The sequence below is a fragment of the Pinirhizobacter sp. genome (genome assembly GCF_036499745.1).
Lineage (GTDB): Bacteria > Pseudomonadota > Gammaproteobacteria > Xanthomonadales > Rhodanobacteraceae > Pinirhizobacter.
The window spans coordinates 1-55172 of record NZ_DASYDG010000027.1 but is presented as its reverse complement, the minus strand read 5'-3'; the positions used below and the strand labels follow the sequence as shown (position 1 = coordinate 55172).

Below are 55172 nucleotides of genomic sequence, written 5' to 3'. Positions count from 1 at the left end.
TGTCGTCCACCGTGGGCTTGGAGAGCTTCTTCAGCTCGCCCACGGCGGCGATGACGGCCTTGTCGATGCCGCGCTTGAGATCCATCGGGTTGATGCCGGCGGCAACAGCCTTCAGGCCTTCCTGGATGAACGCCTGGGCCAGCACCGTAGCGGTGGTGGTGCCGTCACCGGCGACGTCGGAGGTCTTGGAGGCGGCTTCCTTGACGATCTGCGCGCCGAGGTTCTCGTACTTGTCGGAAAGTTCGATCTCCTTGGCCACGGACACGCCGTCCTTGGTGATCGTGGGGGCGCCGAAGCTCTTCTCGAGCACGACATTACGGCCCTTGGGACCCAGGGTGACCTTGACCGCGTTGGCCAGGGTGTTCACGCCTTTCAGGATGCGCGAGCGGGCGTCTTCGCCGAAGCGGACTTCTTTAGCTGCCATGGTATTTAAATCCTTGAATTAGAAATGATTTCGCGAGAATGCGGGAGAGGCGGGGAATCAGCCTTCGATCACCGCGACGATGTCGTCTTCCTTCAGGAAGACCAGCTCTTCGCCGTCGATCTTGATTTCCTGGCCGGCGTACTTGCCGAACAGAACGGTTTCGCCTTCCTTGACCGACATCGGGCGGACGTTGCCGTCTTCCAGGATGCGACCGGTGCCGGCGGCAATGACCTTGCCGCGGGTGGGCTTCTCGGTGGCGCTGTCAGGAATGACGATGCCGCCAGCGGACATGCGCTCTTCTTCGAGGCGCTTGACGATGACGCGGTCGTGCAACGGACGCAGCTTGCTCATGATTCACTCCACTAAGTGGTTGATGGTGAAAGAAATTGGTGTCGCCTGTTAGCACTTGCCATGGGCGAGTGCCAGAAGTTTAGCCGCAGTTCGTCCATCACGGAAGAACCTGGCCGCGGGTAGCTAATGGCGGCGGGTGGGCGTGGTTCAAGGGCCCTGACGCGATTTGGGCCGAATCTGACAGCTACCGTCAGACCCATTTGATCCGGCAAGCATAGATTGACGCGGTGACGGTACGGATCATTGCAACACCGGCCATTGGCCGACCCATGGTTGAATCCACCGTGCTCACGTCGCCTCCTAGCCACGCTGTTAACGGCTTCCCGCGCCGCCCTCACCTATCCGTGGCCAGTATCGGCGTGGCTTGCCTGATGGCCCTTGCCGCCGGTCCGGTTCATGCTGGCGCGGAAATCTTTGTGGGGGCGATGCACCACTACATCACACCCAAGCGAGCCACCGCCGCCAAGCAGATCTACAATAGTGGCAGCGCCACCGCTTTCGTGCGCGTCGACGTCATGGAAATGGATGTTCAGGGCAAACCGCTGGCCAGCGGGCCCACCGAGGGCATCCTGCGTGATGGCCTGCTCGCCAGCCCCTCACGGCTGATCATTCCCGCCGGCGGCTCACAATCGGTGCGCATGATCGCCATGGGCGACCGCTCCCGCGAACGGTACTTCCGCGTGCGCTTCGTCCCCGTGCCGCCGGTCCGAGAACACGGGTTCGCGGTGACGGCCGCTGAAGAGGAGGCCTTCAAGGCGGAAGCCACCACGTCGATCAACGTGCTCGTGGGCTATGGGGTGCGCGTGGTCGCCGCGCCTGCGCAGGCGCGCTTTGACACTCGTATTGACGAGGCCGCCCATACCGTCACCAACGCTGGCGACAGCACGATCTTCCTGCGTGATCACTATGCATGCAGGGGTCCGAAGCAATGCGAATCCCCCGTCATCGATCGGATTGCCCCGGGCGCAAGCCTGCATCTGGCCGGCGAGGATCTGACTCATCGCTTCGTGTTGCAAGAAGGCGATGGCGAGCGTCCTGTCGCGATCCCCGTCAATCAATTCCCCCACCGCTGAAGGAACCAGCAATGAAGAACCATCTCGTGGCCGCGTGCATCGTGGCCATCCTGTCCACGACCGGCGCAAATGCCGCGCCTGTCCGGCAAACCATCGACGTGTCCGTCACCGTCCCTGCCGAGACGTTTTACGTCAAGCCGCAATTGGGCTGGCCGCAATCGCCGATCCAGATCGCATACGACCCGGTCGCCAAATCGTTCGATACCTACAAACTGGCCCTGCAGGTGAAGAACACCGTCAAGAACGTCACCGCTGAACTGGCCTTCGACCCAGTACTGACCGAGGACAACTCGGCTCAGACGCTTGCCCTGGCTGTATCGATCGGCGGCAAGAAACTCGACCAGACGCCCGTTCCCATCCACACGAAGGACCCGAACGAAAAGGTATACCAACTGGAGATCACCTCCGACGTCAAGGCGCCGAAGGTGGGCAACTACCTGGGTAGCGTGTCACTGGTTTTTGACGAAGTGGATCCCCCCGTACCTGAAAAGCCGTAATTCGGCTGGGCATCGCTTAATGGCACTTTTTTTTGCCGCCCACCCGCCGCAGTGGACCATGCGGCGGCCTTCCCCGTCAGGACGACAAAGCCATGCGTTACTTGCGTTATCTGCCAGCGATGATCGGCGCGGCGCTGGCGCCCGTGCACGCAGCAGCGCCTTCTTCCCTGGCGGAGTTCAGCCTGATGGAACAAAGCCAGGCCATCCCCCCAGACTTCCGGGACCATTTTTTCAACGTGCCGCTGGCGACACGGGTGGTGGCGGACGGCACGTACCTGGGTGAGGCCATGGTGGTCATGACATCCGACGAAAAAGTTCAACTCCTGCATTTCAGCGACACAAACGACAGCACGGCAGGAAGCGAGCAGCGTGAACTCATCCGCCGGGCGCTCGATGCGCCCGTTGCCGTAGCGCGCTGCGGTACCTCACGCTGTAATGGCGACTTTCGCATCGTCGCCTTCGATGCATCCAGTTCCACCTTGAACCTCGCCACCTTCGACGATGCACGTAGCAGCACGGGCCGTGCCACGCTTGCCCCCAGCCGTGCCAGGGGCGCCATCGTCAATCAGCGCGCCAATATCGTCACCGGTGGCCACGGCGGTGGCGCATCCCGCTATTGGGTGGATGTCCTGGGCAGCATGAGCGGCTGGACCACCACGCTCACCGGACAGTACGGGCGCAGCAGCCAATTGAGCAAGATGGGCAATGCCCAGCTTCATAATCTTCACGCCCAGCGCGAACTGAAGGGTCATTTCGTACGCCTGGGCCACTTCCAGCCCGAGGCGCAAGGCCTGTATCGACAGCCGCGCACCATCGGTGCCCGTGCCTATCCTGTGGTCGGTGTAATGCTGGGAACCTCCGACAGCCTGCTCGCTGACACCGATGCCAGCAGTACCCAGCCGATCTACGTCAACGCCAGGCGTGCGGCGGTGGTGGAGATCTATCGCGACAGCGCGCTGATCAACGCCCAGCCCGTCGTGGCAGGCTTGCAACCTATCGACACACGCTCACTGCCCGCGGGTATTTACCCAGTGGAACTTCGGGTGATAGAGGACGGAGTGTTGCGTTCGAGCGAAATGCAGCTGATCTACAAGCCGGTAAACTGGAGCGATCCGAGCCGGCGCTGGCGCTACAACCTGTTCGCCGGACAACGCACCGGACTTGGCGATTACATCGACGATCGGCGCGATCGTCGTGGACTTGTCGCTGGCGCAGCCATCAATGCACTGGTTCACCCGCGGGCCGTCCTCGGGCTTTCTACCACCACGGAAAGCGGAGGCACCACATCCACCGCGTCGCTGGACATCAATGCCAGCAACTGGGCCACCCTGTACGCCAACGTCTACCATGCCAGCCAGCGGGGCAAGGGTAGCGACCTGCAATGGATCGCGCGGTTTCCACGCGGCAGTATGTCGATCGGCCGCGGCGACACGTGGATCCCAGCGAGGCGGCCCGTTGACAGATTCGTGCGCCAACGCAGCTGGCATGCCTCCGGCAACCTCCGCCTGAAGCAGCGTTCGCAGCTGGTGGGCCGGGTGTCACTACCTTCGGCCACCACCGCTGCAGCGTTCGACCTTTCCTACGATCGGAATTTCCGCGTCATGGGGTCGGATGTCTATCTTCGCACCTCGGCCTTCGATCGGCCCAGACCGCGCCATCATCTTGATCGCAGCGATGGCCGTGATCGCGGCGTCGAGGTCTCGGCGACGCTCGCCCTGTCGTCTCCTCGTGATGCCTGGTCGGCCAGCCTCGGACAGCGAGCGGGGGCGCACAGCGGCCGCGAAGCACACGGAACAATCAGTTACCTGCGCCAGCGCGAGGGTATTGTCCCCCAAGTCGCCGCGTCACTCACCGGCGAGCGCAGCGGCATCGGTATGACGGCAGCGGCGAACATCACTTTGCCAGAAGGTCGCATCGACGTTTTCGCTAACCGGTCTGGCACCCCAGGCAGCACCGTTGGCGGCCTCAACCTCGAGAACACCACGGCGTTTGGTGGTGGTCACGCGGCGCGTATAGGCATGACCGACCTCCGATTCTCAGAGGCCGTGATGATGATCGACGTCGCTTCCGATGCGCCAGACGTCAAACTGCATGCCGCCGACAGCCAGGGAGGCAGCACGCGACTCAAACCCGGGCGCAATGTCGTGCCGCTGCCGGCCTATCGGCCGGGACGTATCAACATCGACGTCAGCAGTACTGGCGATGCCACGGCTTCGGTCGATCGAAGGACCATCGAATACCACGTCAACCGGGGAAGCGTGCTCTATAGCCAGGTGCAGGTAACGCGTACCCGGACCATTCTTGGGCGACTGGTCGATGCTCGGCTAGCACCCCTGGCTGGCGCAACGGTGACACAGGGCTCAACGCGAACCATAAGTGACGGCAATGGAATTTTTATCATCGAGGTCGCCGCCAGCTCGGCCAACCTCGACGTTTTTTCACGCGAAACACCACTATGCAAAGCAAGTATTCCCCGCGTCGGCGACACCATGCATGAAGATGTGGAATCGCTCGGAGACGTCCTCTGCCTGTTCGACGGTAAGAGCCTCGACACAGTTTCAGATTCGCGGTTGCTTGCCACGCCCCCAAAGGAGAACTCAGGATGACGCAAACGACTCGTCATGTTGCCCGTGTGGCCGCCACATGTATCGCGCTTTGCGGTCATAGTGCATGGGCAGTCGACGTACCCATTACGGCAAGTTTCCGTATCGATCCCACGGGCGGAGCTAACCAGTCCTTCAAAAACACCACGCCGACCTCAGGCTTCTGCACTCATTGGCCGAGTGCGTGTAACGGAGAACTTTTTTCGGTGGCAACCGGGCTGACCATCATCAAGACATGGCGTGCGACCAATGATCCCGGCGACGCTGTGAAAATCTCTATCCCAGGAGAGTTTCGTGACATGGAAATCAGCAATGGTACCGAGAGGCACCGACTTCGCTTCCGCATCAACGCGCACTCGCTCCGGTCCGAACGTTTACCGGGGGGACCAAATATGGATTTTACTCATTTTAAGAAAGGTAATTACAGCTGGCCGGATGGACCGTGTTCAACCGGGGGAGTAAGCCGTAACGGGAACAGTTTTCTGCACAATCTATGGTGGGTCCCGGCCCGACCGTCCGTTTGCTCCGCAACCTTCACGCACCCGAATGCCTACGATGTCCGCTACATACCGTCTGTTGGATACGAATTGGTCGCGCCCGACCCGCTCCGCATGCATTCGGGCATATATCGCGGTGAAATTCGCTACACGGTAGGTCCTGGGCAGGATTTCGACTATCACAACACAGCCAAGTCGTCATCTAACGAGATCGTCTTCAAGTTCGAACTCGACGTGCAACACAATTTAAAGGTGGATTTTCCCGGGGGTACGGCCGGTCGGCCCGTGGTTGCAACTCTCGAGCCCGATGGAGGCTGGCAGGCATGGCAAGGGGGAAGCATGCCGCCGCGTGTGCGACAGGATGTACCGTTTCGGTTATCGATGAGTGGACCGATGTCGGTGTATATGCTCTGCGGTCAGCAGCTTGGGCCAAGATGCGCGATTGCCGGTGGGAAGGACGCCATCCCGCTAGAGGTCGCCATCAGTGTCCCGGGCGCCATGAGCGTTCGCACCCAGGCCGCGTTATCGCGCTCCCCATTGCCGATCGGCGCGGAGGCGGCCGAGCCCATTGTCGCCACCAACGGGAACATCCAGTTTGCTTATTCCACCATCCACATTGAAAGCCCCGGCCCATTCAAGCCGGCCACCACCTATGAAGGACAGATCACCGTGGTGTTCGATGCCGGAACATGACGCACCGCGAAGTGCTAAGGCAGTATGGATACTCCGGAGCGAGGAACAACTTCATGGCCGTCGTCATTGCACTTTGCAACTGTCCCACGACAGAAGCCGCCAACGTTCTCGCCAATGGAGCCGTTGGGCGCCGCCTGGCCGCTTGCGTGAACATCATTCCCGCCGTGGCATCGGTGTATCGATGGGAAGGCCGTATCGTCAGCGAGACGGAATCCACACTACTCATCAAGACGACGGGCGAATGTATCCCCGCGCTCAAAGCCTTCATTGAAGAAACCCATCCCTACGACACGCCAGAACTCATCGTTCTGGACGTAACCGACGGTTTGCCAGCCTACCTGGCCTGGGTTGCCGCCGAATCTGCGCCATCGCACGGCCCGCTGTAAGCTTCCATCCCGTGACCGGGTCTCATTGGGCACGATGCGGGCGTGGACCCGCGATGTATCGGCTTTCCGGAGTTGCCATGAAGTTCCCATCCCTGCGTGCCTGGCTGTTTTCCCTGGCCGCCCTGATCAGCTTGCCGGCTTTCGCCCAGGACGACGGCTTGCTGCCTGTCACGCAAGCCTTCCATCTGACAGCCGACGCCTCCAAGGCCGGCGTGGTGAAGCTTCACTGGACGATTGCTCCGAACTATTACCTTTACCGCGGTCAGCTGAAGATCAAAGCCACCGACGAAGCTGCCCTTAAGCTTGGCGAGCCACAGCTGCCTGATGGCGTGAAGCACCACGATGAGTTTCTCGGTGATGTCGAGACCTACCACGGCGCGATGGATGCCACCGTGCCGTATACGCTCACCGATCCTTCCGCCAAGACCATCGCGCTGACGGTTCGCTACCAGGGCTGCCACGAGGTGGAGCCGAAGATCTGCTATCCGCCCAACACCGAAAAGCTCAACCTCACCATCGGTGCGCCGCCGGTGGAGACCAGCCCTGCGGCCAATGCCGCTTCGTCCACCGGGTCGACGCTGCCTGCCGCGTCCGGCGCTGCCGCCGCCAGCCCACCGGCTTCAGGCCTGGCGCTACTGGGTGGCAAGACCGCGACGTCCAGCGACGGGTCCCCGCTCCCCGCCGAAAAGGCCTTCCGCTTCGAGGCCATCGCCACCGCGCCGGACAAACTCCTGCTGCGCTGGACCATGCCCAAGGATTACTACCTCTACCGCGACAAGACCGCGCTGGAAGTGATCTCGCCCAAGGGTGCAAGCCTTGGCGAACCGGAATGGCCCAGCGGCATTGCGCACAACGACAAGTACAACGGCGATGCCATCGTCTACTACGACCAGGTGGAGCTTCCTGTTTCACTTAAGGACGGTCCGGCCAAGGGAACTGTGGTGGTGCAGGCCACTTTCCAGGGCTGCCTTGAAAACGGCATCTGCTATCCGGTGATGACCCGCCAGGTGAAACTGGATCTGGCCGGTGGCACGGGCACCGATGTCACGCCAGCGGGCGCCTCTGACAGCGCCGCGTCCGCCGGCACGCCACCGGAGGTCGCACCGCAGATGCCACCGCCTGGTGTCGGCGAATCGCCCGGCCTGCTCGCCGTATTGGGCCTGGCGCTCCTGGGCGGCCTGATCCTGAACCTGATGCCCTGCGTGCTGCCGGTGCTGTCGCTGAAAGTGGTGTCGGTGGTCGAGGGCTCCAGCCACGGCGGCGGCGCACGAAAGCATGCGCTGTACTACACCGCGGGTGTGCTGGTGTCGTTCGCTGCCATCGGCCTGGCCGTGATCGGCCTGCGTGCCGCCGGACATGCCCTGGGCTGGGGCTTTCAGCTGCAGCAGCCGATAGCGATCAGCGTGCTGATCTACATCATGCTGGCCGTGGGCCTGTCGATGTCGGGTGTGGTGCAGTTCGGAACCTCGTTGGGCAACACAGGCAATAGCCTGGCCTCGCGCAGCGGTCCGACCGGCGATTTCTTTACCGGCGTGCTGGCTGTCGTGGTGGCAAGCCCCTGCACCGCGCCGTTCATGGGGCCGGCACTCGCCTTCGCCTTTGCCGCCTCGCCGCTCGTGGCCCTGCTGGTGTTCCTGCTCCTGGGCCTGGGCCTGGCCCTGCCGTTCCTCGCCATCGGCTACATCCCGGCCCTGGCGCGCCTGCTGCCGCGTCCGGGCCGCTGGATGGAAACCTTCAAACAGGTGCTGGCCTTCCCCATGTACCTCACCGCAGTGTGGCTGGTGTGGGTGCTGGCCAACCAGCGCGGCGCCAATGCTGTGGGTGCCGTACTGGCCGGTGCCGTTCTGCTGGCCGCGGCGCTGTGGTGGTTCGAGCGCAGCCGCGGCGGCAAGCCGCTGTCGAAGGCGTTCGTGGCGATCCTCGCCCTTGGCGCCCTGTATCCACTTCTGGTGATCAATGGGCTGGAGAAACCGCAGGCGGCCGCCGCTTCAAGCGACAGGGTGGATTTCTCACCCGAAAAACTGGCGGAGCTGCGCAAGAGCGGCAAGCCGGTGTTCGTGGATATGGGCGCCGACTGGTGCGTCACCTGTAAGGCCAATGAACACGCGGTGCTGGACACTGATGCCTTCCGCGCGGTGCTGAAGGAAACCGGCGCCACCTACATGTACGGCGACTGGACCGACGTCAATCCCACCATCGCCGCGTTCCTGGAACAACACCATTCGCCTGGTGTGCCGCTGTATGTGGTTTACCCGGGTAACGGCAAGGAGGGCAAGAAACTCTCCACCGTGCTGACGCAGGATTCAGTGGCCACGGCGCTGCGTGAAGCCGCAGCGCCGTGAACTTCCTGCGGGGCCCCACGGCGGCGATCCTGTTACTGGCGCTGATCGCTGCCAGCGTGGGCCTGTACGTCGACCATCGTGTGGCACGTGCCGACTTCAGCGGCGATCTTGCCGTAGGAACGCCCCTTCCGGCTCTGAAGCTCACCGACCTGGACGGCAAACCGGCATCGCTGGACCGCTGGCACGGCAAGAAACTGCTGGTGAACTTCTGGGCCACCTGGTGCGGCCCCTGCCGCGCGGAAATGCCGGCCCTGGCCGCAGCCCAAGCAAAATACGCAGCCCATCGCGTGCAAGTGGTCGGCGTGGCCCAGGACGATCCCGACGCGGTAAGAAAACAGGCCCGTGAGGCCACCCCGGCCTATCCCTGGCTGTTGGCACCCACCGACCAGGCCACTTCTGCCCAGGCCGGTAATACACGCAACCTGCTTCCTTATAGCGTGCTACTGGATGAACAGGGCCGAGTGCTGGCTAGCCATCTGGGAAAGCTGGACGCTGCCCAACTCAAGCAATGGCTGGAGCCTTAGACGTCGGAAGCTGTCAGTCGACACGTACATCTGCCGGTAAAACCATACGCAAGCGTGCGGTATTGCAACAAACAGCGGCGATCTTCCGTTAACTGCGCCGAACTGGACAATTGATCCAAGGACGCGCACACTCCGCGCCTTCGGCTTGCCCGTGAGAGGCGCATGGCAAAGATCCTGGTCCTGCACGGTCCCAATCTCAATCTCCTGGGTGTCCGCGAGCCTGAGATTTACGGCCGCGACACGCTGGCGGACATCAATACAGCGCTGACCCTCCGCGCCAGCGAAGCCGGCCATAGCGTGGCCTACTTCCAGTCCAATGCCGAGCACGAGCTGGTGGGGCGCATTCACCAGGCCCGCGATGAGGGCGTGGCCTTCATCGTGATCAACCCGGGCGCCTTCACCCATACCAGCATCTCGCTGCGCGACGCCCTGGCCGGCGTGGCCATTCCATTCATCGAGGTGCACCTGTCCAATCCCCATGCCCGCGAACCCTTCCGCCACAAGTCCTACCTATCTGACGTGGCTGTCGGCGTGATCTGCGGCCTGGGCGCCCATGGCTATCAACTGGCCCTCGACGCTGCCCTGCGCCGCGTCGGCGACGCCTGAACGTTTTTCACCCCCTTTCTTAGAAGAAGGTTTGTCCCATGGACCTGCGCAAGATCAAGAAACTGATCGACCTGCTCGAAGAGTCGAACCTGGCGGAACTTGAAATCAAGGAAGGCGAGGAAGTAGTGCGCCTGTCCCGCGTGCCCAAGGGCAGCGTACAGATGCAGCCGATGTACGCCCAGGCCGCACCCGCGCCGGCACCCGTCGCCGCTGCCGCGCCGGCGGCCGTCGCTGCCCCAACCACCGACAGCACACCGGCAGCGCCCGACCTCCCGGCCGGCCACACCGTCAAGGCGCCCATGGTCGGCACCTTCTATGCGGCATCCACTCCGGGCGCCCCGGCATTCGCCAAGGTCGGCCAGCAGGTCAAGGCTGGTGAAACCATTGGCATCATCGAGGCGATGAAGATGTTCAACCAGATCGAGGCCGACGTCGCCGGCACGATCGTGGCGATCCTGGTCGAGAACGGCCAGCCGGTGGAATTCGACGAACCCATGTTCGTGATCGGCTAAGGAACAGCCATGCTGAACAAGGTCGTCATCGCCAATCGCGGCGAAATCGCGCTTCGCATCCTGCGCGCCTGCCACAGCCTGGGGATCAAGACGGTTGCCGTGCACTCCACCGTCGACCGTAACCTCAAGCACGTGGGCATGGCCGACGAGACGGTGTGCATCGGTCCGCCGCCGTCGGTGGATAGTTATTTGAACATCCCACGCATCATCGCCGCCGCGGAGATCACCGACGCCGATGCGATCCATCCCGGCTATGGTTTCCTGTCCGAGCGAGCAGACTTCGCCGAGCAGGTGGAACAGTCCGGCTTCGTTTTCATCGGCCCCACCGCCAACGTCATCCGCATGATGGGCGACAAGGTGGAGGCCATCCGTGCCATGAAGGACGCAGGTGTCCCATGCGTACCCGGTTCCGGTGGCCCGCTGGGTGATGATCCGGCCGCCAACGTCAAGATCGCCCGCGAGATCGGTTACCCCGTGATCATCAAGGCTTCCGGCGGCGGCGGCGGACGCGGCATGCGGGTGGTGCGCACCGAAGCCCACCTGGCCAATGCCGTTACCTTGACCAAGGCCGAGGCCAAGGCCGCGTTCGGCAACGAACAGGTATACATGGAAAAATTCCTGGAGAACCCGCGCCACGTGGAAATCCAGGTGATGGCCGATGGCCAGGGCAATGCCATCCACCTGGGTGAGCGCGACTGCTCCATGCAGCGCCGCCATCAGAAAGTGGTGGAAGAAGCCCCCGCGCCGGGCATCACGCCGGAGGAGCGCGCACGCATCGGTAAGGTTTGCACCGACGCCTGCATCCGCATCGGCTATCGCGGCGCCGGTACCTTCGAGTTCCTTTATGAAGGCGGCAAGTTCTACTTCATCGAAATGAACACCCGCATCCAGGTGGAACATCCGGTCACCGAAATGATCACCGGCATCGACCTGGTACGCGAGCAGCTGTTGATCGCCGGTGGCGAGAAGCTCTCGATCCGCCAGGAAGACGTGGTGATCAAGGGCCATGCCATCGAGTGCCGTATCAATGCCGAAGATCCCGACACCTTCATGCCCTCACCCGGCACGGTGAAACGCTTCGAGGCGCCGGGCGGCCCTGGTGTGCGCGTGGATACGCACCTGTATGACGGCTACCGCATTCCGCCCAACTACGACTCGATGATCGGCAAGCTCATCGTGCACGGCCCGGACCGTGACACCGCCATCGCCCGCATGCGCATTGCGCTGCTGGAAACGGTGATCGAAGGCGTCAAGTGCAACGTGCCGCTGCAGCAGCGCATCATGGCCGACAAGGGATTCCAGGCAGGTGGACAGAATATTCATTACCTGGAAAAACGGATGGCGGAGCAGAAAGAGGCGGCGGCGGGAACGCAGTAATGCCGTGGCTTGAGCTTTCCCTCACCATCACTTCGGCCCGGCAGCCGGCCACCGAGGAAGCGCTCGACGATGTCGGGGCGCTTTCGGTGACCTTGCAGGATGCCGATGCTGAAACACCCGACGAGCAGGCCATTTTCGAGCCTGGCGTTGGCGAGTTGCCGCTGTGGCCGACGATCACCCTGCTGGCGCTATTCGACGCCGATGTCGATCGCCGCGGCCTTGTCGCCACTTTGGCCGATCGCCTTCCCTGGCTGGACACCGACGCACTCGATTTCCGCGTGGTCGAGGACCAGGACTGGGAACGGGCCTGGATGGACCAGTTCAAGCCCATGCAATTCGGCCGCCGACTGTGGATCTACCCCTGGAACATCGAACCACCTGCAGGTGGTGATGAAGTGGTGGTTCGACTTGATCCGGGTCTCGCTTTCGGCACCGGCACCCATCCAACCACGGCGCTGTGCCTTGAGTGGCTCGACGGCCTGGACCTGCGCGGACTGACTGTATTGGACTACGGCTGCGGTTCCGGCGTGCTGGCACTTGCGGCGCTGAAGCTGGGTGCAACACATGCGGTGGGCATCGACAACGATCCCCAGGCGCTGACCGCCTCGCTCGACAACGCCGAGCGCAACGCCGTGGCCGAGCGACTGGAAGTGCACCTGCCCGGCGCAGGTAATGTGCCGCCCGCCGACGTGCTGGTGGCCAATATCCTGGCGGGCCCCCTTGATGAGTTGGCTCCAGCCTTTGCCGCCAGCATCAAACCCGGGGCGCCGTTTGCCATGTCGGGCATCCTGGCCGGCCAGCACGAGGAACTGCTCGACCGTTACGGCGAATGGTTCGACGATCTTGCCGTGGCCTTCCGCGAGGACTGGGTCCGCATCAGCGGCACGCGTCGCGGCTAGACTTACCCCATGTACACCCAGTGCCCCAACTGCCTCACCGTCTATGCGCTGCAGGCAGCGGCCCTGGTCCCGGCCTGTGGCTGCGTGCGCTGCGCCCATTGCAGCAATGTCTTCCAGGCATTGGGAACGCTGTCGGAAGTGCTGCCGCCCGAGCCCTTCCGCACCCTCGACGAGCACGCCCTGGACCGGGAACCTCCCCTGCTCGAGCAGGCGGTATTCCGGCCTCCCGCCGAGCCGACGGCCGAGGCTGCGCCGGACCAGGAAGATTTCTCCCAGCTGACGTTCGCACCGCGCTTCGTACGTGACAAACGCAAGCAGCGAGCGCCGCGCCATTGGTGGGGCTGGACGGCGATCTGCGCGGTATTGCTGTTGGGATTGGCGGCCCAGCTAGGCTGGGCCAAGCGTGAAGACATGGTTGCCGACCCCACCATCGGCCCGATGCTCGCGTCGGCCTGCCATACCCTGGGCTGCCAGTTGCCACTGGTGCGCGATACGACCCAACTGAAACTGCTGGCCCGCGAAGTAAGCGCGCATCCGAAAATTCCCGGCGCCTTGCTGATCACCGCGCACGTGCGCAACGACGCCTCATTCGCACAGCCGTATCCGGTGGTAAACATCACCTTGAGCGATGCCGATGGCAAGCGCCTGGCCATGCGACGCTTCCGTCCTGAAGAATATGTCGGTGATGCCGCCATGGTGGCGCACGGGCTCAAAGCCGCGTCGGACTCCGTCATGGTGTTCGAAGTGCAAGACCCGGGCCAGAACGCGGTGAACTTCGAGTTCGCCTTCGAGTGAACGCCGGCTGGCCGGTCTAGGAACTTTTCTTTTTCGCAAGCCTTAAATTCGTCCGCCGACACGGGTATAGTCGATCCCTTCGCGATCGATCGACCGGCCATTCGAGCCAGGCACCGCGGTCGTAACATTCCATGCAAATCCTGCAGGGCCAAGGCTGTCCCTGCGCTGTTCCGTGAGGGGATCGACGTGCACGCTGTCCGACTGACCGACGTTGAAGTGGCGAATGAACCGTCCATGCAGAGCGCCCTCAGCGAATGTGTCAGCCGCACCGTGCGTCGTTACCTGAAGGACATCGGCGATACGCATTGCGACGAAGGCCTGCATGCGTTGGTGATCCGTGAGGTCGAAGGCCCGTTGCTGCGTGAAGTACTTGCCTTCCACGAGGGCAACCAGAGTCGCGCGGCCGCTGCACTGGGCATCAACCGCGCCACCCTGCGCAAGAAGCTGGCTGCCCACGGCCTGATCTGACGGGCGCTATAATGATCGGTCCCCTGCCTGGATTCCGGTCATGCCCACGCCCGATCTCGTCCCCGTCCGCCGCGCACTGCTGAGCGTCTCCGACAAGCTGGGACTCATCGACCTGGCCAAACGCCTGGCCGACAAGGGCGTAGAACTGCTCTCCACCGGCGGCTCGGCCAAGGCCCTGCGCGATGCCGGCATCCCGGTCACGGAAGCCAGCGATGTCACCGGTTTTCCCGAAATCATGGACGGCCGCGTCAAGACACTGCACCCCGCCGTGCATGGGGGCCTCCTGGGCCGCCGCGGCGTCGACGATGCGGTGATGCAAACGCACGGCATCGCGCCGATCGACCTTCTGGTGCTGAACCTCTATCCGTTCGAAAAAACCGTCGCCGCACCTGGCTGCACACTCGATGACGCAGTGGAGAACATCGACATCGGCGGCCCCGCCATGCTGCGCGCGGCGGCAAAGAACTGGAACGACGTGGCCGTGCTCACCGATCCGGCACAATATGACAACGCGCTCACGCAGATCGAGACCAATGGCGGCCTCGACCGGGCCACACGCTTTGCATTGTCGGTGACAGCGTTCAACCGGGTGGCGGCCTACGACGCGGCCATCAGCAATTATCTTTCCGCCGTGCAGCTCAATGCTACGCAGACCGCCGTGGCTGGTGTCGATGCCTTCCCGGCGCAGGCCAACCAGTCGTTCATCAAGGTGATGGGGCTGCGCTACGGCGAGAACCCGCATCAGCAGGCGGCGTTTTACCGCGACGCAGAGCCCGCCGCCGGCACCCTTGCCACGTTTCGCCAGTTGCAAGGCAAGGAACTGTCCTATAACAACATCGCCGACGCCGATGCCGCATGGGAATGCGTGCGACAGTTCGACGTGCCCGCCTGCGTGATCGTCAAGCACGCCAACCCGTGCGGCGTGGCTGTTGCGGCCGATCCCCTGGCCGCTTACGAGCTGGCTTACGCCACCGACCCCACCTCGGCTTTTGGCGGCATCATCGCCTTCAACCGTCCGGTGGACCGCGCCACCGCCGAGGCCATCGTTGGCCGCCAGTTCGTCGAAGTAATGATCGCGCCGGCGTTCGGCAGCGAGGCTCTGGCGGCAACGGCAGCCAAGGCCAACGTGCGCGTGCTGGAGATTCCCGACGGCGACGAGCGCAATGCCTTCGACTTCAAGCGCATCGGTGGCGGTCTGCTGGTGCAGACGGCCGACAACCACACTGTGAAGCGCTCGGATCTGAAGGTGGTGAGCAAGCGCGCACCCGATGCGAAGGAACTGGACGATCTCTACTTCGCCTGGGCCGTCGCCAAGTACGTGAAATCCAACGCTATCGTCTACGCCCGCGATGGCCGCACCATCGGCGTGGGCGCCGGCCAGATGAGCCGCGTGGTCTCGGCGAAGATCGCCGGCCTCAAGGCCGAGGAAGCGGGCCTCACCGTACCCGGTAGCGCCATGGCTTCGGACGCGTTCTTTCCCTTCCGCGATGGCATCGATGCCGCGGCGGCGGCAGGCATCCGTGCCGTGATCCAGCCCGGCGGGTCGATGCGCGACAAGGAAGTGATCGCTGCCGCCGACGAGCACGGCATGGCGATGGTCTTTACCTCCGTTCGCCACTTCCGTCACTAACCCGCCGCCGCGCATAGCGGCGCGCCAGCACGGCGCATACCATCAGCTGGATCTGGTGGAACAGCATCAGCGGCAGCACGATGCTGCCCAGCGGATGCCCGGCGAAAATCACCTTGGCCATCGGAACGCCGCTGGCCAGGCTTTTCTTCGAGCCACAGAACACGATGGTGATCTCGTCCTCGCGGCTGAAACCAAGTGCGCGTGCGCCATAGCGGGTAATCGTCAGGGCCAGGGCCAGGATCACGGCATCAACCACCAGCAGGCCAGCCAGCACCGGAGCGGGCATCTGCTTCCACAGGCCCTGCAGCACCGCCGCGCTAAAAGCGGTGTACACCACCAGCAGGATCGAGCCGCGGTCGACGAAACCCAGCCATGCCTTGTACTTCTGCACCCAGTCGCCGATCCAGCGCTGCGCCACCTGGCCGGCGACGAAGGGCAGCAGCAACTGCAGCACGATGGCACCTACCGCCTCGGTCGAAAGCCCATGGCCGGACGTGCTGATGATCAGGCCCACCAATAGTGGGGTAACGACAATGCCGATGAGGCTCGACGCGGAGGCTGCGACAATCGCCGCCGGCACATTGCCGTGGGCGATCGAGGTAAAGGCTATGGACGACTGCACCGTGGATGGCAGGGTGCACAGGAACAGCACGCCCAGGTAAAGCTCCGGCGTGACCAGCGGCGCCAGCAAGGGCTTAAGTGCCAGGCCCAGCAGCGGGATTATCACAAAGGTGCTGGCCAGCACCGCAGCATGCAGCTTCCAGTGGCGCGCGCCCTCCACCACCGCCTGGCGCGGCAGCTTGGCCCCATGCAGGAAAAACAACAGGGCGATCGCAAGGTTGGTGATCCAGTCGAACACCGTCGCCCAGATACCCCGGCAGGGCAACACGCTGGCGATGACGACGGTCAGGACGAGGGCGGAGGTAAACCCATCAGGGAGAAAGCGGCGAAGATCCATCGGGGTATTGGACCGTGGTGAAGGCCGCGACGCAATGCGAACGGTCGGATGCGGCTCATGGTTGGCTTCACGCTCACGCCCGCTAGAGGCTTCCCGGCACACACTGGCACACCCGACGTCGCCATGAGGCCTGTGTATGCCGTATGAGCTCTATTACTGGACAGGCATCCAGGGCCGCGGCGAATTCGTGCGCCTGGCACTGGAAGACGCCAGGGCCGACTACACCGACGTTGCCCGTGAAAAGGGCGATGACGTGATGACGGCGTGGCTCGAAGGCAAGCATGAGGGCGCCGTGCCGTTTGCGCCGCCGTACCTCAAGAGCGGGCGGCTGGTGATCGCCCAGGTCGCCAATATCCTGCAGTACCTGGGGCCACGCCTGGACCTGGTACCCGATAGCGAGTCGCGGCGGCTGCAGGCGCATCAGATAGAACTGACCATCACCGACCTGGTCGCCGAAGCGCACGACAGCCATCACCCGGCGGGAACGGGTCTTTACTACGAAGACCAGAAACCGGAAGCGAAACGCCGCGCCACGGAGTTCCGCACCGAACGTATGTCCAAGTATCTTGGATATCTGGAGCACTGCATCGAGCGAGGTGGCGGGCGGCATGCGCTGCGCGAGCACTCCTACGTGGACCTTTCCATGTTCCAGGTGGTGGCGGGGCTGAACTACGCGTACCCGAAAGCCATGGCCAGGCTCAGCAAGAAATTGCCGCTGCTCACGGCGGTGCATGACCGCGTGGCGCAACGTCCGAACATTGCGGCGTATCTGGCATCACCACGGCGACTGGCCTTCAACACCAACGGTGTCTTTCGCCACTACCCCGAACTGGACGGCTAAACCTTACTGAGATTTCTGCTCGTCTACCGTCTTCGGCGGCGCGCCCCACTCATATACCTTGTAGTACACGGGTGCGACCGGGCCAAGCTTGGGATCGCGCTCGAGCTTGCCGTTCTCGTCGGCCAGGATCTCGCGCGGCGGCCCGTGCTTGGGCACGATGCGGATCATGGTGATGCGGCCGCCCTCGCGGTATTCCTCGACCGTGTCCTCGCCTTCGGTACGTACGGTAACCTGGGGTGGCGGGTTTCCGTTGGCGTCGGTGCCCTTGTCGTGCATGGCCGGAAGATCGATGGCCGGGCGATTCTTTTCCGGCGGCGGGTTGGCTACGGGCGTGGCGCCCTTCTCATGAATGCCCGGTGGTGGTGGGGCGGGCTTGAGGTTTAAGTCCTGGGCGTGGAGGCTGCCCGCGGCGATCAGGGCCAGGCCGGCGAGGAACGTAATGTTCGGTTTCATGACGAAGTCTCCGTGCAGGCGCCGAGCATACCAGCGCCCCTGCCCCCTGCGGCGTGAACGGGCCCGGAAAGTGGCGTGCAAGCCATGAGAGAATCCCAAGATGGCCAAGCTCATCCTGATCGACGGATCCTCCTACCTTTACCGCGCCTTCCACGCGCTGCCGCCGCTGACCAATGCCCAGGGAGAGCCCACCGGCGCGCTGTTCGGGGTGGTGAACATGCTGCGCGCCACGCTGAAGGCCGCCCCGGAGTACCTCGCCTTCGTGGCCGACGCCTCCGGTCCCACGTTCCGCGAGGAAATGTACCCGCAGTACAAGGCCAACCGGCCCTCGATGCCCGACGACCTGCGCTCCCAGGTCGAACCCATGCTGCGCATCGTCGGCGCGCTGGGCTTTCCGATCCTGCGCGTCACCGGCGTTGAAGCGGACGATGTGATCGGCACCCTGGCCGTGCAGGCACGCGAACAGGGCATCGACGTGGTGATATCCACCGGCGACAAGGATTTCGCCCAGCTGGTGGACGGACGCATCACCCTGGTCAACACCATGACCAATACCACCATGGACACCGACGGCGTGTTCGCCAAATTCGGCGTTCGGCCCGACCAGATCGTCGATTTCCTCACCCTCACCGGCGACAGCGTCGACAATGTTCCGGGAGTTGAGAAATGCGGCCCGAAAACAGCCGCCAAGTGGCTGGCCGAGTACGGCACGCTCGAGGCCCTGATTGCCGCCGCCGACAAGATCGGCGGCAAGATCGGCGAAAACCTGCGCACGGCCCTGCCCCGGCTGCCGCTGTCGAAGGACCTGGTCACCATCCGTATCAACACCCCGCTTGAAGTGGGTCCGACCGACCTGCACCAGCGTGAGGCCGACACCGAAGCCCTGCTGGAGCTCTACCGGCGCTACGACTTCAAGGCTGCGCTGAAGGAACTGGAAGCCGGTGGTGCCACACCGTCGGCGGGTACGGCTGCGCCAGCAACGTCGGACGCGGGTCCGACTCCCGCGGCCGCACGCGCTGCCGTGTCGATCGAAGGATTCTCCGCGCCCGGCGAATACGAACTTGTCCTCACCCGTGAGGCCTTCGACGCCTGGTTGCCGCGCCTGCGCGAGGCGCGCGTCGTGGCTTTCGACACCGAGACCACCAGCATCGATCCGATGCGGGCCGAGATCGTCGGCCTGTCGTTTGCCGTCGAAGCGGGCAAGGCCGCCTATATTCCCGTGGCGCATGATTATCCCGGGGCACCGAAGCAATTGACGCGCGATGAAGTACTTACCGCGCTCAAGCCCATCTTCGAGGATGCTTCCATCGCCAAGCTCGGCCAGCACGCCAAGTACGACGTGAACGTGCTTTCCACGCATGGTGTCGACGTGCGCGGCGTGGCCTTCGATTCGATGCTCGAGAGCTATGTGTTCAATGCCACTGCCACCCGCCACGACATGGATTCGCTGGCCACGCGGTATCTGGGTTACACAACGATCAAATATGAAGAAGTCGCCGGCAAGGGCGCCAAGTCGATTCCGTTCGGCCAGGTGGATATCGACACAGCCGCGCGCTACGCGGCCGAAGACGCCGACGTCACCCTGCGCCTGCATCAGGCGCTATACCCGCAGCTGCAGGCCGAACCGCGCCTGCTGAAGGTATACGAAGAGATCGAAATGCCGCTGGTGCCGATCCTTGCAAAAATGGAACAGCGCGGCGTGTTGATCGACATCGACGAACTGCGCCACCAGAGCCAGCAACTGGGCAAGCGCATGGTTGAGCTGCAAAAGCAGGCTTACGCCAGCGCCGGCCACGAATTCAACATGGATTCGCCCAAGCAGCTGCAGGCGGTGCTGTTCGACGAACTGGGCCTGCCGGTGCGGGTGAAGACCCCCACGGGCCAGCCATCGACCAACGAAGAAGCGCTCGAAGCCATCGCCGATGCCCACGAGCTTCCTCGCGTGCTGCTGGAATACCGCGGCCTGGCGAAACTGCGTTCGACCTATACCGACAAGCTCGCCGGCATCGTCAACGAGCGGACTGGCCGCGTGCACACCAGCTACCACCAGGCCGTGGCGGCCACCGGGCGCCTGTCGTCGTCGGATCCGAACCTGCAGAACATTCCCATTCGCACCGAGGAAGGCCGCCGCATCCGCCAGGCGTTCATTGCGCCACCGGGGTGGAAGATCATGGCCGCGGATTATTCGCAGATCGAACTGCGGATCATGGCGCACCTGTCGGGCGATGAGGGCTTGTTGAGAGCGCTGAGCGACGGCGGTGACGTGCACCGCGCCACGGCGGCTGAGGTATTTGGCATTCCTCCAGAGGAAATCACCGTCAACCAGCGCAGTGCGGCCAAGGCGATCAACTTTGGCCTGATGTACGGCATGAGCGCCTTCGGCCTGGCACGCCAGCTGAACATCGACCGTGGCGAAGCCTCCGATTACATGGCCCGCTACTTCGCCCGGTATCCCGGCGTGCGGGATTTCATGGAATCCACCCGCCAGCAGGCGCATCGCGACGGCTACGTGGAAACCCTGTTCGGCCGCCGGCTGTACCTTGAAGAGCTGGCCTCAAGAAACCAGGCACGCCGGGCCGGCGCCGAGCGCGCGGCGGTGAACGCCCCTATGCAGGGCACGGCTGCCGATATTATCAAGCGGGCAATGATCGCCGTCGCAGCATGGATTGAGACGCGCGACGATGTATGCATGCTGATGCAGGTTCACGATGAACTGGTCTTCGAAGTGCGCGAAGACGCCGTGGATGCAGTACGCGAAGGGGTTATTCGGCACATGTCGGGAGCGGCGGAACTGGCCGTGCCGCTGATCGTGGATGTCGGCGTAGGCGCCAATTGGCACGAGGCTCACTAACCACCTGTTTTCCCGCGCATTTCCAGACCCTGAAAATTGGCTGACTATTTCTTCGCCAAGCCCGCGAACTTTCCGCCACCGCCGCCATCTAATCTTCCGGAACACACGCAACGGTGTTCCGAAGGTGATCTCTCCTCCCTGAGTGAACCTACGGCTGTGAACCTCTCCCCTGGGTTTCGCAGCCACCCCAGCCCCGAAGGTCCCCCCCTGGCCTTCGGGGCTTTTTTTTGCCTGTCGTTTGGACCGGGACAATGCGCTATCGTTCGCGCACTTTTCCCACCGCTCAAAAGGCAATCCCCCATGTCCCTTTCCATGTACAAGGCGTCCGTGCCGGTGTTCGTGCGCGGCCTGTCGAACCTCAAGCACGTGCTGCAACAAGGCCAGGCCCACGCCAAGGCGAAGAACGTTACCGACGAAGTGATGCTGCAGACCCGGCTGATCGCCGACATGCTGCCACTGGTCAAGCAGGTGCAGATCGCCACCGATGCGGCCAAGGGCTGCGCGGCGCGGCTGGCCGGCGTCGAGCCGATCGCCGTGCCCGATGTGGAAGTGACCTTCGATGAACTTTTCGCCCGCATCGACAAGGTGATCGACTACGTCAAATCGTTCGAAGCCAGCCAGATCGACGGCAGCGAAGACCGTGCGGTCGTCTTGAAGCTGCGCAGCGGCGAGCTCAACCTCACCGGCCAGGACTACCTCTTCGGCTTCGCCCTGCCCAACATGTTCTTCCACATCACCACCACCTACGCGATCCTTCGCGAGGCTGGCGCGGAACTGGGCAAGAACGACTACCTGGGCAACCGCTAAGCGTTATCCCGCCAGCGCCATCGAGCCACTCGACGGCGCTGGCATCCCTACGGCGGGGGTGTGGGACAATGGCCGGCCCATGCTCCTCGACGACACCAAAGCCACCATCCGCGCCGATTACGGACGCCTTAAAGAAGGCTTGCCCGGCTTTCGTGGACGGCCGGCGCAGCTGAAGATGATTGCCGAGGTGGCCAAGGCGTTGGCCGAACCTGCCGGCGCCGCTGTGATCGAGGCACCCACGGGTACCGGTAAGTCGATGGCTTACCTGATCGCCGGGCTGGAAGTGGCGCGGGCGACCAAGAAGAAACTCCTTATTGCGACCGCCACCGTGGCGCTACAGGAGCAGTTGGTTCAGCGCGACATTCCCCAGTTCCTGAAACTCTGCGGCGTGGAAGCGAAGGTCGCCCTGGCCAAGGGCCGCCAGCGTTACCTGTGCGTGCGCAACCTGCGCATGGCTGCCACCGAAACGGCGCAGGGCGGCCTGGATTTCGACGCCGAACTCGCCCTGTGGGCCAAGCCGCCGCAACCACGCGACACCCAGGCCGTAGGCAAGCTCACCGAGGCCTTCGGAAACGGCGAGTGGAACGGCGACATGGACAGCAGTCCGGAAGCGGTGTCCGACCTCGTCCGCGGCATGCTTACCACCAGCGCCGGCGGCTGCACGGGCCGCAAATGCGGCGCCTTTGCCGTTTGCCCCTTCTTCCTGGCCCGCCGCGCGGTAGGGGAAGCTGAGATCGTGGTGGCCAACCAGGATCTGGTGCTGGCTGACCTGACCATGCCGCGCGATGAAGACACCTTCGGCGGTGTGATCCTGCCCAAGCCGGAAGAAACGCTCTACATCTTCGACGAAGCCCACCACGTGCCAGCCAAGGCCATCGACCGCGGCGCAGCCGATGTGCATCTGTCGGTAGCCATGCGCCGGCTCGGCCGTATGCAGAACCAGATCCACGCGGCCTATTCGCTCACCGACAAGGAAAGCATAGGCAACCTCACGCTTGAAATGGGCGAGGAGAAGATCGCCGAGCTCAGCGCCTCGCTGGAAGACATCGAGCGCGAGATCCGCATGAACTGGATGCCTTCGCCCGGCGAGGCGGAGCCGATGTATCGCGCATCCCTCGGCCGCTTGCCTGAGAATTGGGTGGTGCACGCGACCGCGCTGCGCCTGGTCACGAGCGACGTACACAAGTGGGTACGCAGCGTGCGCCGCGCCGTGGTGGAGATGGAAGCTGGCGGGCCTACCCAGGAGGCGATCTCCCGCGAGCTGGGGATGGCGCTGGAGCGCCTGGATCGGCAAGTGCGCACCTGGTATGCATGGTCGAGCGAGGATCGCGAAAACGCGCCGCCGCTGGCGCGCTGGGTGACGTTAACCGTCGACCAGCAGATCGTCTGCCACGCCTCGGCCGTGTCCGCCGGCGGCCTGCTGCGCAATGTTCTATGGGACAACGCGGCAGCGGTGGTAATGACATCGGCAACGCTTAGCGTCGGCGGCCAGTTCCGCGGTTTCGCCGATGCGGTCGGCCTGCCCAACGACGCTGTGACGCTGAGTCTGCCCTCACCCTTCGACCTGGCCAACCAGGCCACGCTGGAAGTCCCCGCCTTCAAGGCCATGCCTGACGACCGCGAAGGCCACGCGCGCGAAGTGGCCACCTGGCTGGGCGCGAACCTCAACTGGGATGCCGGCAACCTGGTGCTGTTTACTTCGCGCGCCAAGCTCGACCGCGTGCTGCAGGTTCTGCCCATCGAGTACGTGCGCAAGGTACGCGCACAGGGCTCGTTGTCCAAAGCGCAGCTGATCACCGAACACCGCGAGGACATCGAAGCGGGCAAGGGCAGTACCTTGTTCGGCCTGGCCTCGTTCGGCGAGGGGCTGGATCTTCCGGGCAAACTTTGTGAAACCGTGGTGGTGACCCAGCTCCCCTTTGCCGTGCCTACCGACCCGGTTGGCGCGACGTACGCGGAGTGGCTGGAGTCGCGGGGACGCAATCCATTCATTGAAGTGAGCGTGCCCGATGCCACGCGGCTGTTGATCCAGTATTGCGGCCGCCTGATCCGTACCGAAACCGATACCGGCCGTATCGTGCTGCTGGATCGCCGCGTGGTTACCAAGCGTTATGGCGAGCAGATGCTGCGCGCGCTGCCACCCTTCGCGCGTGCAATCGAGCGCGCCGCATGAGCGTGGAAAAACCCGATGCACCGTCGGTTGCACGTAACCATGATGCGATTCTGGATGTGCTTCGCGAAGCTTTTTCGGGTGCAAAATCGGTGCTTGAAATAGGTAGCGGCACGGGACAGCACGCGGTGTTCTTTGCGCAGGCCCTGCCCTATCTTTCCTGGCAAACGTCGGGCCGGCTTGAGAACCTCGAGGGCATAGGAGCCTGGCTCGACGATGCCGGCTTGCCGAATACACCGCCTGCGCTGGCCTTTGATGTCAATGGCATCTGGCCGGCCACCGCGTACGATGCCGTATTTACCGCCAACACCCTGCATATCATGTCGTTCGAAGAAGTGCAGGCGTTCTTCGCTGGTCTTCCTGGCATCACCAAGCCGGGGTCCACCCTTGTGGTCTATGGACCATTCAACTACGACGGCCAGTTCACCAGTCCTAGCAACGCCGCCTTCAACGACTGGCTGAAGGCACGCGGGTCGCACATGGCTATCCGTGACTTCGAAGCGGTGGATGCGCTAGCCACCAGCGCGGGTTTCCAACTCGTGGCCGACCGTGCCATGCCGGCGAATAATCGATGCATCATCTGGCGTCGAATCTTATAACAAGCGCATGCTTCATTTGTCGCGTTGATCGTCCTCGGGCGGCCATTGCCGTGAGACGTGAACGAGGGCAAGTACGCGGACGACATCCGACTTGATCTCGTAAACCAAGCGATAGTTGGCATGTGGTACCAGCTCTCGAGTGCCCCTGACGACACCGCGTGGCGCGGATCTTGGGAACATGGCCAATTGTTCCGACGAATCCTTGAATCGCTCGTCCATTCGCATGGCCGCGCCCACGTCCTCTGCTGCTATGTACGTCCATATACGCAGGCGATCCTCTTCGGCCGCCGGCATCCATTCGACTTTCATTTTTTGGTGAGTGCCTCCGCGCGCCGGGCAGCGAACTCTGCTTCAACCACCTCGCTGGGGCGGCCGCGCCCCTCGCGCGCCTGGCGACGCGCGATTTCAACCTTCCTGTGCAGGAAGTCTTCGTACTCACGCATTTCGCGTTGCCTGGCGATGTACTCGCGCATCAACTCGCGAACCACCTGCGCGGCGGGGCGATGGGCCGCCTCAGTTGCCGCCATGAAGGCTTCGCGCAAGTCTGTTTCAAGCTTCATGAAAAAGGTCGCTTCTTTCGTCATGACTCAGGTTCAAGGATGGATATTAGAAGTATATACCTTATATAGCCACGGGATCGTTGCCACAAGGCTCCGATGAACCGTAATCTTCGACGATCCCAAAAAGTTGGTTTCGGACAACGTGATATGAGCCTTTGCCCGTGCGGACGAGCCGACTATTCCGCTTGCTGCGGTCCTTATCACACCGGACTTCCTGCGCTCGACGCTGAGTCATTGATGCGTTCACGCTACAGCGCGTTCGCCCTGGGGCTGCCCGACTACCTGATGACGACCTGGCATCCGTCCACGCGACCGGCGACGCTTGCGGTAGATCCGGGCATCCGCTGGCTTGGCCTGGACATCAGGAAGGCCACCAATGCTGGCGACCCCGACCACGCCACAGTGGAATTCGTCGCACGCTCACGCCACGGAGGCGGCCCCGCCCATCGCCAGCACGAGCTCAGCCGCTTCGTGCGCGAGGATGGGCGGTGGTTTTACCTCGACGGTGACGTGCGCTGATCGATCACTTCGTGCGGAAGGCGCTTTCCAGCATCTGGCGATCAAAACCGGTGCCGGGCTCTTCTCCGTTGGAATAGCGATATAGCGCTGCCGAATAGATGCCATGGAGCGCCGCCTGCACCAGGCCCAGCAGCACCATGGCGATCACCAGCGCCACGATCGCGGCGATGATCAGCGTGACCGAACCGGTGAAAGAAGCGCCGACGATCAGGCCCGCACCGCACAGCATCACCGCGAAGGTACCCAGGCCAAACACCACGCCGAGGCCGACATTGCCGATCAGGTTCTCACCCCAGGTGCCGCGCAGCAGTTGCACGCTGCGCTTGAGCGCCTTGAACGGACCCAGCCCTTCGTGTGCCAGCACAGGCACAACCAGGAAGGTCGCCACCGTCCAGCCCAGGCCAAGGAAGCCGGCGACGATGCGGCCGATGAAACCCAGGCGCTGCTGCAGCGCGCGCAGGAACACGCCGACCGTAGCTGCGATCAATGCGTAACCCAGGATCGTGCCGATGCGTGACCAGGCAATGCGGAAGCCATCGGCTACCGTGGGATTGCCGCCATCCAGGCGGATCATCGCTGCGCCGATCAACGCGGTGTTGAAGAAGATGATGATGGTGTACTGCACCAGGTAGAACGCGCCCATCAACACATACTGGATAGGCTCAAGGCGTCGCTGGTCGAAGTGCTGGCCATGCATGGCGCCCAGGATGATCGGCAGTGCAAAACTTCCGATCACCACCAGCGAGGCCATCGCCGAGAACAACGGGAACACCATCAATTCCTTGTCCGAGCGCAATACCGACGCGCTCGCCTTCATCAAGGCCCAACTACGTGCGAACTTCCCCATGGCGCGATGTCCTTCCCCGGTTGGCGGTGGGCATTTTGTAGCAGACGCAACGGGCGTGGAACAGTGGAGGGGGTCACTCGAACAATGTTTGCTCGTCGGCGAATATCCGCGTCAGATGCTCCACGACCGTCCTGATGGGCAGGTCCCTGCGGTCCTGCCGGCGTATGAGCAGCCAGATCTCGCGCGGTGGTGGCACGGCTGCCAGCTGGCAGGGTCGCAGGTCCGGGGTGGTCCGCCCGATGTAGTGCGGCAGCAGCGCCAGGCCTGCACCGGACCGGGCAGCCGTTGCCTGCGCCACCTGGTTGCCGGCCCGGAATGAAACACGCGACCGCGGGTAGTTTTGTGCCAGCCAACGGGCCTCCGGCACGGTCGAACCTTCTTCGTCGAAGCTGATGAACGCGAACCCCTCGCCGGCTTCGACACCTTGGCAAACCAATGGCGTGCCGTAGAAGCCGAACGCCATGCTACCGACGGGCTTGGCAATGAAGTCGCCGTCCTGCGGGCGACCGAGGCGGACAGCGATATCCGCCTGGTGCCGTTCAAGGCTTATAGGCCGAAGATCCGTGGCCAGGTCGATATCCAGACCCGGGTACACCGTGGGCAACGTGGCCAGTCGACTGATCAGGAATCCCTGGGCCAATGCCGGCGGCGCATTGATCCGGACCAGGCCCCTGGGGGAATCGTCCGTGCCTCCGCGACCCAGGGTTTGGACGGCGGTCTCCATGTCGCCAGCAACCGCCAGCGCGAGGGTTCCCGCCGGCGTCAGTACATAACCTTCGGGCCGGCGTTCGACCAGTTTCTCGCCAACACTCGCTTCCAGCGACTGGATCCGCCGCGAAATCGTTGCGTGATTGACCGCCAGCGCACGCGCCGCGGCCGACAGGCTGCCATGGCGTCCGAGGGCCAGGAAGATGCGCACATCCTGCCAATCCACCTCTGTGCGTTTTTTATCAACCATTGATCGAGGATAGCGGATTTTCAGCGAGGCGGACTCGGCCTAGCCTTATTCCCGTCACCAGGAAAGAAGGTTGCCCGCCATGTCATCTAACCCATTGAAACTCACCCTCGTTGGAGGGCCGACCGTGCTTATTGAGTTTGGCTCGATGCGCCTGCTGACCGACCCGACGTTCGACCCTCCCGGCAGCTACCAGGTCAATCCCCTCCACTTCGAAAAGACCTCAGGCCCTGCGCTTTCAATAGCGCAGATAGGCCAGCTGGATGCCGTATTGCTTAGCCATGACCAGCATATCGACAACCTCGATAGCGCCGGCCGGGCAATGTTGCCTACCGTCGGCAGGACGTACACGACGAAGGCTGGCGCCTCTCGTCTGGACGGCCAAGCGATGGGCCTGGCGCCATGGGAGACCTGCACACTGCAAGGGGCAAACGGTGAAACCTTGTTGGTGACCGCCACACCCGCACGGCACGGTCCCATCGGCATCGAGCCGATCTCCGGTGATGTGGTGGGATTCGCCCTCGGTATCGATAAACCCGGCGACCTCTTGTACGTCACCGGCGACACGGTCTGGTACGAAGGCACCGCCGAAGTTGCCCAGCGTTTCTCGCCCAAAGCCGTGCTGCTTTTCGCTGGCGCCGCCGAGCCACGTGGGCGCTACCACATGACGATGGGTAGCGAAGGCGCGCTGGAAGCGGCTCATGCGTTCCCGAACGCCACGATCGTGGCCGCACACAACGAAGGCTGGGGCCACTTCAGCGAAAGCCCCGGGCAGCTCGCCGATGTGTTCGCCCAGTTTCGCCTGCCTGATCGCCTGATGCCTTTCGAGAAAGGCAAGGTGCTGGTCATTCCTGTTTCAGGTTAAGCGTCAGTCGCGAAACCTTTTCCCGTTACTTACATCAACATTACTGAGAGAGAAAATGATCATGAGCAACGAACAGAAAGTCGTCATTGTCACCGGCGCATCGCAAGGTATCGGGGCGGCGGTCGTCAAGGGCTATCGGGATGCAGGCTATGCGGTGATCGCCAATTCCCGCTCCATCACCCAGGGGTCTGATGCCGGGGTGATCGCGGTGCCGGGCAACATCGCCGACCCGGATGTTACGCAGCAGGTGGTGCAGACAGCGATTGATCGCTTCGGGCGCGTCGATACGCTCATCAACAACGCGGGCATCTTCATCGGCAAGCCATTCACCGAATACACCATCGAAGACTTCCATCGTGTGATCGATGTCAATCTCGGTGGCTTCTTCCACATCACGCAAAGGGTGTTGGAACAGATGCTGCGTGTAAACAGGGGGCATATCGTGCAGGTGACCACCGCAGTGGTGAAGCAACCCATCGCCGGGCTCGCATCGGGCCTGGCGGGACTGACCAAGGGTGGACTGGACGCCATCACGCGTTCGCTGGCCATCGAATACGCGCAGAAGGGCATTCGCGTGAACGCCGTAGCGCCCGGCATCATCAAGACGCCGATGCATCCGGTTCAAACGCACGATTTCCTCAATAAGCTGCATCCGGTGGGCCGGATGGGTGAGGCAGAGGAAGTCGCCGATGCCATACTTTACCTGGAGCGTGCCGGCTTCGTTACCGGCGAGACCCTTCATGTGGACGGTGGCCAGCACGCTGGTCGCTGACGAGTGACTTGACCTTCGCGGCGAGCCCATGGGCCGCCGCGAGAATGTGTACTTGTGATCGTCCTGTTCCCAGGAGAAAACCATGCCATACGTAAACATCAAGGTAACGCGTGAGGGTACGGCCCCGGGTGCAACGGCCACTACGCCCGAGCAGAAAAAGGCGCTGATCAAAGGCGTCAGCGATCTTCTGTTCGAAGTGATGGGCAAGGCGCCGCACACCACCTATGTCGTCATCGAGGAAGTCGATCTTGAGAACTGGGGCGTTGGTGGCGTGACCACGCCTGAATACCGCCAGCAGGTTGCCACCGCCACGGAGAAACCAACCTAGTTTGAAGTTTGTCGCTCGTTAAAGCCTGACAACCTCAAGCTCGCCGCTATCGGGTACCCGCGCCTGCATTTGGGACAACGTCTGGCCAGTCAGCGGATGCACCACGTCACCGGCAATGTCGGCCAGGGGCCGCAATACGAAGGCGTGGCGAAGTTCGTCGCGCGGAATCTTCAGGTGCCCGGGCCCATCGAGCACGAGATCGTCGTAGAGCACGATATCGATATCCAGCGTGCGGCTGGAGAACCGCGGCACGTCGCGGCGGCGGCCATGGCGATCCTCGATGGCGTGCAAGGCATCGTTAAGGCTGATCGCATCCAGATCGGTGGTAAGGCTTACTGCCAGGTTGATGAAGGCAGGTCCGTCGAAGCCCACTGCCTTGCTGCGATAGGCGGGCGACACTACGAGGTCGCCGAACATCGTGCGCAGTTCCAACAGCGCCGCCCGCAGGTGCTTTTCCGGCTCCAGGTTGGAACCCAGGCTTAGCCACGCCGTTGCCATGCGCGCTAGGCCTTTCGCTTGCCACGCTCGATCACCACGCCGACCGACTTAGCGCCGCGCACGGCGCCGGGCTTGGCGCACTTCAGGCGCACCCAGGCTACGCCGAATTCCTTCATCACAATTTCCGCGCAACGCTCGGCCAGTGTTTCCACCAGGCCGAACGATGATTCGCCCACGAACGACTGCAGGCGCTTGGAAACAGCCTTGTAGTCGAGGGTGTCAGCGATGTCGTCGCTGGCCGCGGGCTTGCGGTTGTCGAACGCCATCTCAAGGTCGAATGCCAATGGCTGGCGGATCTTGCGCTCCCAGTCATAGATGCCGATGACGGCATCGATGCGGAGGTCTTCGATGAATACGATGTCCATCGGGTGATTCTAGCCAATCGCGCGCGGCTTTCGGCGCATCGCGCTGCCGTTCGATCACGCAGCCGTGAGGGTTTCCAGGTTCCAGCGGGGCTGCACCACCAGGGTGCCATCGTGCTGGCCAGCCGCCAGGCGGATCGCCCCCGCCAGCGCGATCATCGCGCCGTTGTCGGTGCAGAACTCAAGACGGGGGAAGTACACCTTGAAGCCGTCGGCGGCACCGACCTCGGCCAGCTGGGCGCGAAGGCGGCGGTTGGCGCCGACACCGCCAGCGATCACCAGGCGCCCTGCCCCGGTGGCGGCCAGCGCACGGCGACACTTGATGGCGAGCGTATCCACGATGGCGTCCTCGAAGCCGCGCGCGACATCCGCCCGGGCCTGATCGCTGCCGTCGGAAGCCTTCCACGCCATCAGCACCTGGGTCTTCAGACCGGAGAAACTGAAGTCGAAGCCGGGACGGTCGGTCATCGGCCGGGTGAACTTGTACACGCCAGGCCGGCCTTGTTCGGCCAACTTCGCCAGTGCCGGGCCGCCGGGATACGGCAGGCCCATCATCTTGGCGGTTTTGTCGAAGGCCTCGCCGGCCGCGTCATCCAGGGTGTCTCCCAGGATCCGGTAGCGCCCGATGCCCTGGACCTCGACCAGCATGGAGTGCCCGCCGGACACCAGCAGGGCCACGAACGGGGGCTCGGGCGGGTCGTCTTCCAGCAGCGGAGCCAGCAGGTGGCCTTCCATGTGGTGGACACCAATGGCCGGGACATCCAGCGCCCAGGCCATGGCCCGGGCCGCCGCCGCGCCCACCAAAAGGGCGCCGACCAGGCCGGGTCCTGCCGTATAGGCCACGCCGCCAAGGTCGGATACCCCCAGGCCCGCATCGGCCAAGGCCTTGCGCAGCAAGGGTAAAAGCTTCCGGACATGGTCCCGGCTGGCCAGTTCCGGCACCACCCCGCCGTACTCGGCGTGCAGCCGGACCTGGCTGAAAAGCTCATGGGAAAGCAGGCCCCGGCCCGGGTTTTCCCGGTCCCAGCGCAGCAGGGCGACGCCCGTCTCGTCGCAGGAAGTCTCGATACCCAGTACAGGCTTTGAAATCTGCAGAATGCTCACGCTATAATTCACGGCTCGCCCGATCAACCGGGCCAGTTTACCCAAGTGGAGTTTCCATGCCGTCCGTTAAAGTCCGCGAGAACGAGCCGTTCGAGCTTGCCCTGCGTCGTTTCAAGCGTACCTGTGAAAAGGCTGGTGTGCTGGCCGAGACCCGTAAGCGCGAGTTCTACGAAAAGCCCACCCAGGAACGTAAGCGCAAGCGTGCTGCCGCGGTCAAGCGCCATCTGCGCCGCCTGTCGCGTGACGTTTCCCGCAAGACCCGCATGTACTGAGTGTCCTGCCTGCCCGCCTTCACAGGCATAGCGGCAGGCAACCGGCAGGCGCGTCCAACCGCAGCCGCCACCTCTCTTACGCATGTAACGGACCGGCGCCACCCCCTGGGAGGCGCCGGTTTTCGTGTTCGAAGTCGAATAAGGAGTTTCCCGTGAGCCTGAGACAGCAGCTGACCGAAGACATGAAGAACGCCATGCGTTCCGGCGAGAAAGACAAACTCGGCGTGATCCGCCTGATGCTGGCCGCCGTGAAGCAGCGCGAGGTCGATGAGCGCATCGAGCTGGACGACACCCAGGTGCTGGTCACGCTTGAAAAAATGATGAAGCAGCGACGCGATTCGGTGACCCAGTACGAGGCCGCCAGCCGCGAGGATCTCGCCCAGGTCGAACGCTACGAGATGGGCATCATCGAAGCCTATCTGCCTGCCAAGCTGGACGAGGCCGGGATCGAGGCCCTGGTGCGCCAGGCCATGGCCGAAACGGGCGCTACCAGTATGAAGGACATGGGCAAGGTAGTGGGCTGGGTCAAGGACAAGGCTGCCGGTACGGCCGACATGGCCGTGGTGTCCCAGAAGGTGAAGGCCGCCCTGGCGTAGGCCGCCACGTTTCACGCCTCCCGCACGATCCGGCCCTCAAGATCAGCGCCACTTAAGAAGAGCGGAGTCCTGCCATGCTCAAGTGGGCCATCATCTTCGGCATTGTGTCGCTTATTACCGGCGCCCTCGGCTTTACCGGGATTTCCGGCGCCGCCGGAACCATTGCCAAGGTTCTTTTCGCGATCTTCCTGATCTTCTTCATTATCGCCATCCTGGCCGTGGTGGGTATCTTCCACATGGCCTTCTAGCGGGGCCGGTCCCGGGCCGCGCTGGCCGTTACAATGCGCCATGCGCGGTCGTATCCCCGATACCTTCATTGACGAGCTGCTTGCCCGTGTCGACATCGTCGACACGATCGAGCGGCGCGTGCCTTTAAAAAAAGCCGGGCGCGAATGGACCGCCTGCTGCCCCTTCCACAACGAACGCTCGCCCTCGTTCTATGTGAGCCCGCAGAAGCAGTTCTATCATTGCTTCGGCTGCGGCGTGCACGGCAGCGCGATCAAGTTCCTGATGGAATACGAACGCCTGGAGTTCGTCGACGCGGTGGAAGAACTGGCCCAGTCAGTGGGCCTGAAGGTGCCGTACGAAGGCGGCCGCGACGCCGCCCCGCGCGAAGATAAAACCGACCTCTACGCGCTACTTGATGGCGCGGCGCACTTCTACGAAGAGCAACTGCCCAAAAGCGCCGAGGCAAAGGAATACGTCAAGCGCCGCGGTCTGGATGCCGAGACGATCAAGGCCTTCCGCATCGGCTGGGCACCGGCCGGCTTCGATGGCGTGATCAAGGCACTGGGTAGCTCCGAGACGCGCCTGAAGCTGTTGAACGAAGCAGGCATGGTGGCCTCGAACGAGCGTGGCAATCGCTACGACCGTTTCCGTGAACGGGTGATGTTCCCGATCCTGGACCGCCGCGGTCGCGTGATCGCCTTTGGCGGGCGCGTGCTCTCCGGTGACCAGGGGCCGAAATACCTCAACTCACCGGAAACTCCCCTCTTCCACAAGGGAAAAGAGCTCTTCGCGTTGTGGCAGGTGAAGCAGGCCAATAAAACGCTTGAGCGTATCGTGGTGGTCGAAGGCTATATGGACGTCATCGCCCTGCACCAGGCAGGGCTGCCGATTGCCGTAGCCACGCTCGGCACGGCAACCACGCCCGACCATGCCGAAGTGCTGTTCCGCGCCACACCCGATGTAGTGTTCTGTTTCGACGGCGACCGCGCCGGGCGACAGGCGGCGTGGCGCGCGCTGGAGTCGGTGCTGCCGCGCATGCGCGACGGACGCCAGGCGTTCTTCCTGTTCCTTCCCGATGGCGAAGACCCCGATACGCTGGTGCGCAAGGAAGGCAAGGACGGCTTCGAAAAACGCATGCACAAGGCCACGCCGCTATCGGAATATTTCTTTGCCGAACTCGGGCGTGACGTGGAACTGGGAAGCCTCGATGGCCGCGCGCGCCTGGCCGAACGCGCCCGGCCGCTGATCGCGAAAATGCCCGATGGTGCCTTCCGCGATCTCATGGGCGCCGAGCTTGAGCGACGCACGGGAGCGAAAGCAACTTTCCAGGCCGAAGCGCGCCCCCGAGCACCGCACCAGCGCACGGCGCCGGTGCAGCGGAGCCTGGTGCGAACCGCGATCACCTTGTTGATTGCCCAACCGGGCCTGGCGGACCTTGTCGAACGGCCTTACGCCTTTCTCGCCCTGGACAAACCCGGGGTAGGCCTGCTGGCCGAAATCATCGACATCGCCCGTTCGCGGCCGGGGATCAATCCGGCCACCCTGGTGGAACAATTCGCCGACCGCGAAGAGCACGCCGCGCTGGACAAACTTGCCCGCGCCGACGTGGTCGGCGAACCGGAAATGCAGAAGGTGGAGTTCCTCGATGCCCTGATGCAGATGCAACACCAGGGTGTGGTCCAGCGCCGACAGATCCTGCAGGAAAAAATGCGCGCAGGCCGGCTCGAAGACGCTGAAAAAGCCGAGTTGCGCGAATTACTTACCGTGCGACCACCGCGCTCGATCGCCGGCGAATGACGGCCGGGGCCCATCCATGGGATCATCCAGGGCCGGACAGCAATCGTAGGCCCTGATGGACCTGCTCGAGCGCCTCATCGACATTTTCGGCCAGAACGGATACCTGGCCGTCTTCATCGCCCTGATGCTTTGCGGCGCCGGTATTCCCCTGCCCGAAGACATCACGCTGGTCGCTGGCGGTGTCATCACGGGCCTGGGTTACGGCAATGTGCACACCATGTTCATGGTGTCGATGGTGGGCGTGTTGCTTGGCGACTCCACCATGTTCCTGCTGGGACGAAAGTACGGTACGCGCGTGTTGAAAGTGCGTTTCGTCGCGCGCCTGCTCACGCCCGAGCGTTATGCCAAGGTGCAGGAAAAATTTGCACGCTACGGCAACCGCATGATGTTCTTCGCGCGCTTCCTGCCCGGCATGCGCACGGCGGTATACATCACCGCCGGTGCTAGCCACCGCGTGTCGTTCTGGCGCTTCTTCCTGCTCGACGGCTGTGCTGCGCTGATCAGCGTGCCGATCTGGGTGTACCTGGGCTACTTCGGTGCCAATAACCACCAGTGGCTGGCGATGTGGATCCGTCGCGGCCAAACCGGGTTGTGGGTTGTCCTGCTCCTGGCGCTGGTGTTGCTGTTCTGGTATTTGCGCCGCCGTCGCCAATGTTCCTCGGGGTCGGGGACGGAGTAAAACGCCGACCCCGATATCGCCCTGGCTAGGCCCTGGCCAGCTGCGCCATGCGGTCGCAAAGCAGGGTCATCATGTCCCAGCCTGCTTCCAGCGCATGCTCAAGTGCAGGCAGCAGAGCCACCGGTGCACGACGCAGCAGATCCACACCGTAGGCGGCATGATCGCCATCGTCTTCACCGTGCTCTCGGAAATGTGGCATGTCGCCGAATACCGCCGACGCCTGCTCGTGAAAGATCTCGCCACTGGCTTCCAGTACCAGGTGCATCAGCAAGGTGCGCTCGTAGTCGGACCCGACCATCATCGCGTGCTTGAACCAGTGCATCGCCGCCTGCAGGATCGGGTCGGTACAGGCCACATGGTTGCCACCGCGTTGCTTGCGCAGGTTGTCGTTGTGGCCAAGTTCCTCGGCCAGGTGCTCCACCGCCACGCGCTGCTGGTCGTGATCGACCGTGAGCGCGGCGCGCAAGTGCAACAGGCGCTGGAAGAAATCCGACCATGTCTGCAGGCAATCGAGCAGGCGCTCGCGCACCGCGGTATCCAGTTCGTCCGGATCATTGACCAGGCTCACCAGTTCGCTGCGTGAAAAGCCGGCGATACGTGCATCATTGCGCGCCAGCAGACGCTCCACCGGCCGCGACGACGACGATTCGAACTCAATCCGCGGTGTCTGGGGCGTGTCATAGAACGCCGAACCGTTGAACTGCATCGAAATGCCCCAGAACCCGTCGCCCGTGCCGCGAAAGCCGTGCAGGCATCCGGACGTGACCAACACCGCATCGCCCGCGGCCAATGGCCGCTCGATATCGCCGAAGACCTCGCCCGTTCCCTCGCAGACCAGGATCATCCCGCGTTCCTCGTGGCGATGGGCGCCCAGTTCCTGGCCACCGGCCAGGTGTACCCAGCTCATGGCCACCCCGGTGTGCGAGGGAATGAATTCGGCCAGGGCGGCCACTTTCGCAAATGCCTTCACCGTACCCAGCTCGTGGACCGTGCCGGCGACTTCCACCCGATGCAGGGGCTCGATGGCATCGCGTGCGATCACTTGGACTTTCTTCTGCATACGTCTTGGCTCCTTGCCGAGTAACCATGCCGCGACGGGGGCCGCGGCGGGGGCACACGATGCTGCTGGCGACGGAGGAGGTCAAGGGCCAGCCTTGGGAGAAAACGCGATATAGATGAAATAGTTACGGTCAGGATGGCAACGGGCTCCTGCCCGCCCATACTGCCCGCCGCCGGGTGGACTTTAGTTTCCGGGTGGCCTGCCGATAAGTAAGGCGAGACCACCAGAGGGGAGCGACCCATGAGCGGACACCATTGCCATCGTTGTGGGTCGTCGTTGCATCCGGGGGCGATGAAATGCTCTGGGTGCATGGCTGGAGTGGTTTACGGGGCCACCGCCGCCGAGTTGCGCCGCGCGGCAAAGATCGGCGCGGGTGCGGTGCTTGCGGTGTGGTGTTATGTGGTGGCGTATTCGTTGCCAGCAGTCGCCGTGGGCCTGTCGGCAGTCGTGGTGGCCGGCTTGATCCTTCGCATGACCGCCAGTCGAAGCCGCGCCCACCTTGTGCGCACTGTGGTTGCTAACGGGCGTCCCTAAGGCTTACGCGGTTCGATAGCCGGCATTTTGAAAAGGTCGGGCGAAATTTCGCCCGTATCGACTGATGTCACCGTCCACTTCATTGGCCGTCCCGACATATCCTTGCCGTCGTAGCCAAGCAGCAATCCGGACGCATCGTCGATCCACATCGTGCCGCTGTCCGTCCCATCGGGGCCGGTGTGGCCAGCAGCGATGAAGCGCCAACGCGTAGCGGCGTGGCCCGCCACAGTACTCCGATCGCCTTTGGTGCAGCTGCCGGAAAAATCGGCGCACGGCCTGTCGATATTAAAGAAATACTTCCGTGCCGACGGACCATTGCCCAGTGGCAACACCACGCGCGCCTTCTCATTCACCAACCAGCTGGCGCGGGCCTTCCCGTCACGCAGGATGTAATCGGTCTGGCCGCCATCCTGGAATTCCAGGCGCGTCATGTCGCCCTTGATGTACACGACCTCAGGCAGTACGCGTGAACCGCCGACAGCAAAACCTGCCCGTAGGGTTGCGCCACTGGCGACTGCGCGGATCGTGATGTCCTGGGCGCTCGATGCCATGGCGATGAAGAATAGCAACGCCGCGCTTGCCCGGGACCATTTCATTTGGCGAGGTTTCCCGAATCGTAGATGGGCGATTGCATGCGCACCTCTGCCGTCGCGACGATGGGAATGCTGTAAACGGTGTGCCCTTCGCTTACGGTGTAGACCGGATCCGGGCCCCGGAATAATGTAGCCGACACCAGGCGGTCGATCACCGGCACGATCAATGGATAGTTGTAGGTCACGCGGATCTTCAGGATGTTGGCATCCTGCACGTTCATGCCACTGCCCTTAACGGTGGTCGGACGAAAATTCAGTGAATCATTGGGAATGGCCTGGCGTCCATCCCACTGCGTTTCCTTGAAGTCGTTGAAAGCCGCCGCCGTCGGGCTGATGACCTCGATCTTGCTGTGGAGCGGCGCCTCAAGCTTTGCCTTGACGAACGCTTCCAGGGTGTGGGTCGGATCGGGCGAAGCCGTGGCCGTAGCGAACAGGGGCGTTACACCACGCGCGAGTCCTGTTGCCATGTCGGCCTTGGCCGCTCCATGGAGGGCTCCCGCGCGCGCCGCTTCAAGTGCCGCGTAATCGATCGTGGCCTTGGCGCGGTAAAACAGGATGGCCTGGAACAACCCCAGCAACAGCAACCCGAAGCTCGCCAGAGACAGCAGGAATTCGACCATCGACTGGCCGCGTTGCGCTTTCATGGTGACTTCGTCGGCTGGGTGATGATCACGGGCTCTTTTGCACGCGCCGTGGGTGCCGCCGGCGACGTCGTCGGTGTGGCGGACGAGTCATCAATCGCGGGACCTTCAACAGGCGCAGTCTGCTTGGGAACCTGGTTGATGGTGGTTAGTGCGTTGGCAATGCGCTGGCTCGATGCCTGCACCGAATCCCCGGCACGCGCCAACCGGGCGCTGGAGGTAAATGCCGCCCGTGCCTGACGCAGGCGAATCACGCCGAGGTTGTGCCATGCATGGGCATTGTTCGGATCGCGCATGATGCTCTGGTTGTAGGAGCGCACGGCAAGCTCAGGTTGCCCCGATCGCACATATGCATTGCCCAGCATGTACCAATAGTTCGGGTCATCAGGAACGAGCTTTACCAGCTTGCCGTAATCGCCCGCGGCCTGTGCATCGCGGTGTGCCTGGTAGTCCTCCGCAGCCTGTTTTTCAAGCGACAGAACCTGACTCAACTGGCCAGGACCGGCGGGCTTAGGGCTCGATGCCGTCGGCCCCGAGGCGCAACCGCCCAGCATCGCCATCGATGCCAACACGAATCCGAATCCGATCAATATGCGCGCCATGCCAGGGTCTCTCCAATCACGGGAACAAGCCGGTCGAGCGAGCCGGCGGGAAGCTCCAGGGTCTTGCGCGCCTTAGCACGCGACGCGCGCGTGCGCATGGGGGCAAGGCCGGCGCAGACATCCACCACGCGGTCGGACCGGTCCAGGAACACCAGGTCGAGCGGATAGCGCATGCCGAAGGTATGCACGCTACCGCACGGCTCGATCAACAGCCCTTCGCCGTCCTGCAACGCGCGGCGGCCAAGCAACCCACGCAGCCGCGTCCACGGATTGGCCGCGCGCCAAACGCACTGCACCACGCAAGCTTCGCCACGGTAGACGGCGCCGGTCTTCACAGAATCCCTTCCTGCTTCACACGCAGGTAAATGAAAAAACCCAGCACGATGAATACCAGTGGGAAGAAGAACATGATCAACGGCGCCATCATTTTCACCGGCGCCTCCAGCGCGAGCTTCTCGGCGCGAAGAAAACGCTCCTCGCGGCGTTGGGCCGCCTGCGCGCGCAACGTCACGCCCAGGCTGGCGCCCACACGGTCGGCCTGGATCAAGGTACCGGTGAAGCTTGAGATCTGTGTCATGTCCATGCGATCCGCCATGCGACGCAGCGCCTCGGCGCGCGGCAGGCCCGAGCGCAGGTCACGCAGCAGACGAGTGAACTCCTGCGACAACGGACCCTGAGGCCCCTTATGCGTGGCCTGTTCGATCGCACCGGTGATGTTCATGCCCGCCTCTACCGTCATTACGATGAAGTCAAGGAAGGTGGGCAGGTCCTTCACCACTTGGCGCTCGCGTTTCTTGCGGCGTTCGCTAAGCCATAAGTCGGGGTAGAAGTAGCCGGCGGCGGCGCCGAACACGATGCCGGTGAGGTATGCGGTGAACCCTGTCCGATGCAGCATTGCCATGACAAGAACGACAAAGACGGTCACCAGGCCGGTCGCTGCCGCACGCAAGCCAAAAAGCTGCTCGGGGCTTAAAACGAAGTCCTGTCCTGCCGCCTGCAGGCGGCGATGCGCCGGCTCCAATTGCCTGGGTGTCAGGTGAGGGCCCAGCATCACCGTGGCAAGGTTAACCAGGGGCCAGATCAGTCGGATGCCGAACGGAAGCGGGTCCTGGTAGTTGCGGTCTTGCTGCGGAACCTCGCGCATGAAGCCGTAGATGCCCCAAAAGGCGAGGCTTGCCGCGCCCGCGGCGCAAAGGATGAGAAGTATGAGCATGATGGTCATACGTCGATGCTCATGATTTTCCGGCACATCCGGTAACCCAGGAATTCCATGACAACCGCCAAAGCCATGACACCCCAGCCCAGCGGCGTGTGATACAGCCCATACATGGTGTCGGGGTAGGCGAAGGTCAGGAACGCGATGATGCCCACCGGCAGCAACGCCATCACAATGCCCTGCAATCGACCCTGCGCCGTAAGCGCACGAACCTTGTCTTCCATGATCAGGCGACGACGGAGGGTATCGGCAAGCGATGCCATGCTCTCGGCAAGGTTGCCGCCGATCTCGCGCGAAATATTCACTGCCGAAACGAACAACGTGACGTCCTGGATGGGTACGCGGTCGCTGAAATGCACCAGCGCTTCGTCGGATTTAACGCCCATGCGCTGCTCACGCAAGACCAGCGAGAACTCCTGGGACAGCGGAGGATCCAGATCCTTGGCCAGCCCTTCCATCGCTGGCGCGAAGCCGAGGCCCGCCCGCATGCTGCTGGCGATCATCAGCAAGCCGTCAGGCAGCTGCGCCTGGATCTTGCGGATCCGCCGCTCACGCATCCACACGTAGACTTTCCGGGGCAGGAACACAATCGCTGCCAGGGTGAAAGCTGCCAGTACCGGATTGCCGAAGAAAAACCACACCAGCAGGGGCACGATCACGATGGCGCCCACATTGAATTTGAACAGGGCCTGCGGGTCCATGAACATGAACATATCGGCTAGGTTGAAACGCGCCGTCTCAGTGAAAGTGGTGCGGTAGCGCTCGGCGAACGAGCCGGCATTGCTGGCCACGAGGTACCCCAGGATGCTAACGGTGATGAAGACCAGGGCGATGACCGGCAGCATGCTCATAGGTCAGTCTTCCTGTGGCTTGAAGATGTTGAGGTCGAGGTTCACACCGCGGTTGGCCAGCTCTTCGTAAAACTCCGGCACGGCGCCTGTGGGCTTAAACTCGCCACGTACCCGCCCACCGGGGCCGTCCTGGTCGCGGGCGGTAAAGGTAAAGATGTCCTGGGTCTGGATGGTGCCGCTCTCAATACCCGTTATTTCGCTGATGTGGGTAATTTTGCGCGAGCCGCAGGGAAAACGGCGTTGGTGGATGATCAGGTCGATTGCCGAAGATATCTGCTCGCGCACCACCACCATAGGCAGGTCAACGCTCGACATCAGCACCATCACTTCCAGGCGCGAGAGCGCGTCGCGCGGGGAGTTGGCGTGCGCCGTGGTCATAGATCCTTCATGGCCGGTGTTCATCGCCTGCAACATGTCCAGCGCTTCGCCGCCTCGGCACTCACCGACCACGATGCGGTCCGGACGCATGCGCAAAGCGTTACGCACGAGGTCGCGGATCACGATCAGGCCCTTGCCCTCCAGGTTGGCAGGGCGTGACTCCATGCCCACCAGGTTCGGCTGGTTGAGCTTCAGCTCGGCGGCATCCTCGATGGTAACGATGCGCTCGTGGTCGGGGATGAAGTTGGACAGGATGTTCAGAAGCGTCGTCTTGCCCGACCCGGTGCCGCCCGTGACCACGATGTTGCGTCGCTCGCGCACCGCTACGATGAGGAATTTGAGCATGTCCTCGTCGAGAGAGCCGAATTTCAGCAGGTCCTCACCGCCGAGCTTCTTCTTAGCGAACTTACGGATACTGATGCTTGGGCCACGCAACGCCACGGGAGGGATCACCGCATTGACACGCGAACCATCCTTGAGGCGGGCATCAACCATGGGCGAACTTTCATCGATGCGACGACCCAATGGCGCCACGATCCGTTCGATCACCGCCAGTACGGCGGCATCGGAAGAGAAAACCACCGGCGACTCGACGATCTGCCCCGCCCGTTCGATGAAAATCTGGTCCGCACGGTTGACCATCACTTCAGTCACGCTATCGTCGTCCATGAGGTCTTCGAGCGGCCCCAGGCCAATGGCCTCGTCAAGCACTTCCTTCGCCAACCGGCGCTTGTTGATCGATCGCGGTATGTCGGTGAATTCCCGTTCAATGATGTCGTCGATAAGTTCCGATGTCTTCGACCGCAGTTCAGCGTCGTTCATGCCCCGTACGTCCACGCGGCGAAGATCCATCTGGCGCACCAGAGCGGCGTGGACGCGCAAGCGCCACTCGAGCATGTCCGGGTCGCGTTTAACCGGACCGGCAAGGTCTGTCGATACCGATGGCGCCGGGCCACTGATGGGCTCGTTGCTGGCCGCATCCTGTTTCTTCGGAGCCCTGTCTTCGGATACGGCGTTCGAGCCCTCGGAGAGTACCCGCAAGCGATAGGCACCGATGGCTACGATGTCTTCCTTGTGCAGGGGTCCGTGCACCGAGCGAGCTTCCACACGCTCGCCGTTGACCGTCACCGGTGCACGGCCGCCCAGAACCTCGATGAAAACGCCATCGGGGCGAACGCGAAAAGTGGCATGGTCGCCGGCAATGTTCCAGCCCTGAAGGATCACCAGGTTGGTCTCACTCTTGCCTACGCCGCACTCGTCCTTGAGGCACCGCACTTGGCGGACATCACGGTTGGCGGTTTCGATCAATACTTCGAACATGGTTTTTTCCGGTTTAATCCACGATGTCGGCGCCGACTTCCTGGTGGAACTTCTGGTTGAGGTCGTCGCTATGCTTGACGAGGTCCTTGTTCTTCTGGCTCTGCGCATCGATCACGTACGGCGTGACGAATACGACCAGATCCGTGCGGTTGGCCTGGAAACTGCGCGAGCGAAATAGTTCGCCGAGGATCGGGATCTGTCCCAGGCCCGGCATTTTGTCCAGGGTATTGCTGGCATTGGCGTCGATAAGCCCCGAGATCACGATGGTTTCGCCTTCGTGCACATTCATCTCGGTGTTGGCGCGGCGAGTGATAAAACCTGGATAGGGGCCCACCATGACCGACGGATCAATTTTGCTGAGTTCGGTCTCAATCTTGGCCGAAATATCGCCATTGGCATTGACCAACGGCTCGAGATGCAGCTTGATGCCGTAGTCCTTGTATTCGACGGTGGTGGTGCCGAGGGTCGAACTGGTCGGAATGGGAACCTGGCCGCCGACAAGGAAATCAGCAGAGCCACCACTCTTGGCGCTAAGCTGCGGCGTGGCCAGTTCCCAGGCATTACCGGTCTGCATCGCCAAATTGATCCTCGAGCCGATGGTGGTGGCAATTCCGAAATAGCTTGGTGTGCCGGGGACGTGCAGCGGGAACTTGTCTAGGTTGGCAAGCCCGGGATCGGGCGGAATGACGCGGAAGTACGGATTGGTCTGCCAGTCGTGCAGCAAGCCGCCACCCGGGCCCTGGATCTGGGTATCCCATTTGATACCGATGTCATGCATGGCCTTCTTGTCGAATTCCATGATCCGGACTTGCATCAGCACGGTCGGCTTCATCGCCACTGGGTCGGCCGAGGTCAGGTTGATTACATCGGGGTAGAGCTTGTGTATCGACTCGACGGCTGCCGCCTGGCCGGGCGACAGGTTTCCGCCAGTCACCACCACGTTGTTGCCGGCGACACTTACGGTGAATGCAGGATCATTGCCCAGCATTTGCCGTACGGATTCCGCCATCTGCTCACCATTGCCCGCCGTCACATGCACCGAGACGCTGCGCTGCTCACCGTTGGCAAGCCATAGCTGTATCGAGGTGTCGCCGGCACGCTGCCCTATCAGCACGAGCTCGCGGGTGCCGACGTTCTTGACCTCGAGTGTCTTGCCATCGCCTACCGCGACGCGCTTGATCGGGCCGGGTGCGCTCTGCACCAGCGCTTGCCCCGCGTACATCGTGATGTGGTCACCGATCGGTGGCGACTCTGCCTGCAGCGGCAATATAGCTCCGTAGCCCATGGCAATGACCATCAGTCCCTTGGAAATACGTCCCATCCAATGTGTCTTCGCCATGTGTCAGGTCTTCGTCCCAATGATGAATTCGATACCGGAGCCCTTTCGCACTGGGGTCCCGACCTTCAGCAGGTCGGCCTTGCTAAGGGATTGAAGGTTGAATGGTTCGTTGTTGCCGGACTTGCGCAGCATCACGCGCAGCTCGCCAGCCTTTCCGGCCATTGCCACGCGCTGCGCGTCCTGCGGCGCCAATTCGAGGGTGACATTGGAGAACCCCGTTGAGCCTGAGTCGTTCCCCTGCACGCCACGAGCGCGCTTGCCGGTGGCCAGTACCGCCACGTTGCTTTGCAGGGGCATCAGACGGGCCTTTTCTCCGTCGGAGACCAACAACAGGATGTCCACATGATCACCGGGGACCATCAAGCCGGAAATCGAATTGTTGTCATCCACCTGGATGGTGTAGGCGACATCACCCGGATTGATCACGTTGGAGAAATGGTCAGTTACCAAATCCACCGCACTTGCACTGAAGGGAGCACCCTGGGCGACATCCGATCGAAGTTGCTGACCGACATAAGCTTGGAATTCGGCGGGGTGGATGGCGTCGGCGGGAATGAAATCCAACGGTACTTCGCGCGCGGCGACATCATCCGCCTTGATGATGTCGCCTTTCTTCATTGGATGGGACGGAACCACTACGGTGGCCGTCTTGGTGTTGTTCACCGGCGTGCGGGCAGCCACTTGTTTCTCGACGTAATTGACGGCCAGGAAACTTGCAAGGATGCCAAGCACCACGGCGATGACTACGAACATGAGATTTCGATTAACTCGTGCCACCTATCTCTCCCCTGTTAGAACCACGACACGGATAGCGCGTAGACAAAGCTGGTGTATGCATCACGTATGGCCGTCACCAGCTGCTCGATTGCATTGGGGTTGACCGCCACCAACACCAGCACCAGCATCAGCGCGCCAATGGAATATTCGACCATGGCCGCGCCGCGCTGGCGCCGGCGGCCGGCAACGCAAGCGACGAAACGCTTCTTCATGGCACCGCTCCATTACCCATCACGTTGACGACTATTTCCGAATCCGGGCCACGGCGGGTCACCGCCAGGGCCAGGTGGGTATCGCCGTTCTCGTAGTCGACCACGCAGGCCTGGGCATCGGCATCGCACGGTGCGGGTTGCGCGGTTTTCCAGCCGTCAGCCAGCAGGTGATCACGGAAGTAATTCATGTTCTGCTGCACCGACAGGCCGTTGCTCATTGCCAGCGTGCGTGCGGGCGTTGCATCGTCGGGGTAGACGATATCGTTGCTCACCACGGTGTTATCGGGATGGGGAATGCCTCGTCCCAATGCAGGCGTTGTAGCACTGTCGGGCAGATGGACAATGCCGATCGTGCCTTTGCTGCCCGAGCCCTGCCCGCTCACCTGGATGGTCACGTAATAGTCGCCTTCGCGATGACCAATGATGCGCGTGGCAGGTGTAGTGTCGACGATTGCCTTGCCCGGCCACATCCGGCGGTAATAGTCGACGATGGCGTCGGCCGACTGCGTGGACTGGAACACGCGGGTTCGCATGTCCAGGCCGTTGAAAATGAGATGCGAGGCAGTCTGGGCCGACTGCGTGCCCTCGGGCACGGCGGGATCAGGCCACGCGGTAGCCATGGCGCCACCCGACGCCAGAAACAGGCAAAGCCCCAGGACGGCGCGCATGTCAGGGCTTCTTGCCATTGGGTACCAGCTTGTCTGCAGGCACCACATCGGGCGCCGTCTTGCCGAATGTGAAGTTGTTGAAGCCCGGCGTGATGATGTCGTCGATGAAGGGGATCTTTCCAAGGATGTCGACGATATCGGTGATGGCGCCATCGAAAGTGGTGCCCAGGGCGTCCGAAGGCACCAGGGGCCGGATGACCGTGCGCACCATGCGCTTGTCGGTACTGGTGGCGTCGCCATGGGCGTCTTCGCCGTTGCCGGCTGCATTCCAGGTATCTGCCAGAAGCACTGTGCGGCCCGGGAAGTCCAGGTCCATGGTGTCCAGTGGATCGAGGAACTTGGCCGCGCCACCGGACGAATTGGTGATGTGCTCGGTGCGCGCATGGACCTCGGCGGTGATCAGCCCATTGTTGTCAGGCGGGAATTCGCCCAGGCCAATCGATTTTGTGACCGCGCCAATGGCGGCGAGCACTTTTTCCGAATAAGCCGGCGAGGCCGAATTGGTATAGGTATTGAGCGTGACCTTGTTCGATAGCAGGAGATCCTTCCCGGCGAAGGTCTTAAGCATCGGGTCGGCTAGGGTGTTGGCCGTTGTGACGTTCTTCAGCGATGCGTCGGTCTTGCCAAACTGCAGTGCACGGATTCGCGTCTGCGCGGTATCTGTGGAAGGCATGCCGCCGGTGGTGGCCACGATGTGTGGACTGACTGCAGCGTCCCAGGCCGACGCACGGGCCGCTTGCATGGCGGTGGAACGCACGTGGATGTACTGCCCCAGCAACCACACGCCCAGAAAAAGCGGCACGATGGCAATACAGCAGATCGCCACCTCCGGGAGGCTTTGACCGCGTTGTGAACGGGGACCACGACTCGTCCCGCGCATGTTGGCAGATGCAATAGCCATCACCCCCTCCTGGTGGCAGCGCTCAAGGCGCCGATTTACTGACTACGATATTTTTTGGAATCGAGAACGCGTTCGGATCCAGCGGCTTGCCGACATCGAAGCGATCGGTGTCGAGCGTCCAGCTGGCGCCTTTGCCGGATTTCGCCCACAGCACGACCGTGCCTTCCTGGGACATGCCATCTTTCAACGCAATGGCGCCGTTGGCCGAGAAACCCCACGGGCGACCTCCCGTCCAGACACAGACCTGCGCACCGTTGGTGTCCTGCCAGATCGAACATTTCGCGCCATTGGCCATGGCATCGCCCATTTTCTTCCAGCCCATCTGTGCACCCTGGGCGGCCAGTTGCGCATCGTCTTCCTGGATCGGCCCACCGGCATCGGACGCCATGTCCTGCTCGTTGCCGGTCTGTGCCAAGCCATCGAAGTCTGTCTGTTTGCCGTTCGCAAGGATGTCCGTGGAGTCCTTGTGCTCGAGCTTGAACTGGCAGGTACCGTCGGTTCCCAGGTGCCACTCCTCGGTGTGAATGGCATGGCGGTCCGGGGCGAGCCAGGCCTCGTTGTGCACCCGACCGACGCGAGCGACATCTGCCGGTGCAAGCGGACGAATGTTGCCGCCGGCCTTCTGGCAATCGGCGAGCATCGTGCGATAGGTGGTCTCCTCCTGCGGCTTGTTGTCGGCCGACATGTAGGAGGTCTGGTCATAGTGCACGGTGTAGTCGGCGACCTTTCCGCCGGCGGAGCCGCCTGTGTCGACTTCGCCCTGGGCGTCGTGCGAACAGGCGGTCAGCGCCAGGGATGCGATCAATGCGATGCGGGCGGGGCTGAAATTCATGCGGTAATTCAGGTCCTAAAGGCCAACAGCGTCGGCGGCGAAGATCTCAAGCTTGGTGGCGTTCGGGGTGTCGATCAGACGCGCCTGCCAGTACGGGCTGAAGAGGTTGCCCAGCTCCCGATCGTTGTCGGTATTGCGCAGGAACAGCGTGGCCGGGCGGTCGAAGTAGACCTGCGCGCTGGCTAAAGCTGTCATCTTGTTGTTCTGGGTCTTGTCATGAGCTACGACATCGGGCGTGCCGCCCATGCCTTGTATGTTGTCGGCAGTACGCACGTCGGACATCTTCTGTTCCACCGCCACGGTGAAGTACGGACCCACGGCCAGTGCCTGGGTTTCGTCCTCGGGATTACTCGACGCATACGGCTGGATCGCCATCTTGGCGGCGGTATCCTCGTAGCTGTGCAGGCCCTGGTAGTTGGTGAGGATGGCGTCGTTGTTGTTCGGGTCGGCCGGATGCAATCGACCGAGGTTGCCGGCATCGCTGTTGTCGCGCGCTCCATTGAAACGGTCGTCGTGCTTTGCGTCGTAGCGGTAGGGCGAGGTCCAGCCGCGATCCTGGTCGATCAGGTTGGAGAATGAGGCTCCGTTCTGGTTCTTCACGGCTGCTGCGCCACCCCACGCCAGTGGAAGGTCGATCAGCGTGACGAGAAAGGGTTTGATTTTCACCTGCAAGGTATCCATCGCCGCCCAGCGGTTGTAGCTGATGAGGTCCGTTCCGCCGCGCTTATGCAGGCCAAGAAGGTCACCGTTTCGCTCGCGCGAAAAACCATCACGCGATTGCATGATCACGTTGACCAGGCGATCCGCATCGGCCGTGTGCGACGGATTGCTGCTGGCACTGGCACTTTTTGGCACCTGGTAAAGCTTGATGAATTTGGTATTTGCCGTGGCCAGCTGCGACTCAAGCAGCACCAGTGACTTGGCGTTCAGGCCCGCGGGTTTTTCGTTGGTCTCACCTTGCGCATTGGAGGTGTTCTGCTTAATCACCGTGTCCACTACTTTGGGGATATCGCCGATCTGTGCGTCAGCTGCGAAGCGGGCCGCATCGCTGTAAGCCACATTCGCGGCGCTGAGCAGACCGATGCCGAAGGAGAATCCGGTCTTCATGCCATTGCGGGCTGTCACCATGGCCTGCTTGGCTTCCTTCAACTCCGCGGCCATCTCGTTAAGGGCCACGCCCACCTCAGCGCCGACGCCCGTGATATCAAGGGCGATGCCGATGTCGTTGGCGGCGTCGGCAAAATGATCGGTGCCTGAAATGGCGAAGTTCATCCACGAATGCCAGCTCACCATCTGCGCGATGCAGACTTCGTTGGCCACCTGCGCCCGGTTGAGGTAGGCGATCAGGTTGTAGGTACGAGCCTCCTGCACGGCAGCGCTATACGCTGCGGCGTCGGCCGCGTTGTTGAGCTGGATCTTTTTGTTCACCGCCATGCCGGTGTTGAACAACACCAGCGCTCCCACCAGGAAGACCAGCATGCAAACCACTGCCAGCACCATGGCCTGGCCGCGTTGTCGCGAGGGCGGCATTCCTGTCAGTTGCAAGGGATAACCTCATGCGATCAGGGGAACGACAAGAGAGCCCCGCCGCACGCGACCGTCTGGCGGCCACGGCGGGCGGAAGCTCCGGCCAAGGCGCGTTTCTTACTTTGCGTCCTTGCCGCTGTTGTAGCTGGCCATATCAGCCTTCTGAGTGGCCTGCGACGACGCCGCGTCACCCTCGTTCTTGGCGTGCCCAATCGCGCTCGCACTGTTACCACCACCCACTTCCTCGGCCATCGCAGCAACCTGCGAACGCACGGCGCCGCCGAACATGCTGAATGCGGCGATCGCGGCAATGGCGATAAGTGCCGTGATGATGATGTATTCGGTCATGCCCTGGCCGCGCTGACGAACCTTGATGCCATTGCGAAGAATCGTGGTCTTCATGAATTACCCCTTTGCTGAGAAGGACACTGCTGTCGAGTGTTAGAAATTCCCCTAGCCCCCGCCCCGTTTGGCCACTTCGCAAACATGGTTACGAATCAGCTAGTTAGTTGTTAGCCGCATGTGCAATTTACGGTTAGATTGCGAAATGTGACCAACAGCGTCACCTTACGACAAAAATTGCCTTCGCCGGTTTCGATTATTTTTCAGTTGCTCGCTCTGTTCATATGTAGTTCATATAACACGTGAATTCTCTGTTTCATTACACCAACTTGCGGCATAATTACGTTGTTTATCAAAGTATTAGCTAGTTCGTTCGAAAGTGTTCAGCGGCGTGAGTTTGACGACTAGGTCTTACGTTCTAATAACGTTACCCGTGAAACTAAACAGTTTGTAAATGGCTATTACCCGGGGGTGAAATTATGAATAGGCTTGGTAGAACTTTTGCTTTGTGCTGCAGTTCCTTGCTTTTTATTTCGCTTTCAGCCAAGCCAACGGAGGTGAAAGGCGGCGCCGATCACCCGATGATCAAACGCTTCGCGGGATCCCAGATCGTCGGATACAAGCAGGTTCCATATGACGAAGTTGACTTGCCCGCCGGCAAGTCCGACGGATTGACTTTCGCGAGTACTCACGAGTCAAAAGGCAAGGTCACGCGTATTGCGTACACGATGCCGGCGGGCAAGACGGCTGCAGAAGTCATGGCCAACTATGTCGAGGCACTGGGCAAGGCAGGCTTCATCACGTTCTATTCGTGCAAGCCGGGAAATGCCGCAGATGGATGTGGCGGCCAGGCGTTCACGGCACTGTTTACCGAGCCCTTGCTCAAGGCCGATCCCGATCATCGCAACCAAATGATCCAGTCGCTCTATGCCAGCGACAACGTGCGTTACCTCGGCGCGGAACTCAAGCGTGGTGATTCCCAGGTTGATCTCGGTCTCATGGTCTCAGGTCCAGACGACAAGCCCGCTGGCGCGCTTTTAGTGGTGATCGACCACGGAGCCATGACCACCGGCCAAGTCACCGTCGACGCCAACGCCATGTCCAAAGGCCTCGCATCCGAAGGCAAGATCGCCCTCTACGGCCTCACCTTCGACACGGACAGCGCCAAGCTCACGTCTTCATCGGACCCCACGCTCAAACAAATGAGCGACCTGTTGCACAAGCAGCCGAGCCTGAAGGTGTACATCGTCGGCCACACTGACGACACCGGTGCGCTGGCGCACAATCTCACCCTCAGCCAGCAACGTGCCGAGTCCGTGGTCAAAGCTCTGACGACCACCTACGGCATTGCAGCAAACCGCCTGTCAGCCAAGGGCCTGGCATCGTACGCACCGGTAGCAAGCAACCACGACGATGCCGGCAAAGCCAAGAACCGCCGCGTGGAGTTGGTGGAGCAGTAAGCGTCAGGAGGCCTGCTTGCGATATAGCAGGTCGTGCCCTTCACGACGGGCGATGAAGCCGGTGACATGGCCGGCGGCATCGCGCTGGATGATCCTGCGCGTGCGTGGCTGACCCGGGGTGAACAACACATCGCGCACCTCAGCGTCCAGCTCCTTGGCCGCGCCGCCGTTGGTGGCGCTCTCCAGCCCACGCGGCGTGCGGGTGATCTTCACCGTGGCCGCCATGCCTGCGCTATAAGTGCCCACATACTGATCAAGGTCGGCCGCAGTCAAGGTGACCGCAGCCGGATCGTCCTGCACGGCAAGTGTCTGGCTGGCGATCATCTTCCAACCGTCTTTCTTGTGCTGCCAGGTCTCGATCGATTTGAAGCGGGCGTGCAGCACCACATCGCCCATGGTGAAGGTGCCATTGTCGGTGAAGCTGGTGACTGCGGTGTCGCCTTGCAACACGAAATTCCAGTCGCCCTGCACCAGTTCATTGTGCCGGCCTGCTGGCGTGGGCTGCGTGCTGGCCAGGATGTCGGCGCGGCTGGAAAGCTCGCCGCTCTCGTTCATGAATACGACTCGGTCGTCCAACAGTCGACCGAGCGTCGCGGCATCGCCACTGGCCGAGGCATCGGAAAACTGCTGCGACAGGCGCTTGATCTCCGCCTCGGGGCTGGTCACCGCCCAGACCGAAGCCACTGGAACGGCAAGCAAAAGCAAGACGGCGACACGGCGCATGAGGGCAATCCAAATGGGCAAGTGGCGGCAGCATGCACCAGCGGCCATCCCTTGCCATCCCGTACCGATGGCAGGGTGCCGACCGGCAGGGCCGGCACCTGTGGATGCCAACGTCAGAACCCGCAGTCGGTGAGCCCCTCATAGATCGACCTTCCGCCACGCGGCAACGGCGCGTGCAGCGCATTGCGACCAGCCAGAGCCTGGTAAAACTCACCGATCATCGTGCCCGGCACGACCGGCGACCTGCATTGCCAGATACGTCCATTCACCACGACCTTGCCCGACCCCTGGTCCACGTCCTGGTTGCTACCAGCGAACGTCCAGATGCATTCTCCCATCACTGCGTCGGCCACTCGCACCGAGCACCGGTAACGCAGGTGCTGGATATTGCTGTAGTCGCCTTCGCAAAAGGTGTCGCCACAGACGTCGTCGAAGTCGCTGGCTAGACGACGCTCGAGATCGTAGAAGGCATCCCAGCCACCTTCTTGGTTCGGGTAATCAATAGCGTCGATATAAACGGGGGCGGTTTCCGCCGCCGTCGATACATGGACTGACGTGGCTGACAGGGCCATGGCAGAAAGCTTGAGGAGAAACATGATGGCACTCCGTGGTGAGGAGCTGCCATCTGGCCATGCGCATCGAGCCCGCCATATCGGGCGTTGCTGCCAACCTGCGTGATCGCGAGTCGATGCCTATAGCTCGTCCCTGCCGAGAAACGCGTCGGCGATATCCAACACCATGCGCTCACTCCACCGGAGCGTCGTAGATCAGGTTTGGGGTGTGATCGTCCTTCAGCGTGAAGTGCCACCACTCCGGAGCGTAGTTCTCAAACCCTTCCGCCCCCATCGCCTTGAGCAACCGCTCTCTGTTCGCGTGCTGGACAGGCGTGGCACCCGGCGCGTCCGTGTGCGCCAGCGGATCGAAGAAATCGAAACCCGTGCCCATGTCCAGCGGTGCGCAATTCTTTCCGCCGTGGCATTGCATCAGGGTAAGGTCCAGTGTCGCTCCACGGCTGTGACCGGACACGGGGGCAATGTATTCACCCAACAACGCCGATTTCGGCACATTCGGGTAATGCACCGCCCGGGTGGATTGATCGGGACTGGACGCCCAGCGTACGAAGGCTGCCACGGCACGCGCCGGCCGGTAGCAGTCGAAGATCTGCAAACGCATATCCTTCTTCCTCAGGTCCCGCTCCACATGGGCCAGTGCCTCTGCGGCCGGCCGCAACAGGAAGCACTTCGGCGCGCGGTAACCATCCACCACGGCGCCGGTGAAGTTGTCCTTGCCGGCATAGTGGATCACCTCACCGATATCCGGAACGAGGCTACGGATGTCCACCAGGCCAGCACTGGCCGTGGTTACCGCCGGTGAAATCGCCGGTGGTGGCGATGCTGCCCACGCTGGCGTGACGATGATCGCGAAGAGTAGCGCCATCCCGGACACGCTCGAATGCCAAATCTTCCAGATCGTTGCTGAAGTCGCCATCGGGGTCCACCTCGGTCAAATACATCACGACGTCACTGACGACGCCTTATCCGGTCTGGCATCCATGGTCGCCGCTCGGGCAAAAAAAAGCGACCCGCAAGGCGCGGGTCGCCGGGGAAAGCGCTTCCTTAGAAATCCACCGATACGGTCAATTGGCCAAACCGCGGAGACTGGAAGCGCTGGGGCTGGAGGAAGGTTGAGTTCAGTCCGCCGACCGAGGTCTGCAGGTCCTGATCCACGCCCAGGGTGCGCTGCTGGTTGAACAGGTTATACACGGCGAACTTCACCCGCAGGTTGCTCTTTTCGGTGACCGGCAGGATGTAGGTCAGGCTGGCACCGAGGTTGTATGTCCAGGGCGTACGGTCCTTGCCACGCGGCGACAGCTGGTACACGCGATTCTCCGAATGCGGATCGTCGCAATCGGCCACGCAGATGTAGTAGCTGTGGTACACGGTGGCGTCAAAGGGGTTGCCCACGCCATAGCCGGTAATCGGGCTGCCGGACAGCACGACGAGGTCGGCGCCAAGCTGCCAGTTCGGGCTTATCGCATACGTGCCGCGGAACTTGAACTGGTGGCGATGATCGTTGGGCAGGTAACCGCTGCTGGTGTTCACATACGGATCGTCGAAATTCTCGGTACGGCCGGTATCGTCGAAGTCGGTGTCGGAATTGACCGGTCCTTCGGCATTGCCACGATTCCACGACAACACGTATGACGCATTGAACGCCCACTTGTCGTCCCAGGCACGGTCGATCTGGAACTCCAGCGAGCCGAAGGTGCGCTTGGGCTTCTTCCAGCCTCGCTGGCCCAGGTAGTTGCCTTCCGCGTCATACATGGCCCAGCCTTCCTTGGACGTGTCCACCGTGAGGTAGCCATCGGGTACGCCGTCGCAGTTGGTGTCGCCGTAGACGGTGACCTTGCTGCCCGGGTTGGCCATCACGTAACCGATGTAGCCGTCGCCGCCGCACTGCCGCGTTGCGCTGATCTCCATGTCGTCGATGGCGTTGTGCAGCTTGCGGTAGGTGCCGCTGACGCCCCACGACCACTTGTCGTTGATGGCCTGCTGAAAGCCCAGGATGGCCTCGTCCTGGTAGACGGAGTCCATGTTCTTGTCTACCTCCGAGCGGAGATCGCCTACGGTGCCGTCGCCCTGCGAGTCGTCTACCGGGCCAATCTGGGGGCCAAGGATGGGCACCGCATACGGAGATCCGTTCCGCTCGAGGATCTGGTAACCGTCAAAGCCATAGTAGGTGCGCTGGTCAAGCAGGCCGCCGGCCTGCTTGATGTTGATCACGTTGGCCACGGGCAGATAGTAGCGGCCGAGGTTACCAAATACCTTGGTGGTGCCGTCACCCTTCAGGTCCCACGAAAACCCAAGGCGCGGCGCCACCATGTTGTCCATCTTGATGTAGCTGCGGCCCGCGGCATCCTTGTTGTCGAAGGCGTCACGGCGCAGGCCAACATTAAGCAGGAAATTAGGAGTAATCGACCAATTGTCCTCCACGTAATAAGCGGAGTTGGTGGTTTCGAAGTTACCGCTTAGCTCGTTGCGCCGCGCGCGCACATAGGCGGTATAGCCCGCCGGCACCACGCCGCCATTCTCGATGGTCGCCCCGGGAGTGGTTTCATAGATGTTGTAGTACAGCTGGCCCGGGCCCGGGTAGTGCTGCAGGAAGTCCGACGTATCCACTTCGTGGTCGTAGCCGAAACGAAGCAGGTGATCACCCAGCGTCCATTCAAAGTCCGCCCTGCTCTGCTTGCGCTCATCGTTGCGTTTCTGCACGGCCGTGCTCGGGCTGCAGCCGAGGGGAACGCCAGGCGAATCGATGGCCGACACCGCGCGTACCGGGTTGCAGTCGAAGTCGCTTTGCGCACGGGTGAAGGCTTCGCGCTCGTTCTTGCCGTACATCAGCTTCATCGACAGGTTGTTGAGCAGGTAGCTGGTGTAGGTAAGCGCCCAGTTCCTGCCACCGGTGTCGCTGTAGACCTCGTCATTCTTGGGGCGGGTGGTATCGGTGTCGAAATCGTAGTTGTAGACCGATCCGACGTTCTTGTCCTTGTCGGAGAACGCCATGAACTCCAGCAGGTTCTTGTCGTTGATGTGCCAATCGATCTTGGTGCCCCAGAAACCGCTGTCCGTGTCGTTCAGGGTCAGCTGCGTCCCCTGGTCGTTGGTGTTCTGCGGGGTGTAGCCGCGCGCCTCGTACATGGCGAAGAAGAAGAGCTTGTCCTTGATGATCGGGCCTGACGCGAACACGTTCATTTTCGTGCGGGAGTAATGGTCTTCGCTGGAGGTGATGTAGCGGTCACCATCCTTGTCGTAGTGATTGTCGGCCCTCGCCTGCCATGCGCTGGGCTCGAAGGTCATCTCCACGCCGCTCTTGAATTCATTGGTGCCCGATCGGCTCACAGCGTTCACCACGCCGCCGGTGGTACGGCCGAACTCCACCGAGTAACCGCCGGTCTTGACCTGGAATTCCTGGTAGAAGGCAAACGGCGCCTCGGAAAACCCGTTGCGGTTGTAGAAATCGGTAACGTTCAGTCCGTTGACATAGAACGAATTCTCCGCCACCGACGAACCACCGAAGGAAATGCCACCGAAACCCGCGTTGCCCTTGTTCACACCCGGTGCTAGCAGCGCCACGGCCTGGACGTTCTGATCCACCGGTAACCGCGACAGTTGTTCCCGGCTGATGTTGGTGGCCGATTCGGTGGAGGTCACGTCCACCACCGATACCACGCTGGGCGCGGTCACCTGCACACCGGCCAGGTCCACCGCCTCGTTCTTCTCACCCACATTGACCGTGGTCGCGTTGCCCAGGCTCACCGTCACACCGACGGGCGAGCCTATCGGTTGACCGTCCTTGCTGCTTTCCAGCTGATAGTGGCCCACCGGCAGGTAGGAGAAGCGATAGTTGCCGCTACTGTCGGCCGTGACCGAGCGCGTCAGTCCGGTACTTGGATCGCGG

The 55172-nt window shown here is 62.3% G+C and carries 61 protein-coding genes (1 of these 61 running past the window's edge); 30 read left to right on the top strand and 31 right to left on the bottom strand.

The features are described 5' to 3' along the window. Together groL and groES are read right to left on the bottom strand one after the other, a co-directional pair. On the bottom strand, positions 1–424 hold the beginning of the coding sequence (groL, locus tag VGM61_RS09800) for a chaperonin GroEL (protein WP_331522605.1). The gene continues 1226 nt to the left of window position 1, outside the view; 424 of the gene's 1650 nt are visible here — the first part of the coding sequence; the start codon lies at positions 422–424; its stop codon lies off the left edge, out of view. Between the two features lie 57 nt (positions 425–481). Beyond that, the gene (gene groES / locus VGM61_RS09795) at positions 482–775 is read right to left on the bottom strand and encodes a co-chaperone GroES (protein ID WP_250624728.1); all 294 of its coding nucleotides are present in this window, start codon (positions 773–775) and stop codon (positions 482–484) included. Between the two features lie 371 nt (positions 776–1146). Here groES and VGM61_RS09790 point away from each other — a divergent pair, with 371 nt between their 5' ends. The 14 genes from VGM61_RS09790 (at position 1147) to purH (ending at position 15677) form a co-directional block, all read left to right on the top strand. Next, positions 1147–1848 carry a hypothetical protein gene (locus VGM61_RS09790; protein WP_331522604.1) on the top strand — a complete coding sequence of 234 codons (702 nt, stop codon included), beginning with the start codon at positions 1147–1149 and terminating at the stop codon, positions 1846–1848. 11 nt (positions 1849–1859) lie between these two features. Continuing rightward, positions 1860–2345, top strand: coding sequence for a CS1 type fimbrial major subunit (locus VGM61_RS09785; protein ID WP_331522603.1), 486 nt, complete (start codon positions 1860–1862; stop codon positions 2343–2345). Between the two features lie 92 nt (positions 2346–2437). Continuing rightward, a complete protein-coding gene (locus VGM61_RS09780; protein ID WP_331522602.1) occupies positions 2438–4951 on the top strand; it encodes a TcfC E-set like domain-containing protein in 2514 nt (837 codons plus the stop codon). Further along, entirely contained in the window at positions 4948–6138 is a 1191-nt protein-coding gene (locus tag VGM61_RS09775) for a hypothetical protein (RefSeq protein ID WP_331522601.1), read from the top strand. Before VGM61_RS09780 ends, VGM61_RS09775 begins: the two co-directional genes overlap by 4 nt. A gap of 53 nt (positions 6139–6191) precedes the next feature. Further along, positions 6192–6524: a divalent-cation tolerance protein CutA gene (gene cutA / locus VGM61_RS09770; protein ID WP_331522600.1), complete on the top strand. Its 333-nt coding sequence runs from the start codon at positions 6192–6194 to the stop codon at positions 6522–6524. A 77-nt stretch (positions 6525–6601) separates the two neighbouring features. Further along, positions 6602–8866 (top strand): protein-disulfide reductase DsbD domain-containing protein, encoded by a 2265-nt coding sequence (locus VGM61_RS09765; RefSeq protein WP_331522599.1) that lies wholly within the window; start codon positions 6602–6604, stop codon positions 8864–8866. After that, positions 8863–9390, top strand: coding sequence for a TlpA disulfide reductase family protein (locus VGM61_RS09760; RefSeq protein ID WP_331522598.1), 528 nt, complete (start codon positions 8863–8865; stop codon positions 9388–9390). Before VGM61_RS09765 ends, VGM61_RS09760 begins: the two co-directional genes overlap by 4 nt. Positions 9391–9552: 162 nt before the next feature. Beyond that, the gene (aroQ, locus tag VGM61_RS09755; RefSeq protein WP_331522597.1) at positions 9553–9996 is read left to right on the top strand and encodes a type II 3-dehydroquinate dehydratase; all 444 of its coding nucleotides are present in this window, start codon (positions 9553–9555) and stop codon (positions 9994–9996) included. Positions 9997–10034: 38 nt separating this feature from the next. Further along, positions 10035–10508, top strand: a complete 474-nt coding sequence (gene accB, locus VGM61_RS09750) for an acetyl-CoA carboxylase biotin carboxyl carrier protein (RefSeq protein ID WP_331522596.1) — start codon at positions 10035–10037, stop codon at positions 10506–10508. 9 nt (positions 10509–10517) lie between these two features. Further along, positions 10518–11885 carry an acetyl-CoA carboxylase biotin carboxylase subunit gene (accC, locus tag VGM61_RS09745; protein ID WP_331522595.1) on the top strand — a complete coding sequence of 456 codons (1368 nt, stop codon included), beginning with the start codon at positions 10518–10520 and terminating at the stop codon, positions 11883–11885. Next, entirely contained in the window at positions 11885–12784 is a 900-nt protein-coding gene (gene prmA, locus VGM61_RS09740) for a 50S ribosomal protein L11 methyltransferase (RefSeq protein WP_331522594.1), read from the top strand. The genes accC and prmA overlap by 1 nt, the downstream gene beginning before the upstream one ends. Positions 12785–12793: 9 nt before the next feature. Next, positions 12794–13579, top strand: a complete 786-nt coding sequence (locus tag VGM61_RS09735; RefSeq protein WP_331522593.1) for a zinc-ribbon and DUF3426 domain-containing protein — start codon at positions 12794–12796, stop codon at positions 13577–13579. 234 nt (positions 13580–13813) lie between these two features. Then, entirely contained in the window at positions 13814–14047 is a 234-nt protein-coding gene (locus VGM61_RS09730; RefSeq protein ID WP_331522592.1) for a helix-turn-helix domain-containing protein, read from the top strand. A 40-nt stretch (positions 14048–14087) separates the two neighbouring features. Beyond that, positions 14088–15677, top strand: a complete 1590-nt coding sequence (purH, locus tag VGM61_RS09725; RefSeq protein ID WP_331522591.1) for a bifunctional phosphoribosylaminoimidazolecarboxamide formyltransferase/IMP cyclohydrolase — start codon at positions 14088–14090, stop codon at positions 15675–15677. Here purH and VGM61_RS09720 read toward each other — a convergent pair. Beyond that, positions 15649–16635 (bottom strand): bile acid:sodium symporter family protein, encoded by a 987-nt coding sequence (locus tag VGM61_RS09720; RefSeq protein ID WP_331522590.1) that lies wholly within the window; start codon positions 16633–16635, stop codon positions 15649–15651. The genes purH and VGM61_RS09720 overlap by 29 nt on opposite strands. Positions 16636–16771: 136 nt before the next feature. On the opposite strand from VGM61_RS09720, the gene VGM61_RS09715 reads away from it, so the two are divergent. Further along, the gene (locus VGM61_RS09715) at positions 16772–17476 is read left to right on the top strand and encodes a glutathione S-transferase (RefSeq protein WP_331522589.1); all 705 of its coding nucleotides are present in this window, start codon (positions 16772–16774) and stop codon (positions 17474–17476) included. Between the two features lie 3 nt (positions 17477–17479). Here VGM61_RS09715 and VGM61_RS09710 read toward each other — a convergent pair whose 3' ends face one another. After that, the gene (locus VGM61_RS09710) at positions 17480–17929 is read right to left on the bottom strand and encodes a DUF2782 domain-containing protein (protein ID WP_331522588.1); all 450 of its coding nucleotides are present in this window, start codon (positions 17927–17929) and stop codon (positions 17480–17482) included. Positions 17930–18029: 100 nt separating this feature from the next. Between VGM61_RS09710 and polA the strand changes: the two genes are divergently transcribed. From polA to VGM61_RS09690, 4 genes are all read left to right on the top strand, one after another. After that, a complete protein-coding gene (gene polA, locus VGM61_RS09705) occupies positions 18030–20780 on the top strand; it encodes a DNA polymerase I (protein WP_331522587.1) in 2751 nt (916 codons plus the stop codon). A 300-nt stretch (positions 20781–21080) separates the two neighbouring features. Beyond that, the gene (locus VGM61_RS09700; protein WP_331522586.1) at positions 21081–21587 is read left to right on the top strand and encodes a DUF1993 domain-containing protein; all 507 of its coding nucleotides are present in this window, start codon (positions 21081–21083) and stop codon (positions 21585–21587) included. Positions 21588–21666: 79 nt separating this feature from the next. Continuing rightward, complete coding sequence (dinG, locus tag VGM61_RS09695) at positions 21667–23760, top strand: ATP-dependent DNA helicase DinG (protein WP_331522585.1); 2094 nt, start codon at positions 21667–21669, stop codon at positions 23758–23760. Next, the gene (locus VGM61_RS09690; protein ID WP_331522584.1) at positions 23757–24356 is read left to right on the top strand and encodes a DUF938 domain-containing protein; all 600 of its coding nucleotides are present in this window, start codon (positions 23757–23759) and stop codon (positions 24354–24356) included. The genes dinG and VGM61_RS09690 overlap by 4 nt, the downstream gene beginning before the upstream one ends. A 12-nt stretch (positions 24357–24368) precedes the next feature. Here the strand turns inward: VGM61_RS09690 and VGM61_RS09685 are convergent, their stop codons facing one another. Both VGM61_RS09685 and VGM61_RS09680 read right to left on the bottom strand, forming a co-directional pair. Next, positions 24369–24665: a type II toxin-antitoxin system RelE/ParE family toxin gene (locus VGM61_RS09685; protein ID WP_331522583.1), complete on the bottom strand. Its 297-nt coding sequence runs from the start codon at positions 24663–24665 to the stop codon at positions 24369–24371. Then, positions 24662–24916, bottom strand: a complete 255-nt coding sequence (locus VGM61_RS09680) for an antitoxin of toxin-antitoxin stability system (RefSeq protein WP_331522610.1) — start codon at positions 24914–24916, stop codon at positions 24662–24664. The genes VGM61_RS09685 and VGM61_RS09680 overlap by 4 nt, the downstream gene beginning before the upstream one ends. Positions 24917–25063: 147 nt before the next feature. Between VGM61_RS09680 and VGM61_RS09675 the strand changes: the two genes are divergently transcribed. Further along, on the top strand, positions 25064–25435 hold the full coding sequence (locus tag VGM61_RS09675) for a YchJ family protein (protein WP_331522582.1): 372 nt from the start codon (positions 25064–25066) through the stop codon (positions 25433–25435). 4 nt (positions 25436–25439) lie between these two features. Here the strand turns inward: VGM61_RS09675 and VGM61_RS09670 are convergent, their stop codons facing one another. Together VGM61_RS09670 and VGM61_RS09665 are read right to left on the bottom strand one after the other, a co-directional pair. Further along, positions 25440–26282 carry a DUF6159 family protein gene (locus tag VGM61_RS09670; protein ID WP_331522581.1) on the bottom strand — a complete coding sequence of 281 codons (843 nt, stop codon included), beginning with the start codon at positions 26280–26282 and terminating at the stop codon, positions 25440–25442. 73 nt (positions 26283–26355) lie between these two features. Beyond that, the gene (locus VGM61_RS09665; RefSeq protein WP_331522580.1) at positions 26356–27201 is read right to left on the bottom strand and encodes a LysR family transcriptional regulator; all 846 of its coding nucleotides are present in this window, start codon (positions 27199–27201) and stop codon (positions 26356–26358) included. A gap of 118 nt (positions 27202–27319) precedes the next feature. On the opposite strand from VGM61_RS09665, the gene VGM61_RS09660 reads away from it, so the two are divergent. The 3 genes from VGM61_RS09660 to VGM61_RS09650 all read left to right on the top strand — a co-directional run bounded on the left by VGM61_RS09660 (position 27320) and on the right by VGM61_RS09650 (position 29202). Further along, positions 27320–28102: an MBL fold metallo-hydrolase gene (locus VGM61_RS09660; RefSeq protein WP_331522579.1), complete on the top strand. Its 783-nt coding sequence runs from the start codon at positions 27320–27322 to the stop codon at positions 28100–28102. A gap of 61 nt (positions 28103–28163) precedes the next feature. Further along, positions 28164–28874: an SDR family NAD(P)-dependent oxidoreductase gene (locus VGM61_RS09655; protein ID WP_331522578.1), complete on the top strand. Its 711-nt coding sequence runs from the start codon at positions 28164–28166 to the stop codon at positions 28872–28874. 82 nt (positions 28875–28956) lie between these two features. Continuing rightward, entirely contained in the window at positions 28957–29202 is a 246-nt protein-coding gene (locus VGM61_RS09650) for a 4-oxalocrotonate tautomerase family protein (RefSeq protein WP_331522577.1), read from the top strand. Between the two features lie 18 nt (positions 29203–29220). Here VGM61_RS09650 and folK read toward each other — a convergent pair whose 3' ends face one another. The 3 genes from folK to tsaD are packed head-to-tail and all read right to left on the bottom strand — an operon-like array spanning position 29221 to position 31166. Next, positions 29221–29700, bottom strand: coding sequence for a 2-amino-4-hydroxy-6-hydroxymethyldihydropteridine diphosphokinase (gene folK, locus VGM61_RS09645; protein ID WP_331522576.1), 480 nt, complete (start codon positions 29698–29700; stop codon positions 29221–29223). Between the two features lie 5 nt (positions 29701–29705). Continuing rightward, positions 29706–30065: a dihydroneopterin aldolase gene (gene folB / locus VGM61_RS09640; protein WP_331522575.1), complete on the bottom strand. Its 360-nt coding sequence runs from the start codon at positions 30063–30065 to the stop codon at positions 29706–29708. A gap of 54 nt (positions 30066–30119) precedes the next feature. Beyond that, positions 30120–31166: a tRNA (adenosine(37)-N6)-threonylcarbamoyltransferase complex transferase subunit TsaD gene (gene tsaD, locus VGM61_RS09635; protein ID WP_331522574.1), complete on the bottom strand. Its 1047-nt coding sequence runs from the start codon at positions 31164–31166 to the stop codon at positions 30120–30122. Between the two features lie 56 nt (positions 31167–31222). Between tsaD and rpsU the strand changes: the two genes are divergently transcribed. From rpsU to VGM61_RS09610, 5 genes are all read left to right on the top strand, one after another. Further along, positions 31223–31438: a 30S ribosomal protein S21 gene (gene rpsU / locus VGM61_RS09630; protein WP_055999514.1), complete on the top strand. Its 216-nt coding sequence runs from the start codon at positions 31223–31225 to the stop codon at positions 31436–31438. 152 nt (positions 31439–31590) lie between these two features. Beyond that, entirely contained in the window at positions 31591–32034 is a 444-nt protein-coding gene (locus VGM61_RS09625) for a GatB/YqeY domain-containing protein (RefSeq protein WP_331522572.1), read from the top strand. Positions 32035–32108: 74 nt separating this feature from the next. Continuing rightward, positions 32109–32282 (top strand): DUF1328 domain-containing protein, encoded by a 174-nt coding sequence (locus VGM61_RS09620; RefSeq protein WP_250624697.1) that lies wholly within the window; start codon positions 32109–32111, stop codon positions 32280–32282. Between the two features lie 40 nt (positions 32283–32322). Next, positions 32323–34059, top strand: a complete 1737-nt coding sequence (gene dnaG, locus VGM61_RS09615; RefSeq protein ID WP_331522571.1) for a DNA primase — start codon at positions 32323–32325, stop codon at positions 34057–34059. Positions 34060–34114: 55 nt separating this feature from the next. Further along, on the top strand, positions 34115–34738 hold the full coding sequence (locus tag VGM61_RS09610) for a DedA family protein (protein ID WP_331522570.1): 624 nt from the start codon (positions 34115–34117) through the stop codon (positions 34736–34738). Between the two features lie 25 nt (positions 34739–34763). On the opposite strand, the gene VGM61_RS09605 is transcribed toward VGM61_RS09610, so the two are convergent. Next, complete coding sequence (locus VGM61_RS09605; RefSeq protein ID WP_331522569.1) at positions 34764–35798, bottom strand: cupin domain-containing protein; 1035 nt, start codon at positions 35796–35798, stop codon at positions 34764–34766. A gap of 309 nt (positions 35799–36107) precedes the next feature. Between VGM61_RS09605 and VGM61_RS09600 the strand changes: the two genes are divergently transcribed. Next, positions 36108–36332, top strand: coding sequence for a hypothetical protein (locus tag VGM61_RS09600; RefSeq protein WP_331522568.1), 225 nt, complete (start codon positions 36108–36110; stop codon positions 36330–36332). Here the strand turns inward: VGM61_RS09600 and VGM61_RS09595 are convergent. The 15 genes from VGM61_RS09595 to VGM61_RS09525 form a co-directional block, all read right to left on the bottom strand. Then, the gene (locus VGM61_RS09595) at positions 36329–36928 is read right to left on the bottom strand and encodes a hypothetical protein (RefSeq protein ID WP_331522567.1); all 600 of its coding nucleotides are present in this window, start codon (positions 36926–36928) and stop codon (positions 36329–36331) included. The two genes, VGM61_RS09600 and VGM61_RS09595, sit on opposite strands and share 4 nt — an antisense overlap. Next, positions 36925–37569, bottom strand: coding sequence for a TadE/TadG family type IV pilus assembly protein (locus VGM61_RS09590; protein WP_331522566.1), 645 nt, complete (start codon positions 37567–37569; stop codon positions 36925–36927). Before VGM61_RS09590 ends, VGM61_RS09595 begins: the two co-directional genes overlap by 4 nt. Then, on the bottom strand, positions 37566–38168 hold the full coding sequence (locus tag VGM61_RS09585) for a tetratricopeptide repeat protein (RefSeq protein ID WP_331522565.1): 603 nt from the start codon (positions 38166–38168) through the stop codon (positions 37566–37568). Before VGM61_RS09585 ends, VGM61_RS09590 begins: the two co-directional genes overlap by 4 nt. Then, positions 38153–38503, bottom strand: coding sequence for a DUF192 domain-containing protein (locus tag VGM61_RS09580; protein ID WP_331522564.1), 351 nt, complete (start codon positions 38501–38503; stop codon positions 38153–38155). The genes VGM61_RS09585 and VGM61_RS09580 overlap by 16 nt, the downstream gene beginning before the upstream one ends. After that, positions 38500–39381: a type II secretion system F family protein gene (locus VGM61_RS09575; protein ID WP_331522563.1), complete on the bottom strand. Its 882-nt coding sequence runs from the start codon at positions 39379–39381 to the stop codon at positions 38500–38502. Before VGM61_RS09575 ends, VGM61_RS09580 begins: the two co-directional genes overlap by 4 nt. A 5-nt stretch (positions 39382–39386) precedes the next feature. After that, positions 39387–40235 carry a type II secretion system F family protein gene (locus VGM61_RS09570; RefSeq protein WP_331522562.1) on the bottom strand — a complete coding sequence of 283 codons (849 nt, stop codon included), beginning with the start codon at positions 40233–40235 and terminating at the stop codon, positions 39387–39389. A gap of 3 nt (positions 40236–40238) precedes the next feature. After that, positions 40239–41933: an ATPase, T2SS/T4P/T4SS family gene (locus tag VGM61_RS09565; RefSeq protein ID WP_331522561.1), complete on the bottom strand. Its 1695-nt coding sequence runs from the start codon at positions 41931–41933 to the stop codon at positions 40239–40241. A 13-nt stretch (positions 41934–41946) separates the two neighbouring features. Continuing rightward, a complete protein-coding gene (locus VGM61_RS09560; RefSeq protein ID WP_331522560.1) occupies positions 41947–43272 on the bottom strand; it encodes a type II and III secretion system protein family protein in 1326 nt (441 codons plus the stop codon). 3 nt (positions 43273–43275) lie between these two features. Beyond that, the gene (gene cpaB, locus VGM61_RS09555) at positions 43276–44025 is read right to left on the bottom strand and encodes a Flp pilus assembly protein CpaB (protein WP_331522559.1); all 750 of its coding nucleotides are present in this window, start codon (positions 44023–44025) and stop codon (positions 43276–43278) included. A 38-nt stretch (positions 44026–44063) separates the two neighbouring features. Further along, the gene (locus tag VGM61_RS09550; protein WP_331522557.1) at positions 44064–44261 is read right to left on the bottom strand and encodes a hypothetical protein; all 198 of its coding nucleotides are present in this window, start codon (positions 44259–44261) and stop codon (positions 44064–44066) included. Further along, complete coding sequence (locus VGM61_RS09545) at positions 44258–44929, bottom strand: hypothetical protein (RefSeq protein WP_331522556.1); 672 nt, start codon at positions 44927–44929, stop codon at positions 44258–44260. Before VGM61_RS09545 ends, VGM61_RS09550 begins: the two co-directional genes overlap by 4 nt. Before the next feature lies 1 nt (position 44930). Then, positions 44931–45809: a TadE/TadG family type IV pilus assembly protein gene (locus tag VGM61_RS09540; protein ID WP_331522609.1), complete on the bottom strand. Its 879-nt coding sequence runs from the start codon at positions 45807–45809 to the stop codon at positions 44931–44933. A gap of 43 nt (positions 45810–45852) precedes the next feature. Further along, positions 45853–46662, bottom strand: coding sequence for a hypothetical protein (locus VGM61_RS09535; protein WP_331522555.1), 810 nt, complete (start codon positions 46660–46662; stop codon positions 45853–45855). Positions 46663–46677: 15 nt separating this feature from the next. After that, the gene (locus tag VGM61_RS09530; RefSeq protein ID WP_331522554.1) at positions 46678–48207 is read right to left on the bottom strand and encodes a pilus assembly protein TadG-related protein; all 1530 of its coding nucleotides are present in this window, start codon (positions 48205–48207) and stop codon (positions 46678–46680) included. 99 nt (positions 48208–48306) lie between these two features. Further along, on the bottom strand, positions 48307–48591 hold the full coding sequence (locus tag VGM61_RS09525) for a pilus assembly protein (RefSeq protein WP_331522552.1): 285 nt from the start codon (positions 48589–48591) through the stop codon (positions 48307–48309). 419 nt (positions 48592–49010) lie between these two features. On the opposite strand from VGM61_RS09525, the gene VGM61_RS09520 reads away from it, so the two are divergent. Then, on the top strand, positions 49011–49991 hold the full coding sequence (locus VGM61_RS09520) for an OmpA family protein (RefSeq protein WP_331522551.1): 981 nt from the start codon (positions 49011–49013) through the stop codon (positions 49989–49991). 3 nt (positions 49992–49994) lie between these two features. Here VGM61_RS09520 and VGM61_RS09515 read toward each other — a convergent pair whose 3' ends face one another. The 4 genes from VGM61_RS09515 to VGM61_RS09500 all read right to left on the bottom strand — a co-directional run. Further along, on the bottom strand, positions 49995–50714 hold the full coding sequence (locus VGM61_RS09515) for a nuclear transport factor 2 family protein (RefSeq protein WP_331522550.1): 720 nt from the start codon (positions 50712–50714) through the stop codon (positions 49995–49997). A 113-nt stretch (positions 50715–50827) separates the two neighbouring features. Then, positions 50828–51310 (bottom strand): hypothetical protein, encoded by a 483-nt coding sequence (locus VGM61_RS09510; protein ID WP_331522549.1) that lies wholly within the window; start codon positions 51308–51310, stop codon positions 50828–50830. A gap of 148 nt (positions 51311–51458) precedes the next feature. Continuing rightward, positions 51459–52202, bottom strand: coding sequence for a M15 family metallopeptidase (locus tag VGM61_RS09505; RefSeq protein WP_414694846.1), 744 nt, complete (start codon positions 52200–52202; stop codon positions 51459–51461). Between the two features lie 128 nt (positions 52203–52330). Next, positions 52331–55172: TonB-dependent receptor (locus VGM61_RS09500; RefSeq protein WP_331522548.1), on the bottom strand; the 2842-nt coding region annotated here is incomplete at its 5' end.

Excerpts from the sequence above, each read along its gene's own strand:
- VGM61_RS09605 (WP_331522569.1), bottom strand. The coding sequence starts at position 35,798 with ATGCAGAAGAAAGTCCAAGTGATCGCACGCGATGCCATCGAGCCCCTG.
- VGM61_RS09775 (WP_331522601.1), top strand. The coding sequence starts at position 4,948 with ATGACGCAAACGACTCGTCATGTTGCCCGTGTGGCCGCCACATGTATC.
- dinG (WP_331522585.1), top strand. The coding sequence starts at position 21,667 with ATGCTCCTCGACGACACCAAAGCCACCATCCGCGCCGATTACGGACGC.
- VGM61_RS09765 (WP_331522599.1), top strand. The coding sequence starts at position 6,602 with ATGAAGTTCCCATCCCTGCGTGCCTGGCTGTTTTCCCTGGCCGCCCTG.
- VGM61_RS09540 (WP_331522609.1), bottom strand. The coding sequence starts at position 45,809 with ATGCGCGGGACGAGTCGTGGTCCCCGTTCACAACGCGGTCAAAGCCTC.
- VGM61_RS09585 (WP_331522565.1), bottom strand. The coding sequence starts at position 38,168 with ATGGCGCGCATATTGATCGGATTCGGATTCGTGTTGGCATCGATGGCG.
- folB (WP_331522575.1), bottom strand. The coding sequence starts at position 30,065 with ATGGACATCGTATTCATCGAAGACCTCCGCATCGATGCCGTCATCGGC.
- VGM61_RS09660 (WP_331522579.1), top strand. The coding sequence starts at position 27,320 with ATGTCATCTAACCCATTGAAACTCACCCTCGTTGGAGGGCCGACCGTG.
- VGM61_RS09550 (WP_331522557.1), bottom strand. The coding sequence starts at position 44,261 with ATGAAGAAGCGTTTCGTCGCTTGCGTTGCCGGCCGCCGGCGCCAGCGC.
- VGM61_RS09505 (WP_414694846.1), bottom strand. The coding sequence starts at position 52,202 with ATGGCGACTTCAGCAACGATCTGGAAGATTTGGCATTCGAGCGTGTCC.
- VGM61_RS09730 (WP_331522592.1), top strand. The coding sequence starts at position 13,814 with ATGCAGAGCGCCCTCAGCGAATGTGTCAGCCGCACCGTGCGTCGTTAC.
- VGM61_RS09670 (WP_331522581.1), bottom strand. The coding sequence starts at position 26,282 with ATGGGGAAGTTCGCACGTAGTTGGGCCTTGATGAAGGCGAGCGCGTCG.
- VGM61_RS09565 (WP_331522561.1), bottom strand. The coding sequence starts at position 41,933 with ATGTTCGAAGTATTGATCGAAACCGCCAACCGTGATGTCCGCCAAGTG.
- VGM61_RS09710 (WP_331522588.1), bottom strand. The coding sequence starts at position 17,929 with ATGAAACCGAACATTACGTTCCTCGCCGGCCTGGCCCTGATCGCCGCG.
- VGM61_RS09650 (WP_331522577.1), top strand. The coding sequence starts at position 28,957 with ATGCCATACGTAAACATCAAGGTAACGCGTGAGGGTACGGCCCCGGGT.
- VGM61_RS09545 (WP_331522556.1), bottom strand. The coding sequence starts at position 44,929 with ATGCGCGCCGTCCTGGGGCTTTGCCTGTTTCTGGCGTCGGGTGGCGCC.
- folK (WP_331522576.1), bottom strand. The coding sequence starts at position 29,700 with ATGGCAACGGCGTGGCTAAGCCTGGGTTCCAACCTGGAGCCGGAAAAG.
- VGM61_RS09570 (WP_331522562.1), bottom strand. The coding sequence starts at position 40,235 with ATGAGCATGCTGCCGGTCATCGCCCTGGTCTTCATCACCGTTAGCATC.
- groES (WP_250624728.1), bottom strand. The coding sequence starts at position 775 with ATGAGCAAGCTGCGTCCGTTGCACGACCGCGTCATCGTCAAGCGCCTC.
- VGM61_RS09575 (WP_331522563.1), bottom strand. The coding sequence starts at position 39,381 with ATGCTCATACTTCTCATCCTTTGCGCCGCGGGCGCGGCAAGCCTCGCC.
- VGM61_RS09785 (WP_331522603.1), top strand. The coding sequence starts at position 1,860 with ATGAAGAACCATCTCGTGGCCGCGTGCATCGTGGCCATCCTGTCCACG.
- VGM61_RS09735 (WP_331522593.1), top strand. The coding sequence starts at position 12,794 with ATGTACACCCAGTGCCCCAACTGCCTCACCGTCTATGCGCTGCAGGCA.
- VGM61_RS09655 (WP_331522578.1), top strand. The coding sequence starts at position 28,164 with ATGAGCAACGAACAGAAAGTCGTCATTGTCACCGGCGCATCGCAAGGT.
- purH (WP_331522591.1), top strand. The coding sequence starts at position 14,088 with ATGCCCACGCCCGATCTCGTCCCCGTCCGCCGCGCACTGCTGAGCGTC.
- VGM61_RS09675 (WP_331522582.1), top strand. The coding sequence starts at position 25,064 with ATGAGCCTTTGCCCGTGCGGACGAGCCGACTATTCCGCTTGCTGCGGT.
- VGM61_RS09790 (WP_331522604.1), top strand. The coding sequence starts at position 1,147 with ATGGCCCTTGCCGCCGGTCCGGTTCATGCTGGCGCGGAAATCTTTGTG.
- VGM61_RS09535 (WP_331522555.1), bottom strand. The coding sequence starts at position 46,662 with ATGAATTTCAGCCCCGCCCGCATCGCATTGATCGCATCCCTGGCGCTG.
- accC (WP_331522595.1), top strand. The coding sequence starts at position 10,518 with ATGCTGAACAAGGTCGTCATCGCCAATCGCGGCGAAATCGCGCTTCGC.
- VGM61_RS09715 (WP_331522589.1), top strand. The coding sequence starts at position 16,772 with ATGCCGTATGAGCTCTATTACTGGACAGGCATCCAGGGCCGCGGCGAA.
- VGM61_RS09510 (WP_331522549.1), bottom strand. The coding sequence starts at position 51,310 with ATGTTTCTCCTCAAGCTTTCTGCCATGGCCCTGTCAGCCACGTCAGTC.
- VGM61_RS09690 (WP_331522584.1), top strand. The coding sequence starts at position 23,757 with ATGAGCGTGGAAAAACCCGATGCACCGTCGGTTGCACGTAACCATGAT.
- VGM61_RS09600 (WP_331522568.1), top strand. The coding sequence starts at position 36,108 with ATGGCTGGAGTGGTTTACGGGGCCACCGCCGCCGAGTTGCGCCGCGCG.
- VGM61_RS09560 (WP_331522560.1), bottom strand. The coding sequence starts at position 43,272 with ATGGCGAAGACACATTGGATGGGACGTATTTCCAAGGGACTGATGGTC.
- VGM61_RS09680 (WP_331522610.1), bottom strand. The coding sequence starts at position 24,916 with ATGAAGCTTGAAACAGACTTGCGCGAAGCCTTCATGGCGGCAACTGAG.
- VGM61_RS09520 (WP_331522551.1), top strand. The coding sequence starts at position 49,011 with ATGAATAGGCTTGGTAGAACTTTTGCTTTGTGCTGCAGTTCCTTGCTT.
- dnaG (WP_331522571.1), top strand. The coding sequence starts at position 32,323 with ATGCGCGGTCGTATCCCCGATACCTTCATTGACGAGCTGCTTGCCCGT.
- VGM61_RS09595 (WP_331522567.1), bottom strand. The coding sequence starts at position 36,928 with ATGAAATGGTCCCGGGCAAGCGCGGCGTTGCTATTCTTCATCGCCATG.
- prmA (WP_331522594.1), top strand. The coding sequence starts at position 11,885 with ATGCCGTGGCTTGAGCTTTCCCTCACCATCACTTCGGCCCGGCAGCCG.
- VGM61_RS09610 (WP_331522570.1), top strand. The coding sequence starts at position 34,115 with ATGGACCTGCTCGAGCGCCTCATCGACATTTTCGGCCAGAACGGATAC.
- rpsU (WP_055999514.1), top strand. The coding sequence starts at position 31,223 with ATGCCGTCCGTTAAAGTCCGCGAGAACGAGCCGTTCGAGCTTGCCCTG.
- aroQ (WP_331522597.1), top strand. The coding sequence starts at position 9,553 with ATGGCAAAGATCCTGGTCCTGCACGGTCCCAATCTCAATCTCCTGGGT.
- VGM61_RS09590 (WP_331522566.1), bottom strand. The coding sequence starts at position 37,569 with ATGAAAGCGCAACGCGGCCAGTCGATGGTCGAATTCCTGCTGTCTCTG.
- VGM61_RS09525 (WP_331522552.1), bottom strand. The coding sequence starts at position 48,591 with ATGAAGACCACGATTCTTCGCAATGGCATCAAGGTTCGTCAGCGCGGC.
- polA (WP_331522587.1), top strand. The coding sequence starts at position 18,030 with ATGGCCAAGCTCATCCTGATCGACGGATCCTCCTACCTTTACCGCGCC.
- VGM61_RS09620 (WP_250624697.1), top strand. The coding sequence starts at position 32,109 with ATGCTCAAGTGGGCCATCATCTTCGGCATTGTGTCGCTTATTACCGGC.
- VGM61_RS09700 (WP_331522586.1), top strand. The coding sequence starts at position 21,081 with ATGTCCCTTTCCATGTACAAGGCGTCCGTGCCGGTGTTCGTGCGCGGC.
- VGM61_RS09780 (WP_331522602.1), top strand. The coding sequence starts at position 2,438 with ATGCGTTACTTGCGTTATCTGCCAGCGATGATCGGCGCGGCGCTGGCG.
- VGM61_RS09720 (WP_331522590.1), bottom strand. The coding sequence starts at position 16,635 with ATGGATCTTCGCCGCTTTCTCCCTGATGGGTTTACCTCCGCCCTCGTC.
- cpaB (WP_331522559.1), bottom strand. The coding sequence starts at position 44,025 with ATGTTCGTAGTCATCGCCGTGGTGCTTGGCATCCTTGCAAGTTTCCTG.
- accB (WP_331522596.1), top strand. The coding sequence starts at position 10,035 with ATGGACCTGCGCAAGATCAAGAAACTGATCGACCTGCTCGAAGAGTCG.
- VGM61_RS09685 (WP_331522583.1), bottom strand. The coding sequence starts at position 24,665 with ATGAAAGTCGAATGGATGCCGGCGGCCGAAGAGGATCGCCTGCGTATA.
- cutA (WP_331522600.1), top strand. The coding sequence starts at position 6,192 with ATGGCCGTCGTCATTGCACTTTGCAACTGTCCCACGACAGAAGCCGCC.
- VGM61_RS09515 (WP_331522550.1), bottom strand. The coding sequence starts at position 50,714 with ATGCGCCGTGTCGCCGTCTTGCTTTTGCTTGCCGTTCCAGTGGCTTCG.